Here is a 56384-nt window from a genome sequence, read left to right on the forward strand (position 1 = left end):
GCACGGGTTCGGCAAAGCGGACGCGTTCCAGCCGGAAGCCGGGCAGCGCCACGACGCCGGCCGAATACTGCATCACCGCGGGGATGAAGCGGTAGCCCGCCTCCTCGATCGCAATCGTGCTCATCGCTTCGTCACGCCCCAGAAGACCGGGATGATGGTCGGGCGCAGCCCTTCGACATTCGCGCGATAGGCCGCGAGCGTCCGGTACTGCCCGGCATTGACGTAGGGCAGGACCTGGAAGGCGCGGGCCTGCACCTGGTCCAGGATCTGCCGGCGCTTCGCCGGATCGCTTTCCTCCCACCAGGCGGCACGCAGCCGCTCGAGCTCGGCGTCGCAGGGCCAGCCGGCCGGGGCGGTGTCGCAGGACGCTGCGAGGTAGACGTTCACCAACGGGTTCTGCGCGTCGAGCACATTCGCGATGGTCACGAACAGATTCCACCCGCCCTGGTCGATCGGCTCACGCCGGTTGCGGCGCTGGGTGACGGTGGCCCAGTCGGTGGTGACCACATCCACGTTCATCCCGGCGCGGCGCATGTTCTCGGCCATGGTCAGCACAACGGCGTTGTTCGCGGCCCAGTCGCCGGCGTTCAGGAACACCACGCGTTCGCCGTTGTAGCCGCCTTCGCGCAGCAGCGCGCGGGCGCGGTCGAGGTCGACGGCGCGCAGCCCCTGGGCGCCGGCCGCGCTTTCCAGTGGCGTGCCGCAGAGGAAATAGGCCGGGCAGTAGGGCACCTGCTCGGCGGGCGGCACGCCGATCGCCTGCAGGTTCTCCTCCTGGTTCACCATGAACAGCAGCGCCTGCCGGGCGGCGGGGTTGTTGAAGGGCGGGATGTGGTGGTTCGGCCGCAGCCAGACCATCGAGCCGATCGGGTTCTGCGCGAAGGTGCGGACGTTGCGGTTGCGGGTGAGCAGCGGCAGCACGTCCGGCGTCGGCGTCTCGAGGAAGTCGATCTCACCCGACTGAAGGGCGGCCGCGGCCGTCGCGGGGTCGGAGATGCCGAGCCATTCGACGCGCTCGAGGCTCACCACCTTGCCACCCGCGAGACCGTCCGAGGGTTCGCTGCGCGGGCGATAGGCCGGATTGCGCACATAGACCGCGCGCTCGCCGGGCAGGAACTCCTGCGCGCGGAAGATGAAGGGGCCCGAGCCGGTCGCGTCGGTGATGGCGGTATTGGCCGGCGTGCGCGCGATGCGCTCCGGCATGATGAACAGCGCGCTGGCGGTCGACCGTGCGAGGGCTTCCGCCACCAGGCCGAAGGGCTTGGACAGGCGGAGCGTGAAGGTCTTGTCGTCCACCACTTCGAGGGCCGCTGTCGCGGCCATCAGGGCGCGGCCGGCGATGTCGCGTTCGCCCCAGCGGCGGATCGAAGCCACCGCATCGGCCGCGCGCACCGGCTGCCCGTCATGGAAGGCGAGGCCGTCGCGCAGGGTGAAGCGATGCGTCATGCCATCGGTCGAGACCTCGTGCCGGTCGACCATCTGCGGCCGCGCGACGCCCTGGCTGTCGAGCCCGAAGAGCTGATCGTAGACCATGAAGCCATGGTTGCGGATGATCGCGGAGGTGGAGACGACCGGGTCGAGGCTCGGCAGCGGCCCGACCATGACGATGCGCAGGGTGCTCGACGGCGGCGCGGTCTGCGCCGTGGCGGCGCCCCCGAGGCCGAGCAGCGCGAAGGCTGCCGCCATCAGGGCGTTGCGGAACCTGGACATCGAAGCCTCCCATCACGCGAGCGGGCGCATCATGGCAGCCCGGACCGTGCTCTCCAAGGCGTGGCCTGGACGCGCGGCGGCGCGCGGCCTTGAATGCGGTCGATCGAAATCGGGGCACGGGCATGACCTTTTCGCTTCTCGGACGATGCGCGCGGACGGGGCAGTTCGGCGCGGCGGTGACGACCTCCTCCATCGCGGTCGGCACGCGGGTGCCCTTCCTGGCGGCGGGCGTCGGCGGCGTGCTGACGCAGCACCGGACGGATCCGCGGCTGGGTCCGCGGGGGCTCGACCTGCTGCGCTCGGGCTGTTCGGCCGAGCAGGCGCTGGCGGCAATCATCGCCTCCACGCCGGATCATCGCTGGCGGCAGATCGCGGTGATGGACCGGCAGGGCCGCACCGCGCACTTCGACGGGGCACGGGTGAAGCCGGCGCGCAGCGTCAGCCACGGCAAGGACGTGGTGGCGCTCGGCAACATCCTCGCGAACGAGCGCATCGCCCATGCCATGGCGGAGGCCTTCCTCGCCAGCCTCGACCAGCCGCTCGCCGAACGCCTGGTGCGCGCCCTGGAAGCCGGCGAGGCCGCCGGCGGCGAGCACGGCGAGGTGACCTCGGCGAGCCTGCTGGTCGTGGACCGCGAGGTCTTCCCCTATGTCGACCTGCGCATCGACAAGGCCGTCGGGCCGATCCCGGCGCTGCGGCGGCTGTGGGAGGAGTATGCTCCGCTCGCGGATGGCTTCGTGAAGCGCGCCATCGACCCCGAGGACGCGCCGATCATCTGATGGATCCGCTCTTCGACCCTGCCGATTTCCGCATCCCGTCCGGCATCGCGCATGTCTGCGCCGCCGGCGAGACGCCCTTCCTGCGCCGCCACGACGCAGCCTTCGCGGCCTATGCCGAGGACAAGTCGGCCGGCCCACCCGGCCGTGCGCGGCAGGAGGCGACGATGGAGGCGGCGCGGGAGAAAGCCGCGCGACTGTTTGCCGTCGCGCCGGGCGACATCGGCTTCGTCTCCTCGGTCGCCGAGGGCGTCTCCATGGTGGTCGAGAGCCTCGACTGGCGGGATGGCGACGAGGTCCTGGTCGATCCGGACGAGTATCCCTCGGTCGCGGCGCCGCTGGCGCAGAAGGGCGTGACGCTGTGCTTCGCGCCCATGCTGGACCCCGCTGCCGTCGCGGCGGCGGTCACGCCGCGCACGCGCATGATTGCGGTCAGCGCCGTCTCCTTCCTGACCGCGGCGCGCTACGATCTGGTCGCCTTGCGGGCGGCAGCGGACAAGGTCGGCGCGCTGCTGGTGGTCGACTTCACGCAGGGCGCGGGCTGGATGCCGATCGAGGCCGGCGTCGCCGATTTCGGGTTCTCCGCCACCTACAAATGGGTGCTGGGCTGCACGGGCACGGCCATCGCCTTCTGGAACCGCGCGCGGCAGCCGGGCTGGGTGCCGGGCACGGCGGGGTGGCATTCCATGGCCTCCATGGGCAGGCCGGATTGGTCTAGGCGGCCGGACCTGCTGCCGGATGCCGCGCGCTTCACGCGGGGCAATCCGTCGCATGTGGGGCTGTATGTCCTGGATGGCGCGCTCGATTACCTCGCGGGTTTCGGTGCGCCGGCGATCGAGCGCCACGTGCAGGGGCTGACCAAGGCGATGCTCGCGCGGCTCGCCGAAGCGAGCATCCCGTCCACCACGCCGGTCGATCCGCGGCGCCATGGCGCGAGCGTGTGCGTGCAATCGCCCCATGCCGCCGCGATTGTCGCCGGCATGCAGCGCCGCGGTGTCTTCGCCTGGAATGGCCGCGGGCGCGTCCGCGTGTCCTTCCACGGCTACAACGGCAGCGCCGACATGGATCGCGCGACGGATGCCCTGATCGCGGAGTGGCGCGCCGCCTCGGCTTGACGGTTCGGCGCCCGCGCGGTCCCCTGACCTTCGTCCAACGGAGGAAATGCGGGCATGCGCATCAAGGCGGCCGTCCTTTATCAGCAGGGCCTTCCGCGCCCCTATGCCGAAACGCGCCCGATGGTGGTGGAGGAGGTCGAACTCGACCCGCCGGGCCCCGGGGAATTGCTGATCGAGGTCGCCGCCGCGGGGCTCTGCCATTCCGATCTCTCGACCATCGAGAACCAGCGCCCGCGCCCCCTGCCGATCGTCATCGGTCATGAGGGTGCGGGCATCGTCCGCGAGGTCGGGCAGGGGATCACCGACCTCAAGCCGGGCGACCACGTCATCACCGTCTTCGCGCCATCCTGCGGGAATTGCCGCTATTGCGTGCGCGGCCGGCCGAACATCTGCCCGACCGGCAATGCGGCGCGCGCCGCCGGACAGTTGCCGACCGGCACGAAGCGGCTGAAGCGGCTGGACGGCACGCCGATCAACCACAATTCCGGCCTGTCGCTTTATGCGCAGTTCGCCGTCGTCGCGCGGCGGTCCTGCGTGAAGATCGACAAGGACATCCCGCTCGACGACGCCGCGATCTTCGGCTGCGCGGTGATGACCGGCGCGGGTGCGGTGCTGAACACGGCCGGCATCAAGGCGGGCGAGGAGGTCGCGATCATCGGCCTCGGTGGCGTCGGCATGAACGCGCTGTTCGGCGCCGTCGCGGCGGGGGCGGAGCGGATCATCGCCATCGACACCAATCCGAGGAAGCTCGAGATGGCAAAGCAATGGGGCGCGACCGACGTCTTCCTCGCCGGCAACGACGATTGCGCCGCGGCCGTGCGGGACGCGACCGATGGCGGCGTCGACAAGGTGGTGGAGACGGCGGGCTCGATTCCGGCGATGCAGCTTGCGCTCGCCATCACCGCGCGCGGCGGCGAGACCATCAGTGCCGGCCTGCCGAACATCCGCGCCGAGGTGTCCTACCTGCACGCCTCGCTGGTCAGCGAGGAACGGTCGATCCGCGGGTCCTACATGGGATCCTGCGTGCCGGAACGCGACCTGCCGCGACTGCTCGGTCTCTATCGCCGCGGCAAGCTGCCGGTGGACAGGCTGAAGACCAGCCACATCACCTTCGACCAGATCAATGAGGGCTTCGACCTGCTCTCGGACGGCGCGGTGCTGCGGCAGATGTTGCGCCCGAACGGCTGAGGAACTGCCTGCGGCGCGGGCAGGGAATGCCTGCGATGTGAGCGTTTGAGCCCGGGTTGCGCTGCGGCCCGGGCGTGGCAGTCTCGCGCGCCATGTCACGCGCCGCCACCTTGCCGTCCCACCAGCGTTCGCGCGGCGGTGCTTCCCTGCGCTTCGAGGTGGCGCGCGGCGCGACGCGCCTGGCGGACCTGCACCAAGCCTCGCCCATGCGCATCCTGTTCCCCGAGCCGGAACCGGGCGAGCCGCCGCTTGCCGCGCTGGTGAATACGGCGGGCGGGCTCGCCGGCGGGGATGCGGTGGAGGTCGGGATCGCTCTTGGTCCCGGCGCCGAGGCCTGCGTCTCCACCCCCGCGGCCGAGAAGATCTATCGCAGCCTCGGCGCCGAGACGCGCATCGCGGCGCGGCTCGAGGTCGAGGCTGGCGCGACCCTCGAATGGATCCCGCAGGAGACGATCCTGTTCGATGGGGCGCGACTGTCGCGCCGGCTCGAAGCCGATGTCGGCGCGGATGCGCGCCTGGTCATGGCCGAGATGCTGGTCTTCGGCCGCCATGCGCGCGGGGAGGCGCTGCACGCCGGCAGCCTGTTCGATTCCTGGCGACTTCGGCGAGAGGGGCGCCTTGTCTGGGCCGATGGTACGGCGTTGGACGGGGCGCTGCGCGAACCGCTCGACAGCCCGTTCGGCTTCGATGGTGCCGAGGCCTGCGCGACGCTGGTGCTGCTGGCGGAAGGGCCTCTGGAGGAGGCGCGGGACGCGCTGCGCGCCGAGGGCATGGCCGCGACGATCCTGCGGCCCGGGATGCTGATCCTACGCTGGCTCGGCCGCGCCGTCCCGGTGCGTGACGGGCTCGGACAGGCGATCCGGATGCTGCGGGCGCGTGTGCTGGGGCGGCCGTCGTCGCTGCCCCGGCTGTGGACGTGTTGAGAGGCGACCCGCCATGATGGCGCGGGGATTGCTGCGTCGGAGCCGGGCGGGCTGAGGAGTGGAGCGGGATGAACCTGACGCCGCGTGAGAAGGACAAGCTGCTGGTCGCGATGGCCGCGATCGTCGCGCGCCGGCGGCTGGAACGCGGGCTGCGCCTCAACTATCCCGAGGCCGTCGCGCTGATCACCGACTATGTCGTCGAAGGTGCGCGCGATGGCCGCAGCGTCGCGGAGCTGATGCGCGACGGCGCCAAGGTGCTGACCCGTGCGCAGGTGATGGACGGCATCGCCGAGATGATCCACGAGATCCAGGTCGAGGCGACCTTCCCCGACGGCACCAAGCTCGTCACGGTGCACGAGCCGATCCGCGATGCGGCGGCGGCGAAGCCAGCGAAGGCGAAGGCCAAGCTCGCCGCGAAGAAGCCGGCGCCGAAGAAGGCCCCGCCGAAGCGCAAGCCCGCGGCGAAACCGAAGCCCAAGGCGAAAGGAGCCCGCCGATGATCCCGGGCGAGATCATCCCGGCGGCCGGGGACATCGAACTCAATGCCGGCCGCGCCGCGATCGAGATCGAGGTGGCCAATACCGGCGACCGCCCCGTGCAGGTCGGCAGCCACTACCACTTCGCCGAGACCAACCCGCTGCTGCGTTTCGACCGTTCGGCGGCGCGCGGCCGGCGGCTCGACATCGCGGCCGGCACCGCTGTCCGCTTCGAGCCAGGCCAGACGCGCAAGGTGCGGCTGGTCGAGATCGCCGGCGCGCGGATCGTCCACGGCTTCCGCGGCGAGACGGAAGGAGCGCTGTAGATGGCCACCCGGATCTCCCGCGCGGCCTATGCCGGCATGTACGGCCCGACCGTCGGCGACCGCGTTCGCCTCGCGGACACCGAGATCTTCATCGAGGTGGAGCGCGACCTCACCACCTACGGCGAGGAGGTGAAGTTCGGCGGCGGCAAGGTCATCCGCGACGGCATGGGCCAGTCGCAGGTGACGCGCGCGAACGGCGCGATGGACACCGTCATCACCAACGCGCTGATCCTCGATGCTGTGACCGGCATCCTCAAGGCCGATGTCGGGCTGAAGGACGGCAAGATCGCCGCCATCGGCAAGGCCGGGAACCCGGACACCCAGCCGGGTGTCACCATCATCATCGGCCCGGGCACGGAGATCATCGCCGGCGAGGGGCGCATCCTGACCGCCGGCGGCATCGACCCGCACATCCACTTCATCTGTCCGCAGCAGATCGAGGAGGCGCTGGCCTCCGGCGTGACCTCGATGTTCGGCGGCGGCACCGGGCCGGCGCACGGCACGCTCGCCACCACCTGCACGCCGGGGCCCTGGCACATCGCCCGCATGCTGCAGGCGGCCGAGGCCTTCCCGATGAATCTCGGCTTCCTCGGCAAGGGGAACGCGGCGCTGCCGGCGGCGCTCGAGGAGCAGATCAGGGCGGGTGCCTGCGGCCTGAAGCTGCATGAGGACTGGGGCACCACGCCCAAGGCGATCGACACCTGCCTGTCGGTCGCGGATGCGATGGATATCCAGGTCGCCATCCACACCGACACGCTGAACGAATCCGGCTTCGTCGAGGAGACGATCAAGGCCATCAAGGGCCGCGTGATGCAGGCCTTCCACACCGAAGGCGCCGGCGGCGGCCATGCACCGGACATCCTGCGGCTGGTGGGGGAGGCGGGCATCCTGCCCTCCTCGACCAACCCGACGATGCCCTACACGGTGAACACGGTGGACGAGCATCTCGACATGCTCATGGTCTGCCATCACCTCGACCCCCGCATCGCCGAGGACGTCGCCTTCGCCGAGAGCCGCATCCGCAAGGAGACCATCGCGGCCGAGGACATCCTGCACGACATCGGCGCGATCTCGATGATGTCCTCCGACAGCCAGGCCATGGGCCGCGTCGGCGAGGTCATCATCCGAACCTGGCAGACCGCCCACAAGATGAAGGTCCAGCGCGGCCGCCTGCCGGAGGAGACCGGCGACAACGACAACCGCCGCGCGCTGCGCTACATCGCGAAATACACGATCAACCCGGCGATCTCCCAGGGCGTGGCCGACCACGTCGGCAGCGTCGAGGTCGGCAAGCTCGCCGACCTGGTGTTGTGGTCGCCGGCCTTCTTCGGCGTGAAGCCCGAGATGGTGCTGAAGTGCGGCGCCATCGCCATGTCGCTGATGGGCGATCCGAACGCGTCCATCCCGACGCCGCAGCCGGTGCATTACCGTCCGATGTTCGGGGCCTTTGCCGGGGCGAAGCGTGCGACGTCGGTGACCTTCGTCTCCCAGGCTGCGATCGAGGAAGGCATTGCCGAACGCTTCGGCCTGTCACGTCCGCTCGCTGCCGTGCGCAATTGCCGCGGCGGCATCGGCAAGCGGTCGATGCTGCACAACGACGCCCTGCCGCGCATCGAGGTCGATGCCGAGACCTATGAGGTGCGCGCCGACGGCGTGCTCCTCGTCTGCGAACCCGCCAAGGTGCTGCCGATGGCGCAGCGCTACTTCCTGTTCTGAGGATGATGATGGACCAGGAGAGCATCCCCCGCGCGACCACCGTGCACCGCGCCGGCGAATGGCCGCAGGCGGAAACCCGCGACGCCGTGCTGGTGGATTTCGACGACCGCTTCCGCCGCCGGAAGCTCTATACGGGGGAGGGTGGGCTAGCCTTCCTCCTCGACCTGCCCGAGGCGACGGTGCTGCGGGAAGGCGACGGCCTGGCGCTCGCGACCGGCGGCTTCGTGCGGGTGCAGGCGGCGCCCGAGCCGCTCGTCGAGATCACCGCGAAGAACCACGAGCATTTCGCGCGCCTCGCCTGGCACTTGGGCAACCGCCACCTGCCGACGCAGATCGACGGCGACCGCCTGCTGATCCGCGATGACCATGTCATCGTCCATATGCTGGAAGGCCTGGGTGCGACGCTGCGCAAGGTGAACGTCCCCTTCGATCCGGAGGGGGGGGCCTATGGCGAGCAGAACTACAGCCCGACCCAGCATCACCACCACCACCACGATCACGGCGACCACCACCATCACCACGATCACGACCACTGCGACCACCACCACTGAGGCGCTCTACCGCCTGCTGACCTGGCTTTCACCGGCCTATCCGGTGGGGGCCTACACCTACAGCCATGGGCTCGAGGCCGCGGTGGAGGAAGGCGCGGTGACGCGGCGGGACGACCTCGTCGCCTATGTCGCCACGGCCCTGCGCGACGGGGCAGGGCGCGTGGATGGCGCGCTGCTGGCCGCGGCGCATCGCGCCTTGGCGGCGGGGAAGGCGAGGGCGCTCGACGCCGTCGCGGAACTCGGTGCGGCCTGGCGAGGCACGCCGGAGACCGCGCTGGAGGCAGAGGCGCAGGGGACGGCCTTTCTCAACGTGACGCTCGCCGCCTGGCCCGAGCCGCGCCTCGCGGCCTTCGTCGCGCGCCATCCGCGCCGCATCCCGCATGCCGTCGCCTTCGGCGCGGCCGCGGCGGCGCATGGCGTGCCTTTGCGCGATGCCGCCTTCGGCTATCTGTCCGCCTTCGCGGCGAATCTGGTCTCGGCCGGGGTGCGGCTGGTGCCGCTCGGGCAGACCGATGGCCAAGTCGCGACGGCGGCGCTGCTGCCGGTCGTCGCCGCGGCGGCCGAGGCCGCGCTCACCGCGGATCTCGATCGCATCGGCACGGCGAGCCCGGCGCTCGACCTTTTCTCCATCCGTCACGAAACCCAGTACACGAGGCTCTTCCGGTCATGAAGAACGGACCCTTCCGCGTCGGCATCGGCGGTCCCGTCGGCTCCGGCAAGACGGCGCTGACCGAGCGGCTCTGCAAGCATCTGCGCGACCGACACGACATCGCGGTCATCACCAACGACATCTACACCAAGGAGGACGCGGAATTCCTCACCCGCGCCGGCGCGCTCGATCCGGCACGCATCGCCGGGGTGGAAACCGGCGGCTGCCCGCACACCGCGATCCGCGAGGATGCATCGATCAACCTCGCCGCCGTGCACGACATGACGGAGAAGTTCCCGAACCTCGAGGTGCTGTTCATCGAGAGCGGCGGCGACAATCTCGCCGCCACCTTCAGCCCCGAGCTCGCGGACCTGACCATCTACGTCATCGACGTCAGCGCCGGGGACAAGATCCCGCGCAAGGGCGGGCCAGGCATCACGCGGTCGGACCTGCTGGTGATCAACAAGATCGACCTGGCGCCGCTGGTGGGCGCCGACCTCTCGGTGATGGACCGCGACGCACGGAAGATGCGCGGCAAGCGGCCCTTCGTCTTCACCAATCTCAAGGACAACAAGGGCGTGGCCGAGATCGCCGACTTCGTGCTGCGCGAGGGGGGAATTGCCGCATGAGTGCCCCGCGCCACACGGTCATCCTCGGCATGGGGCTGATGGGCTGCGACATCGCCGCCATCTTCCTCGCCGGCGGGTGGCGCGTGACCGCCGTGGAACCGGCCGAGTCCCGTTGGCCCGAGGCCCAGGCCCGCGTTCGGCAATCCATCACGCAGCTCGAAGGCAATCCCGACGACGCCGCGCACCTCGCCTTGCTGAACGACATCGCCGCGCCGGACTACGCCTCGGCCGAGATCGTTATCGAGGCCGTGCCGGAGCGCCTGACACTGAAGCAGGAGGTCTTCGGCAGGCTCGACACGCTCGTGCCGCCACACATCCCCGTGGTCTCCAACGCCTCGGGCTACCGCATCACCGACATCGCGGGCCACATCGCCACGCGGGCGCGCTGCGCCAACCTGCACTTCTTCCTCCCGGCGCATCTCGTCCCCGGCGTCGAGGTCGTGCGCGGCGAGCACACCGATCCGGCCATCTGCGACGCCGTCGCCGACATCATGAACGGTCTCGGCCGCAAGGCGATCCGGGTCGCGAAGGACGTGCCGGGCTTTCTCGCCAACCGCATCCAGCACGCGCTGATGCGCGAGGCCTTCGCCGTCATCGACCAGGGCCTCGCCAGCGCCGAGGATGTCGACAACGCCGTCCGCTACTGCTTCGGATTCCGCTACCTCGCAGCCGGGCCCATCACGCAGAAGGAGTTGGCGGGGCTCGAGACGCAGCTCGAAGCAGGGCGCACCATCTATCCCTCGCTGTGCAACAGCCCCGATCCCAGCCCGACGCTGGCGCGGCTGGTGGCGGAGAACCGCCTCGGCCCCAAGACCGGGCGCGGCTTCCGCGACTGGCCGGCCGACGTCACCGCCAAGGAACGGGCGCGCTACGAGAAGGCGCTGCTCGCCGCCGTGCGCATCCTCAAGGAAGAGGGTTGACGGGGCAGGGCGCCGCCTTCCACCGTCAGCCCACTCCAGGGAGGCAAGAATGGCGGACCCAACCCCCTACGCGCCGATCGCGCCCGGCAGCCAGCCGCCGCTCGACCTGCCATCCTATCTGAGCACCTCGCTCCGCCATCCGAAGGCGGAGCCGGTCCGCATCCCGACGACGGTCACGGAATCCTCGGCGCCGCGCTTCGCGCCCGCCTGGTATGCGCCGCATGCCGATCTTTCGGTGGTGCAGGGCAAGGCGGCGCTCGGGGAACGCATCGTCGTCGCCGGGCGCGTGACCGATGAGAACGGACGCCCCGTCGCGAACGCAATGGTCGAGGTCTGGCAGGCGAACGCGGCTGGCCGCTACCACCATGCACGCGACCGGCATGACGCGCCGCTCGACCCGAATTTCGTGGGTGAGGGCCGGGTCTTCACCGATGCGGAGGGCAACTACGCCTTCACCTCCATCAAGCCCGGTGCCTATCCGTGGCGGAACCCGGGCCCCGGCTGGCGGCCGCAGCACATCCATTTCGGTCTGCACGGCGCAGGCTTCGCGCAGCGCCTGATCACCCAGATGTATTTCCCCGGCGATCCGCTGCTCGACTTCGACGCCATCTTCCAGGGCAGCGGGGACGAGCCCGCGCGGCGACGCCTGGTCGCGACGCTTGACCCCGCGCTGATGCAGGCCGACTGGGCGCTGGGCTACCGCTTCGACATCGTGCTGCGCGGCCGCGCCGCCACGCCCTTCGAGAATGCCTGACATGACCCACGCGACTGCCAGCCAGACCGCCGGTCCCTACTGGCACATGATCGACTTCCCGGCCTGGGCCGACCTGCTGCGCGCGGACGGCCCCAATGCGGGCGCGGCGGGCGAACGCATCGTGCTGACAGGCCGCATCACCGATGGTTCCGGCGCCGTGGTGCCGGACGCGATGGTCGAGATCTGGCAGGCCGATCCGGAGGGCCGTTACGATTCGTCATTCCACGGCTTCGGCCGCTGCGCGACCGATGCCGAGGGTCGATACCGCTTCGTCACGGTCCGGCCCGGCGCGGTCCCGGGGCCCGGCAACAGCACCCAGGCTGCGCATGTGGTCATCACCATCTTCGCGCGCGGGCTGATGAAGGGCCTCGTGACCCGCGCCTATTTCGCAGGGGATGCGCGGCTTTCGCAGGACCCGGTGCTCGCGCTGGTACCGGCGCCGCGGCGCGGAACCATGATCTCGACGCCGTCGGACGGGGGCGAGTGGCGGCTCGACATTCGCCTTCAGGGTGCGGGCGAGACCGTTTTCCTCGAGGTCTGAACCCCGCGCCCGCGCTGCGGCGCAGCACGAATCGGCACATTGCTCCGAGGGCCGCCTTGGGGCAGATTCCCGTCAAGCCGTTGAACGGCGGGGAGTGGACCAGACGTAATGACAACTGCGTTTGCGCGATGGCCGTCGAGCCACCGCAGCCAGGACATCAGGAACGCATCCAACGGAGTGCTCCACGCTTTGCGGCATCCAGCCCAAGGGAGGCTCCGCGCGTGAAGCCGACGGACATCTCGTCCCCGGACTATTTCCACAAGGTCGTCGATTGCCAGTGGGCCTGTCCGGCCCACACGCCTGTGCCCGAGTACATCCGGTTGATCGCCGCGGGCCGGTATTCCGACGCCTACATGGTCAACTGGCATTCGAACGTCTTCCCCGGGATCCTCGGCCGCACCTGCGACCGCCCCTGCGAGCCCGCCTGCCGGCGCGGTCGCGTGGAGGAGGAACCCGTTGCGATCTGCCGGTTGAAGCGCGTCGCGGCCGACAACAAGGGCGAAGTGCTCTCCCGCATGCCGGAGATCCCGAGCGAGCGGAACGGCAAGCGCATCGCCTGCGTCGGCGCAGGCCCGGCGAGCATGACCGTCGCGCGTGACCTCGCGCCGTTGGGCTACGAGATCCACGTCTTCGACGGCGCCGCGAAGCCCGGTGGCTTCATCCGCCAGCAGATCCCGCGCTTCCGTCTGCCCGAGGAAGTGATCGATGAGGAATGCGGCTTCGCGCTCGATCGCGGCGGCGTGGTGAGCCATATGAACCGCCGGGTCGACAGCCTGAAGGCCCTGTTGGCCGAAGGGTACGATGCGGTGTTCGTCGGGTCGGGCGCGCCGCGCGGGCGTGAGCTCGACGTGCCGGGCCGCAAGGAAGCGGCGGCCAACATCCATCTCGGCATCGATTGGCTGGCCTCGGTCTCCTTCGGGCATGTGACGTCGATCGGCAAGCGCGTCATCGTGCTCGGCGGTGGCAACACGGCGATGGATTGCTGCCGCTCCGCCCGCCGCCTCGGCGGCGAGGAGGTGAAGGTCGTCGTCCGCTCCGGCTTCGACGAGATGAAGGCCTCCCCCTGGGAGAAGGAGGACGCGATGCATGAAGGCATCCCGATCCTCAACTTCCTCGTGCCGAAGGAAGTGCTGCACGACAACGGCCGCCTGACCGGCATGGTGTTCGAGAAGGTCGCCGCGCAGTACGACGAGAAGGGGCGCCGGTCCCTGCTGCCGACCGGCGAGCCTGACGTGACGATCGAATGCGACGACGTCCTCGTCGCCATCGGCCAGGAGAACGCCTTCCCCTGGATCGAGCGCGATGCCGGGATCGAGTTCGACCGCTGGGGCCTGCCGAAGCTCGACGCCGACACGCTGCAGTCGACCGACCCGCGCGTCTTCTTCGGCGGCGATGCGGCCTTCGGCCCGAAGAACATCATCTGGGCCGTGGCGCATGGCCACCAGGCGGCGGTGTCCATCGACCTGTTGTGCAAGGGCGAGGACGTGAAGGCGCGCCCCGCGCCGGATGTCCGCATCGCCAGCCAGAAGATGGGCATCCACGAATGGGCCTATGATAACGCGGTCTCGCTCGACCTGCGGTACAAGGTGCCGCAACTGCCGGCCGAGAAGGCGCTGCGCGACATCACCGCGGAGGTCGAACTCGGCTACGACCGGGAGATGGCCTATCTCGAGACGCAGCGCTGCCTGAACTGCGACGTGCAGACGGTGTTCACGGCCAAGGCCTGCATCGAATGCGACGCCTGCGTCGACATCTGCCCGACCGACTGCATCACCTTCACCGAGAACGGCGAGGAGGATGAGCTCCGCACGCGCCTCAAGGCGCCGGCGGTGAACACCTACCAGGATCTCTACGTCCAGGATGGCCTGAAGACGGGCCGAGTGATGGTCAAGGACGAGGACGTCTGCCTGCACTGCGGCATGTGCGCCGAGCGCTGCCCGACCGGTGCCTGGGACATGCAGAAGTTCCTGCTCGAGACCGCCAAGCCGAAGGCGCACGCATGCCACAGCCGATAACCGCGACGAACGACTTCGTCGTCAAGTTCGCCAACGTCAACGGATCGGGTTCCGCCTCGGCAAACGGGCTCTTCGCGAAATCGATCCTGCGGATGGGCGTGCCCATCGCGTCGCGCAACATCTTCCCCTCGAACATTCAGGGCCTGCCCACCTGGTTCGAGGTCCGCGTCAGCGAGGCTGGCCACATGGGCCGGCGTGGCGGCGTGGACATGATGGTGGCGATGAACCCGCAGACCTGGGATCGCGACGTCGCCGAGATCGAGCCGGGCGGCTACCTGTTCTATGACTCGACCCGGCCGATGCCGAAGTCGAAGTTCCGCGACGACATCACGATCATCGGTTGCCCGCTGACCGAGATCACGAACAACGCCTATTCCGATCCGCGGCAGCGGCAGTTGTTCAAGAACATCGTCTATCTCGGCGCGCTCTCGGCGCTGCTCGACATGGACGTGGAGGCGGTGAAGGCGTCCATCGCCGCCCAGTTCAAGGGCAAGGAGAAGCTGGTCCCGGCCAATTTCGCCGCGCTCGAGATGGGCCGGACCTGGGCGCAGGAGAACCTTGCCTGCCCGATCGGCCTGCGGCTGCGCAAGGCGGATGCCGTGGGCGAGCGCATCTTCACCGACGGCAATTCCGCCGCAGCGCTCGGCGCGGTCTATGGCGGCGCGACCGTCTGCGCCTGGTACCCGATCACACCCTCGACCTCGCTCGCCGAGGCCTTCGAGAAGTATTGCGGCCGCCTGCGCAAGGACCCCGAGACAGGGGCGAAGCGCTACGCGATCGTGCAGGCGGAGGACGAACTCGCCTCCATCGGCATAGTGGTCGGCGCCGCCTGGAACGGTGCCAGGGCCTTCACGGCAACCTCCGGCCCCGGCGTCTCGCTGATGCAGGAATTCCTCGGCCTCGCCTACTTCGCCGAGATCCCGACCGTGCTGTTCGACGTGCAGCGCGCGGGGCCGTCGACCGGCATGCCGACGCGCACGCAGCAATCGGACCTGCTCTCGGCCGCCTATGCCAGCCATGGCGATACCAAGCACGTCATGCTGCTGCCCGAGGATCCGGCCGAATGCTTCGCCTTCGGGGCGGACGCCTTCGACCTGGCCGACCGGCTGCAGACGCCGATCTTCGTCATGCTCGACCTCGATATCGGCATGAACGACTGGCTGTGCGAACCCTTCAAGTGGGATCCCGCGCGGAGGATGGATCGCGGCAAGGTGCTCGATGCCGCGGGCCTCGACGCCGCGAAGACCTTCGGCCGCTACCTGGACGTGGACGGGGACGGCATTCCGTATCGCACCTGGCCGGGCACCCATCCGGAGAAGGGGTCCTTCTTCACCCGCGGCACGTCGCGCGACCGCTACGCCCGCTATACGGAAGATGGCGCGCCGTATGTCGATAACATGCAGCGCCTGCTGAAGAAGTTCCACACGGCGCGCGCCATCGTCCCGCATCCGGTCGTGACGCCGGCCAAGGAGAAGGCGCGCGACGGCGTGATCTTCTACGGCTCCACCGCGGCCGCGATGCGGGAGGCGCTGGCGGCGCTGGAGGCACGGGGCATCCACCTCGATGCGATGCGCATCCGCGCCTTCCCCTTCCACGACGACGTCGCGGCCTTCATCGCCGCGCATGAGCGCGTCTTCGTCGTCGAGCAGAACCGCGACGCCCAGCTCCGGACCCTTCTCATCAACGAGGAGGAGATCGATCCCGCGAAGCTGGTACCGGTGCTGCACTATGACGGCACGCCGATCACCGCGCGCTTCATCCTGTCCGCCATCGCCGACCGGGCGTCGGCGGCGAACGTCCTTCCCTTCCGCAAGGCCACGCCATGAGCTACCTGCCGAAGCCGAAGCTTCACCACCCGAAGCTGCCGACCAACGCGATCGGCCTGACGCGGCGCGACTACGAGGGCGCGATCAGTACCCTCTGCGCCGGCTGCGGGCATGATTCGATCAGCGCGGCCATCATCCAGGCCTGCTTCAACCTCTCGCTGCCGCCGCATCGCGTCGCGAAGCTCTCGGGCATCGGGTGTTCGTCCAAGACGCCGACCTACTTCCTCGGCGCGGCGCACGGGTTCAATTCCGTGCATGGGCGCATGCCCTCGGTGCTGACCGGCGCCTATCTCGCGAACCGGGACCTGATCTACCTAGGTGTCTCGGGCGACGGGGACAGCGCCTCGATCGGCTTCGGGCAGTTCGCGCACAGCATCCGCCGCGGCGTGAACATGACCTACATCGTCGAGAACAACGGCGTGTACGGGCTGACCAAGGGCCAGTTCTCCGCGACCTCGGACAAGGGCTCGGTCGCGAAGAAGGGCAACGTCAACACCGACCAGCCGATCGATCTGGCAGCCATCGCGGTGCAACTCGGCGCCACCTTCGTGGCGCGGTCCTTCTCGGGCGACAAGGAACAGCTGGTGCCGCTGATCGAGGCGGCGCTGCTGCATGAAGGCTCCGCCTTCATCGACGTGCTGAGCCCCTGCGTCGCCTTCAACAACCACCCGGGCAGCACGAAGTCCTACGACTACGTGCGCGAGCACAACGACGCGCTGAATCGCCTCGACGTCATGCTGCCGCGGCAGGAGATCACCGCCTCCTACGCCCCGGGCGCGCTGACCGAGGTTGTGCAGCATGACGGCAGCATCCTGCGCCTGCGCAAGCTGCATGATGGGCACGATCCGACCGACCGCACCTCCGCCATGCACTACCTGATGGAGCGCAAGGCCGCGGGCGAGATCGTCACCGGCCTGATCTACGTCGAACCCGAGGCGACGCCGCTGCACCAGAACCTCGGGACGGTGCCAGTGGCACTGAACTCGCTCGGCGACGCGGATCTCTGCCCCGGCGCTGACGCGCTCGAGAGGATCAACGCCTCGCTGCGGTGATCGGCCGCGATGTGGCGTGGCACGCTCTTCCGCGACCGACGGGAGGCGGGGGAGCGCCTGATCCCGCTGCTGGCACCGCTCGGGCTGAAGGATGCGCTGGTCTATGGACTGCTGCGCGGCGGCATCGCCGTCGCCGCGCCGGTCGCCGAGGGGCTCAAGGTTCCGCTGCTGCCCTTCCTGGTGCGGAAGCTTGGCGTGCCCTGGCAGCCGGAACTCGGCTTCGGCGCGCTGGCCGAAGGCGCCGATGCGCCGGTTCTGAACCGCGACATCGTCGCGGGGTGCGGCCTGGACCCCGACGACATCGCCACGGTCGAGACGCACGAGCGACACGAACTGGAACGTCGGCAGGCGCTCTACCTGGCCGGCCTGCGGCGGCCGGAGCCACGCGGGCGCGCCGTGATCCTGGTCGATGACGGGCTCGCCACAGGCGTTTCGGCGCGCGCCGCGCTGCGGTCGCTGCGCGGGCAGGGGGCCTCGCCGCTGATCCTCGCGATCCCTGTCGCGCCGGCGTCGTCGATCGCGTCGCTCGAAGGCGAATGCGACCGCATCGTCTGCGCCGAGATCTCGGACATCCCGGCCGGCATCGGCGGCTGCTACGCGGATTTCCACCAGCTCGAGGACGAGGAGGTGCTCGCCATCCTGCGCGGCGCCGGGAAGGAGGCCCCATGACCAGTATCCCCGCCACCGGCCGCAGCCGCACCGAGCTCACGGCCGAACTCGCCGCGCGCAAGGGGGGCGACCGCGACTGGCGGCACGGCAAGCTCGCCGTCTATTTCTATTGGCTCGACGAGGAACTCGAGCGCGTCCAGCAGGAGGCCTACCTGGCCTACTGGACCGAGAACAACCTCGGCCAGCGCGCCTATCCGAGCCTGAAGTCGCTCGAGGACGACGTCATCGCCATGTCGCTCGGCCTGCTCGGCGGCGGGCCGAAGGCGGGCGGGACCTTCACCTCGGGCGGGTCGGAAAGCATCTTCCTCGCCATGATGGCGGCGCGGAACCGCGCGCATGCGCGGCGCGGAACGCCGCGGGGCAACATCGTGCTGCCGGACAGCGCACACCTTACCTTCGACCGCGCGGCCGAGGCCCTGGGCCTCGAAGTCCGGCGCGTGCCGGTCGGCCCGGACTTCCGCGCCGATGCCGTGGCCATGGCCGCGCGCATGGACGGCGACACGGTCGCGCTGGTCGGTTCCGCGCCGAACTATCCCTTCGGGACCTTCGATCCGATCGCGGAGCTTGCTGCGCTGGCGGCGGAACGTGGCGCCTGGATGCATGTCGATGCCTGCGTGGGCGGCTTCCTGGCGCCTTATGTGCGCCGGCTCGGGCACGACATTCCGCGCTTCGAACTCGATGTGCCGGGTGTGACCTCGATGTCGGCGGACATCCACAAGCATGGCATGGCGCCGAAGGGGGCCTCCCTGCTGCTGGTGGCCGATGCGGCCGACCGCGAGTGGCATAAATTCGAAAGCCGCGCCTGGCAGCGCGGGCCCTATGCCGCCTATACGACGCAGGGCACGCGGCCGGGCGGCGCGGTCGCGGCCGCCTGGGCCTCGATGAACCATCTGGGCGACGAGGGCTATCTCCGTTGCGCCCGCCTCATCATGGAGGCCAAGGCCATCATCACCGCGGGCATCGAGGCCATTCCGGGCCTCGAGGTCCTCAGGCCGAACGACCTCGGCATCCTGGTCTGGCGCACCACGGACCCGGCGCTGGACATCGGCAAGGTCGCTGCGGCGATGGATGCCGAGGGCTGGCTCGTCGGCCGCCAGCAGCAGCCGGACGGCGTTCACCTGCATCTCAACCCGATCCACCGACACTACGCGGAGGACTACGTTGCCGCCGTCTCCCGCGCCGTTACCGCCGTGCGCGGCGGTGCGGCGGCGCGCATGGGCGCCAACGAGCGGACCTACTGACCGCTACAGGAACTTCGCCACCACGTCGGTCGAGGACCTTTCCCCGATGGCGTCGAAATGTGCGTCGAGGAAGGCCTCCGCCCGCTGGATGCCGAGGTCGCGCAGGTGGTGCAGGAATCCGGCGCTCGCATTCATCTTGGAACTCGCGTTGAAGGCGGCGAGCTCCGCCTCGGCATCGATCGTGTGGATGAAGCAGCGCAGGTGCTTCTCCTTGGGCAACTGCCCCTGGTCGATGAGGTCCGTCACGAAGCGGATCATCCGCATCTCCCGCATCAGGGAGGAGTTGAAGGCGAGGGTGTTCATCCGGTCCACGATGGCGCGGATGTCGCGCGGTACCTCGGGGATGTTGATCGGGTTCAGCTGGACGATGAGGATGTCAGGCGCGCCGCCCATGTAGATCAGCGGGAAGATTGGCGGATTGCCGCAATAGCCGCCATCCCAGTAGTGCTGTCCCTCGACCTCCACCGCATGATGCAGCAACGGCACGCAGGCCGAGGCGAGCACCGCCTGGGAACTCATCTCCGACCGTTCGAAGACCCGCAGACGCCCGGTCAGCACATTGGTCGCGCAGACGAACAGGGCAGGGCCCGCGGCGCTGCGCAGCCGGGCGAAGTCGACGCTCGCTTCCAGGTGCTCGTGCAGCGGGTTCTGGTTCGCCGGGTTCAACTCGTACGGCGAGAACTGCCGCAGCATCACGTCCGCGATGCGCCACAGCGGGGAGAAATCCATGTTCCCCTTGCTGAACATCAGGTCGATCGGCGTCGGCTGGATCGGGGACATCGCCGCCATGGCGCCGATGCCCTCCCAGAAGCAATCGAGCCGCCGCCGCGCCTCCTCCGGCCCGCCGGCGATCAGCCCGTCGGTCAGCACGGCGCCGTTCATCGCGCCGGCGCTGGTGCCGACCACGGCTTCCACTTCCAGCCGCTCGTCGGCCAGGATCCGGTCCAGCACGCCCCAGGTGAAGGCGCCGTGCGAACCGCCGCCCTGCAGGGCGAGCTTGATCTTCCTGCGGTTGCCCTTCGCCATGCCTGCCTACTTGCTGTCGAGCTTCGTCACCGGCGACCAGTCGCGCGGCGGTCCGTCCGGATATCGGGCGATGCGCGCGGCATAGGCGGCGATGAGAGGATCGTGCTCTGGATCGCCGGCCTCGCGCAGCGCCTCCGTGGCGCGGTCGAACTGTCCAGCGCGGAAGCGGCGGATCGCCTCGCCCCAGGCGGGCAGGCGCGCGACCAGCGCCGGGTCCGCGACCAGGGCAGCCTCCTTGGGCCCCGAGGCGACCGACAGCCCGACCAGTTCATGCACCTCGAGCGGATCCTGCGCGCCCTTGGCCAGAACCAGGTCCACGGGGCGGAAGACAAAGCCGCTGCCGGCGCCGATGCGCGTCGATTCCGAGACCAGGATCTGCGTCCCGTACATCTTGTTCATGCCCTCGAGCCGCGAGGCGAGGTTCACCATCGACCCGATCGCCGTATAGGCCATGCGGTCGGACGACCCAACATTGCCCACCACCGCGTCGCCGCTGTGCACGCCGAAGCGCGTATGCAGGCGCGGCCAGCCGCGGGCGGCGAAGTCCTGTTCGAGTTGCAGCGTGAGATGCTTGGCGTGCAGCGCGCCGCGGCATCCGTGCATGGCGTGCGCCAGGTCGCGCTTCGGCGCGTTCCAGATCGCCATGATGGCGTCGCCGATATACTTGTCGATCGTCGCATGCTGCTCGAGCAGCGTGTCCGTCAGCGCCTGGAAGTAGGTGGAGGTGATGTGCATCAGCTCCTCCGGGTCCATGCGCTCGGCGATGGTGGTGAAGCCCTGCACGTCGGAGAACATCACCGTCAGGCGGCGTCGTTCCCCGCCGAGCTTCGCCTCGGCGCCCTCGGCCATCAGCTTCCGCACCAGGTCGCGCGGGACATAGACGCTGAACAGCCGCAGCGCCGATTTCATCCCGCCCATCGCATCGGCCAGCGCATCGACCTCGGCGGCGCCGCCCGGCGTCGGCGGCGTGCCGGCGAGGTCGAGCCGGCGGATGCCCTCCGCCTCCTTCGTCAGCACGCCCAGCCCGCGTCCGACCCGATGCGCCGCGTAGGCAAGCCCGCCCGCCACGACGAGGATGCCTGCCGCGGCGACGAGGAAGGCGATGATCGAATTGCGCCCCGTTGCGGCGATCGCCACCGCGGCGAACAGCACGCCGCAACCGGCGAAGGCCATGCCGAGCATCGTCACCAGAAGCGAGGTCCCGCGGGACTTCATGGGGGCGTCCGGCTCCAGGCGAGGAGCGCCTCCGCATCCGCAATGTCCATGCCGTCCAGCGCCGCGGCCCCCGCCTCGGGCGTCGGCGGATCGATGGCGAGCCGTTGTGCGGCCTGGCCGTACGCCTCGATCTGCGCGGCCCGAACGGCATCGAGACCCAGCAGGCGCGCTGCCGCTGTCGGTGCCGGCTGCATCCGCAGCAACGCGAGCCGCGCGGCATGGCTCGCAACCTCCTCCGGGGAGGGCTGGCCGGCCGCGGCGAGTTCCACGGCCAGCAACCGGCCGAGCCGCGGGCCGAGCGTGGGCAGGGAACTGCCGAACAGATCCGCCTCCCGCGCCAGCCGGCAGGCGAGATCGGGCGCCTCCGCGTCCTCCCAGGGCCAGGTGGTGGCGAGGATGATGCGGCGCATCTCCGCCACGCCCGCCGGATCCATGCCGCAGTCTGTGGCAATCTCGGCCGCGGCATCGGCCGAACGGCGTTCCAGTACGCCGCGGTCCCCATGGACCTTCCCATCGTGCAGGAGGTCATGGGCGGTCATCGCGACAACGGCGATCGCCGCTTCGGCGGGCCCGAGCAGACCGAGCCGGCGCGCCGCCCCGGCGAGCCAGCCCATGGCCAGCGCCGTTTCGGCCTGATGGTGGCGGCTGTGATAGGCAGGTTCGGCGCCTGGAGCGAATCCGGCGCCGTGCCGTTCCACCGCAGCGGCGATCCGGATCGCGGCAGCGCCGGCGGGATCCGCATCCGCCTGCGCGTCGCCCGTGGCGGCGGTCAGGGCCTGTCGAACCGCGCCGACGACATCCGGGGGCGCCGCACGGCGCAGCAACAACTGTCGTTCTGCGCTGGCGAGGGCCGCGCCCGGCGGTCCCGCGCCCAGCGCCAGGCTCAGCACGCTGTCGGCGCTCTCGGGCCCTGCGGCCATGGTCCTCGCCGGAAATCGGGCGAGCATCCTAGACCGCAGGGCGCCCCGGAGGGAAAGCCCCCCGAAGGCCCCGCCGATGTCAGGCGGCGGCGACCTTCGGCCCGAGGCCGAGCGTCTTGCGCATCCGCACCAGCATCTCGCGTGCCTTGTCGCCGAGTTCCTCGTCCGGGCCGGCGACATGCTCGACGGCGGCCAGCGCCTTGCGCCGCTCCGCGGCTTCCGGCAGCAGCGTCGTCAGCGTGTCGAGCGCCTCGTCGCGCATCAGGGTCACGATCACCGTCTGCTCGCGGATGATCGCCTGGCGCGCGGCGGGGCTCATGCCCACGAAGGGCGGCTCGGTCGTCAGCAGCGCGTTGGAGCGGGCGAGGCGGGAGCGCCGCACGCCGCCACGGGCATCGGCGAGCAGGATCATCATGCGGATCACCGCCTCGGCGTAGCCGCCCTCGGCGACCTTGGCGCGCGCCTCGGAGAGATGCGCCGGCTCGACCTGCACCGACCGCCGCGCCGCCTCGGCCTCGGCCGCCGTGTCGTCCCCGGTCACGCCGACGGCCGCGAGGCCGCCATAGATCGCGTGGAAGGCGGTCTCGATGCTGGCGTCGCGCATGTCGCGCCAGGCGTCGATGCTGCGCTCGACCGTGTCGGCCCAGGCCTTCTCGAGGGCGAGGAACGGGTTGTCCTGCGCCGCGGGCTTGCGGTTCTGCCGCGCCATGCCCGCCATGGCCCGGATCGGCATCATGAAGGGGTTCATGTCGGAGAACATGTAGCGCCGCATGCGCATCGGGCTGGCCTGGCGCCGCGCCTCCGCGCCCGCCTCGGTCGCCGACTGGCGCACGATGGGGGAGACCAGCACGTCATAAAGATGCTGGTTCATCTCGGAGATCTTGGCGACGGCGGGGAAGGCCTCGTTGCTCGCGTCGCCCGACAGGGTGCGGATGTCGGCGATCTTCCGCTCCACCAGCTCGACCTGCCATTCCTCGTTGGCGCCGGTGCCCTCGTGACCGGTTATCTTCATCTCATAGAGACCGGGGGCGACCGCCTCGATCATCTCGAGCGTGGTCGCGATCTCGGAATGCTCCTTCTTGGCGACGGCGCCCGAGACGAAGATGCCGAGATGCCCGATCTGGTCGTGCAGCAGGTAGACGATGGTCTGGCCGAGCGACTTGATCTCCTGCTCGTCGCGATAGACGTCGGCGATCCAGCGCAGGGCCTGGCCCACGGGCGTGATGTTGTCGCCCGAGGAGGCGAAGACGATCACCGGCGCCTTCACTTCCCGCATGTTGAAGGTCTCGCCGCCGCCCTGGGCGATCTGGCCCGAGGAGAAGCGGTTGCCGATGAAGAGGTTGTCGACGATCCACCGGATCTCGTCGCTCGTCATCAGGAAGTAGCCGCCCCACCAGCGTTCGAACTCGAGGAAGCGGTCGGCCTCGCTGTCCACCTTCGAATAGAGGTCGAAGTACTTCTTGAACCAGGTGTTGCCGGGCGAGAGGCTCTCGAAATTCGCGACCAGCGACGCGCCGTCGAACTTCCCGTTGCCGAGGTCGGCCATCAGCGAGGCCGGCCAGCCGCCGCCCGCGAGGCCGCCGAGGTAACGCATCGGGTTCCGGCCCTTCTCGCCGGCCCAATAGGACAGCGGGGCGCCGTTCAGCACGAGCGCGCCGACGGACTCAGGGGCCGCGGCCCCCAACATCATCGTCGCCCAGCCGCCCTGGCAGTTGCCGATCACGACCGGCTTCGGCGCGTCCGGATGCACCTTGGCGATGTGGGCCAGGAAGGTCGCCTCGGCCGCGGTCACGTCGAGGATCGTCTGCCCCTTCTCCGGCTCGCGGTAGAAGATGACGAAGTAGACGGGGTGGCGGCGGCGCAGCGCCACGCCGACCTGGCTGTCCGACTTGAAGCCGCCGATGCCCGCGCCGTGGCCGGCGCGCGGGTCGATGATGACGAAGGGGCGCAGCTTGGGGTCAGTCGCCGGGAAGCCCTCGGGCGGGGTGATCCGGACCAGGGCGTAGTTCACCGGTCGGGCCAGTTTCCGGCCGTCGACCACCGTCTCGTAGTCGAAGACGAGCACCGGCGGGCAGCCCGCGCGCTCATGCTCGACGAAGTTGTTCCCCGCCTGGCGCATCACGTCCCAGAACAGGATCAGCCGCTGCGCGGCATCGGCCGCATAGGCCTGCGCGTCCTGGGCCAGGGCGGCGGGGGTGCGGGCGAAGCGCGCGGCGAGGTCGCGCATCGCCTCCGCCGCGCCTGGGGGCGGGAAGGCGGGGGTCTGCACCGCGGCGTGCCGGCCTATCACGTCCGCGAGGGTGCGGACCTGGTCGAGCACGCGGGTCGTGGTCTCGCTCGCCTTCTCGGCGAACTCGCGGGCGGGAAAGCTCGGGGTCGCGGGCATTGGCGGGGCTCCCTGGTTTGACCTTTTCTGCGCCCCCGGGCCGGAGGCATCAAGCCCATTTGCTGCGGCGCAACAAATTCAGGACATGCCGCGCGATCATGCCTTCCTCGTCCGTGGCGCGGACCAGGACGCGGGTGGCCGCCCCGGGGCGGGAGATCTCCCGCTCATTGGCTTGGTTCCGCGCCGGATCGATGTCGATTCCGAGGAATCCGAGGCCTTCGCAGATGCGGGCGCGCAGATCCCGCGCGTTCTCCCCGATGCCCGCGGTGAAGACCAGGCCGTCGAGGCCGCCGAGCGCGGCCGCCAGGGCCCCGATCTCCCGCCGCACCCGCCAGGCGTAGTAGGCGAGCGCCTGCGCGGCGCGGGGCTCGGCGCTGGCCTCGAGGTCGCGGACATCCTGGCTGATCCCCGACATGCCCTTCAGCCCGGCATTGCCGTAGAGCAGCTTCTGGAGCGCGGCGGGCTCCATGCCTTCCGTCATCAGCAGATGCAACAGCACGCCGGGATCGATCTGCCCGCAGCGCGTGCCCATCGGCACGCCGTCCAGCGCGGTGAAGCCCATGGTGCTGTCCACGCTCCGTCCGCCGCGCATGGCACAGAGCGAGGAACCGTTCCCGAGATGCGCCACCACGACGCGGCCGGCGGCCAAAGCGGGCTCCGCCTCGGCGAGGTTGGCGGCGATGTATTCGTAGGACAGGCCGTGGAAGCCGTAGCGCCGGATGCCTCGCGCGTAGAATTCGGGCGGCAGGGCGAAGGTGTCGGCCTCCCACGCATGGCTGCGGTGGAAGGAGGTGTCGAAGCAGGCGACCTGCGGCACGCCCGGCAGCCGCGCCCGGGACGCCGCGATGCCGGCGAGGTTGTGCGGCTGGTGCAGCGGGGCGAGCGGGGCCAGCGCCTCGAGCTGCGCCATCACCGCATCGTCGATCAGCACAGGCGCGACCAGGTCCGGCCCGCCATGCACCACGCGGTGCCCGACCGCGATGATCCGCCGCCCGGCCATGGCCGGGGAGAGTTCCTTGGCGATGACCTCGAGCGCCGCGCCGTGGTTCGCCACGTCCGGCCCGGCCCAGCGATGGTCGGCCAGCACGTGCCGCGTCGCGTCGCGCGCGATGAGGTGGGGGCTGGCGCCGATGCCTTCCATCTGCCCTTCGAAGCGCGTCTCCGCATCCCCGCCGACGATGTCGAAGAGCTCGAACTTGATGGAGGAGGAACCGGCGTTGAGGACGAGGATTGCGTCGCTCGTCATGCGCCGAGCTCCGGCACCAGGCATGTCCCCGTCCGCCGCCAATGGCCGTAGAGCACCGCGAGTGCGGCCGACATCAGCCGGGCGTGCTCGTCATCGGCACGCGAGGTCAGCATCACCGGCACCTTGGCGCCGACCACGATGCCGCCGGTGTCGGCCTGGGAGAGGAACACCAGCTGCTTCGCCAGCATGTTCCCCGCCTCGAGGTTCGGCGCCACCAGCACGTCGGCGCGGCCCGCGACCGTGGAATGGATCCCCTTGGTGCGTGCGGCCTCGAGGTCCACGGCGTTGTCCATGGCGAGCGGCCCATCGACCAGCCCGCCCTTGATCTGCCCGCGATCGGCCATCTTCGCCAGCGCGGCCGCGTCGATGGTGGACGGGATCGCCGGGTTGATGGTCTCGACGGCCGACAGGATGCCGACGCGCGGTTCCCCGATGCCGATCGCCTGCGCCAGGTCGATCGCGTTCTGCACGATGTCCGCCTTGGTGGTCAGGTCGGGCAGGATGTTGATCGCCGCGTCGGTGATTATCATCAGCCCCTCATGACCCGGGATGTCGAGCACGAAGCAGTGGCTGATCCGCCGCCCGGCGCGCAGCCCGCCGTCGGATTTGGTGACGTGGCGCAGCACCTCGTCGGAATGGATGTTGCCCTTCATCACCGCCTCGGCCTTGCCCTCGTGGACCAGGCAGACGGCGCGGGCGGGGGCGTCGTGGGCATCGGCGACGTTCTCGATCGCGACGCCGGCGAGATCCCAGCCGATCTTCTGCGCCTCGGCGCGGATCTTCGCCTCGGGACCGACCAGGATCGGGGCGATCAGGCCTTCCTTCGTCGCTTCCCACGCGCCGCCGAGCGAATTGTCGTCCGTGGGCGCCGCGATCGCGGTGGGCATCGGCGGGATGCCGCGGCAGGCGGCGAGGAGCCGCGAGAACTTACCGCGCTTCACCAGCGTCAGCTCGGGGATGACGACGCCATCGGTCTCGACGCGCGTCAGCGGCGGGCTGATCTCCGCCGTGCCGTCGCAGACCAGCGTCCCATCCGCCTTCTCGAGCCGGCAATCCATGACGAGGATGTTGCCGGCCAGCTTCTCGCGCACGGTCACGGTGGCGATGACGGCGTCGCCGGCCTCGACGCGGGCGAGGAAGCGCAGCTGCTGCGCGCGGTACACCGTGCCCGGCCCTGGCAGCCTGTTGCCGAACACCGCCGAGAACAGCGAGCCGCACCACATGGCGGGCGCGACGGGCGGACGGCCGATCTCCTGCTCGGCTTCGCCCGGCAGGTGAGCGGGGTTCAGGTTGCCCGAGGCATGGGCGAAGACGACCAGGTCGTTCGGCGTGCAGACGCGCGTGAGGCTCGCGCTTTCGCCTTCCTTGATGTCGTCCCAGGAACGCCCGACCAGGGCAGGGGCGGTGATCGTCACAGGCGCATCTCCGGGACGGTGTCGGGAATGGTGAGCGGGGCGGTGGTGGCGGCCAGGATCTCCTCCACAGACACGCCCGGCGCCCGTTCGCGCAGCACCAGGCCCTTCGGCGTGGGTTCGATCACGGCAAGGTCCGTGACCACCAGGCTCACGGGCCGCGCCGAGGTCGGCGGCAGCGTCAGCTCGGGTACGATCTTGGCTTCGCCCCTGGCCGCATGCTGCATGGCGACGATGACCCGGCGCGCGCCGGCGACGAGGTCCATCGCGCCGCCCATGCCGGCGACCATCTTCCCCGGCACCATCCAGTTCGCGAGGCGGCCCGTCGCGTCCACCTGCAACCCGCCGAGCACCGTCATCTCGAGATGCCCGCCGCGGATGAGCGCGAAGGAGGTCGCGCTGTCGAAGGCGTAGGCACCGGGCAGGGCGGAGATGAAGCCGCCGCCGGCATCCGTCAGGTTGGGATCTTCCATGCCTTCGGGCGGACGGGCGCCGAAGCCGATGATGCCGTTCTCGCTCTGGAAAGCGACGAGCATGCCGTCGGGCACGTAGCGCGCGACCAGCGTCGGCAGCCCGATGCCGAGGTTCACCAGCGTGCGGTCACGCAGTTCCTGCGCCACGCGGCGGGCGATGATTTCCTTGGCGTCCATCTCAGTGCGGCCTCTCGACGAGGTGCGTGACCAGGATGCCCGGCGTGCGGACATGGTCGGGCGGGATGACGCCGATCGGCACCACCTCGTCCGGCTCGGCGATGACGACCTTGGCCGCCATGGCCATCAGCGGGTTGAAGTTCTGCGCCGTCAGCCGGTAGGTCAGGTTGGCGTAGTAGTCGGCCTCGAAGCAGTGCAGCAGGGCGACGTCGGCGCGCAGCGGCTTTTCCAGCAGGTAATCGCGGCCATCGACCGTGAGGACCTGCTTGCCCTCGGCGACGCTCGTCCCGACGCCGGTCGGCGTCAGGATGCCGCCCAGGCCCGCCCCGCCGGCCCGGATGCGTTCGGCGAGCGTGCCCTGCGGCACCAGTTCGACCTCGATCTCGCCGGCGATCATCTTCTGCTGCGTCACGGGGTTGGTGCCGATGTGGCTGACGATGGCCCTGGCGACGCAGCCGGCGACCACGAGTTTCCCGATGCCGAGGTCGGGCCGCCCGGTGTCGTTGCCGATCACCGTCAGCCCCTTGGCGCCGCGCGCGACGAGCGCGTCGATCACCCGCCGCGGGGATCCGACGCCGAGGAAGCCGCCGATCATCACCGTCGCGCCATCGGGCACCAGGGCGGCGGCCTGGTCCGGCGTCAGCGCCTTGCGTTGCGTGCTCATGCGACGTTGTGCAGCCCGGCGTCCACGTAGACCGTGTCGCCCGTCATGCCCGAGGAGGCGCCGCCCACCAGGAAGGAAACCACGCGCCCGACCTCCGCGATGTCCACCAGGCGGTGCTGCGGGGCGCGTTCCTGTGCCATCTGCACCAATTCGTCGAACTGCGCGATGCCACTCGCCGCCCGCGTCTTGAGCGGGCCCGGGGACACGGCAAAGACCCGGATGCCCTTCTCGCCGAGCTCGTCCGCCGCGTAGCGCACCGCGCCTTCGAGTGCGGCCTTCACCGGGCCCATGAGGTTGTAGTTTCCGACCACCTTGTCGGCCCCGTAGTAGGACATGGTGACCAGCACGCCGCCTTGCGTCATCAGCGGTTCGGCCAGCTTCGCCATGCGCAGGAACGACCAGCAGGAGACGTGCATCGCCTGGGCGAAGCCCTCGGCGCTGCAGTCGATGACCCGGCCGTGCAGGTCCGCCCGCGGGGCGAAGGCGATGGAATGGATCACGAAGTCGAGCCGGCCCCAGTCCCGGCCGATGCGCTCGAACAGCGCCTCGAGCTGGCCGGGCTGCTGGACGTCGAGGGGGGCGATGATCTGCGCCTGCAGCTGCTCGGCGAGGGGCCGGACGTACTTCTCCGCCTTCTCGTTCAGGTAGGTCACGGCGAGATCGGCGCCGAAGGCGCGCAGCTTCACCGCGCAGCCATAGGCGATGGAATCGGCGTTCGCGACGCCGACCACCAGGCCGCGCTTGCCCTTCAGCATGTCGCCGACGCGGCTGTTCGGGTCCCAGACGGTGGGCAGCGGATCGATCGGGCGGGATTCGGTCGGCACGGTGCACCTCTCATGCTGCGTCGGGCCTCCGCATCCCACGGGGGCCGGTCCGCTGCCTTGACGTAGAGCAGATTCCCACGTCCGGGGCATTGCGATTTTGCGGCATCGCAACATCCCCGTCGCCTGGACCGATCGGCGCCCCGGTGCTTGGCTCGGCGCGACAGGAGGAATGCCAATGAAGGGTGTCGTCTTTGCCGGGGACCGGAAGCTCGAGTTGATGGATTTCCCCGATCCCTCGCCGGGCCCGGGCGAGGTGGTGCTCGAGATCCGTGCCTCGGGCATGTGCGGCAGCGACCTGAAATTCTACCGGGCGCCCGGCGGGCCGGGGCGGACGGCGGCCCTCGGCCTCGGGGCGACCTCCGGGCCCCTGATCGCGGGGCACGAACCCTGCGGCGTGGTCGTGGCGGTGGGCCCGAACGTGCCGCAGAACCAGGCCTGGGTCGGCATGCGGGCCATGCAGCACCACTACCGGGGCTGCGGCGTCTGCCCGCAATGCAGTACCGGCTGGATGCAGCTGTGTGACGATGGCGTGAAGGAGGTCTACGGCGTGACGGGCCACGGCGCCCACGCCCGCTACATGAAGTGCCCGGCGCGCACGCTGGTCGAACTGCCCGAGGCCCTTTCCTTCGAAACCGGCGCGGCGATCTCCTGCGGCACGGGCACGGCCTGGGGCGCCCTGCAGCGGCTCGGGCTGATGGGGGACCAGACCATCGCGGTGTTCGGGCAGGGCCCCGTCGGACTGTCGGCGACGTTGCTCGCGGCGAAGATGGGCGCGCGGGTGATCGCCCTCGATACCGCTCCCGAGCGGCTCGGTCGTGCGAAGGAGTTCGGGGCCGACCTGCTGATCAATCCGGCGGAGACCAACGACGTGCTCGGCGCGATCAAGGAAGCGACGCACGGGCTCGGTGCGCATGCCTCGCTCGACGCATCCTCCAATCCGCTGGCGCGGCGGCAGGCGGTGCAGTGCGTGCGCACCTGGGGCAAGGCGTGCTTCGTGGGGGAGGGCGGGGACGTCACGCTCGACGTCAGCCCCGACATGCTGCGCCGCCAGGTCACGCTGATCGGCTCCTGGACCTTCTCCACGGTCGGGCAGGCCGAATGCGCCCGCTACGTCGCGGATCGCGGCGTGCCGGTGGACCGGCTCTTCACGCATCGTTGGACGCTCGAGCAGGCGGAAGAGGCCTACACGCTGTTCGACAAGCAGACGACCGGCAAGGGCGTCTTCCTGCCGGCGGCCTGACCCCGCCTTGCGCCACGGCGCGGCGCGGACGAAGGTGCCGCGCCCGCTTCCAGAGGAAACGCGATGTACATCGAGCACCGCCAGTACACCTTCCACCCCGGCAAGCAGCCCGTGTGGCTCGACGCCTTCGAGAAGTTCGGCTTCCCGTCGTCGCAGCGGACGCTGGGTGCGCCCTCGCTCGGCACCTTCGTGGCCGATGTCGGGCCGATCAACCGCTTCGTCTTCATGCGCGGCTGGGACGACATCGACACCCGCGACGCCGGCATCGCGGCACGCGAGAAGGACGAGCAGTGGGGCGAGTTCAAGAAGCATTCCGCCGGCTGCCTGATGGCGCAGGAGGTGAAGTTCCTGAAGCCGACCTCCTTCTCCCCCATCCAGTCGGCCAAGGGCTTCAAGTTCGAGCGCAAGATCGGCGGCACCGGCATGGTGGTCGATCACCGCACCTACGACTTCGTCCCGGGGAAGATGCCGGCCTGGCTGAAGGCCTACCAGGAGGTCGGCCTGCCGGTGCAGCAGCGCCTGCTCGGTCAGTTGCTGGTCTTCGCGGTGACCGAGATCGGCCCGATCAACCAGGTGGTCTTCTGCTGGCTGTACGAGTCCTATGGCGACCGCGACGCGCGCCGCACCGCCATGGCCAACGATCCGCAGTGGCAGGAATTCGGGAAGATGGTCGGCGGCCTCGGCGCGCTGAAGCAGCAGACCGTGATGGGGCTGCGGCCGACGAGCTTCTCGCTGGTGAAGTGAGGTCGCCGGAGGGGCCTCGCCCTCTCCGGTCCGGCGGCACCTTCACCGCCGCTTAAGATCCCGGGGCGAGGATGCGAGCCTCGCCCCAGGACGCGCCATGCAGGAAACCGTTCGCCACCCGGTCGCCAACTCCGTGGACCGGTTCCTGACCTTCGCTTTCGCCGCCGCCGAGCTTCTCGTCGAAACCGATGCCGACGGCCGGATCACCTTTGCCGAGGGCGCCTTTCCCGCGCGCTTCGGCCGGCCGGGTCGCACCTTCCTCGGTCATCCCGTTCAGGAACTTGTCGCGCGCGACCTGCGCTCCGGGATGGGCACGGCCCTCGAACTGCTCAACGCAACGGGCCGCATCCGGCCGACCGCGATCCGGCTGTCCGATCGGGACCGCTCGGCCTTCAGCGTCGCCGGCCTCGCCGCACCGGGGCGGTCCGGACGGTTCTGCCTGACCTTCTCCCCGCTGCCGGACGACCTGCCGGGAGGGCCATTGCCGGGTGGCCCGGGGTTCGCCCGCGCCGCCGAGGAAGTTCTGCGCCGTGGGGAGGGGGCGGCCGCGCTCGGGCTGATCGAGCTGACGGGGGATGGCGGAGCGCTGGCCCCGCGGGCGGATCTCGCGGCGCGCATCCAGTCCGTGCTGGCGGCGCAGGGCGGGACCGGGACGGTCGCGGCCGACCTCGGCGCCGGCCGCTTCGGGCTCCTTCCGGGGGAAGGGGCACCGGATCTCGCGGAGGTCTCGGCGCATGTCGCGCGGCTGCTCGCGCAGCACGGGCTGCCGGGGCGGGTCGGAGCGCGCGCGCTGCCGCTGGCCGGGGAGGGGCTGAGCCCGCTTCAGGCGACGCGCGCGTTGCGCTTCGCGCTGTCCGCCTTCGCCCGCGGCGGCGATGCGGCGTTGGAGAAGGCCGGCTTCGCCGGCGGCCTCGCGGGCTTCGTCGACAGTGCGGCCGAGCGTGCGGCGGCATTGCGCGCGACCATCGCGGACCGCCGCTTCCGCCTCGCCTTCCAGCCGATCGTGCTGCTGGCCGACCGCCAGCCGCACCATTACGAGGCCCTGCTGCGGCCGATCCCGACGCCGGGCACGCCGTTCTCCGAAGCCTCGGAGTTCATCGCCCTGGCGGAAACCGTGGGATTGTCGGAGACGCTCGACTGGGCGGTGGTGGAGACCGCCTGCGAGGCCGCGCGCGCAGCCAGCGGGGCGCGGATCGCCTGCAACCTGTCGGGCCTGTCGCTGCAGTCCCGTGCGTTCCGGGACCGGCTCTGCGGCATGCTGCGGGAGGCTCCCGCCCTGGCCGAGCGCCTGCTGGTCGAGATCACCGAGACGGCCGAGATCGAGGACGAGCCCGAGGCCCGGCGCACCGTCGACGCGCTGCGCGACCTCGGCCTGCCGATCTGCCTGGACGATTTCGGCGCCGGGGCGGCGGCCTTCCGCTATCTCCGGGCCTTCCGCGTGGACTTCGTGAAGGTGGACGGGGTCTATGTCTCCCATGCGGTCGAAAGCGCCCGCGACCGGGGCTTCATCGCGGCCATGGTCGACCTGGCCCGCACCGTGGGTGCCGAGGTGGTGGCCGAGCGCATCGAGACCGAGGCGCAGGCCACCCTGATGCGCGATCTGGGCGTGGGATTCGGGCAGGGCTACCTGTTCGGGCGCCCCGGCGCGCTTCCTGGCGGCGACGGGCCCTATCGCTGATTTGAATTATTGAACATCTATTCAGATGTTGTAGGAACGGCGCCCCAAGCCGGAGCCGCACGCGTGACCCCCCTCACGACCCTGACCCTCGCCTTCAGCATGTCCGTCGACGCCTTCGCCGCGGCCATCGGCAAGGGGGCTGCCCTCGACCGGCCGCGGCTGGCCGAGGCGCTGCGCACCGGGGTCATCTTCGGCAGCGTCGAGGCGGTGACGCCGGTGATCGGCTGGGCGGCCGGCCTTGCGGCGAGTGCCAGCGTCGCGGCGGTGGACCACTGGATCGCCTTCGCGCTGCTCGCGCTGGTGGGCGGACGCATGTTGCTCGCCGCCTTGCGGGGGCAGGATGACGAGGAAGCTCCCCGCCGGCCACAGCGGCGGCATGGCACCGCGATCCTGCTCGCCACCGCCGTCGGCACCAGCCTGGATGCCATGGCGGTCGGCGTGACCCTCGCCTTCATCGGCGCGGACATCGTCGTGGCGGCCTTGGCGATCGGGCTGGCGACGGCGCTGATGGCGACCTTCGGGATGCTGATCGGCCGCTTCCTCGGCGGGCGCTTCGGCCAGGTCGCGGAGGCGTTGGGCGGCGTCGCCCTGATCGGCCTCGGCTGCAAGATCCTGGCCGAGCACACCCTCTTCGGTTGACCGCTTGCCCTTCCGCGCAGCGCGGCGCAGGAAGCCGACATGACGGAGCCCGCCCCGCCACGACTCGCAGTCGTCATCCCCTGCTACAACGAGGCCGCGAACGTCGCGCCCATGGTGGCGCGGCTGGATGCGGCGCTCACGGGCATCCCGTGGGAAGCGATCTTCGTCGATGACGACAGCCTGGACGGCACCGCTGCCCGCGCCAAGGCCATCGCGGCGCAGGACACCCGCATCCGCTGCATCAGGCGCATCGGTCGGCGCGGCCTCGCCTCGGCCTGCGTCGAGGGCATCCTGTCCACCGCCGCCCCCTATGTCGCGGTCATCGACGGGGACCTGCAGCACGACGAGACGATCCTGCCGCAAATGCTCGCCGTCCTGGACTCCGGGGAAGCCGAGATCGCCGTCGGCAGCCGCAACGTCGAGGGCGGGACCAAGGGGGAGGGCCTGTCCCCGATCCGCCGCATGGTCTCGGACGGCGGCGCGGCGCTGGCCAACGCGGCCCTGCCGGTGAAGGTCGCGGACCCGATGAGCGGGTATTTCGCCCTGCCGCGCGCCCTGTTCGACGAACTCGCCCCGCGGCTGACGGCGACGGGGTTCAAGATCCTGCTCGACGTGCTGCTTTCGGCCGGGCGGCCGCTGAGGGTGGCGGAGATCCCCTACACCTTCCGGGCGCGGGAGGCCGGCGAGAGCAAGCTCGACGCGACGGTGCTGCTCGAATTCGGCGGGCTGCTCGCGGACAAGGCGCTCGGCGGCATCGTGCCGTTGCGCTTCATGGCCTTCGCCCTCGTGGGCGGCATCGGCGTCCTGGTGCACCTGGCCGTGCTCGGCGTGCTCCACGGTCTCGGCCCGATCGGCTTCTGGCCGGCGCAATGGGCGGCGACGCTGGTCGCCATGACCGCGAACTTCCTGCTCAACAACCGCATCACCTATCGCGACCGGCGCCTGCGGGGGCCGCGGCTGTTGCGGGGGCTGATCCTGTTCTACGTCGTCTGCGGCCTCGGGGCCGCGGCCAATGTCGGCATTGCCGGGTTGCTGCTCCATGACGGCGTGGCCGGCTGGGGGCTGGCCGGCGCGGCTGGGGCGCTGCTGACGGTGGTGTGGAACTACGCCGTCTCCTCCACCCTGGTATGGCGCGCGCGCTGATGCCCTGGCTCGCCGCACTCGCGGCGCTGACGGCGCTACGCCTGGCCGTGGCCGGACTGACGCCGCTCGCGCCCGACGAGGCCTATTACTGGGTCTGGTCGCGGGACCTGCAGGGCGGCTACCTCGATCACCCGCCGATGGTCGCGCTGTTCATCCGCGCGGGCACGATGATCGCGGGGGAGACCGCGCTCGGCGTCCGCCTGCTGGGGCCGCTGTCCCTCGCACTCGGATCGGTGCTGCTGGCCCGCGCCGCCGAGGATCTGTTTCCCGGCCGCAAGGCCGGACCCTGGGCGGCGGGGCTGCTGAATGCGACGCTCCTCGCCGGTGTCGGCGGCGTAACCATGACACCGGACACGCCGCTGCTGTTCTTCTGGACCTGTGCATTGTGGGCGGTCGCGCGGCTGCATCGGACGCAGGACGGGCTTTGGTGGCTCGCCATCGGCCTCTTCGCGGGGCTCGGTCTTGCGAGCAAGTACACCATGGTGCTGTTCGGCACCGGACTCCTGCTGTGGATGCTGCTCGACGGCCGGGCGCGCGGTTGGCTTCTTCGCTGGCAGGTCTGGACGGGCGGGGCGATCGCCGCGCTGGCCTTCGCACCGGTCGTGCTGTGGAACGCGACCCATGACTGGGCGTCCTTCGCCAAGCAGGGCGGCCGCACGGCGAGCGGTGGCATGGGACAGTCCCTCCGCTATCTCGGCGAACTGGTCGGCGGCCAAGCGGCGTTGGCGACACCGCTTGTCTTCCTGCTGTGCGCAGCGGGCGCGGGCGCTGCTGCGTGGGCCTGGTGGCGCCGGCGGGATTCGGCGGCGCTGTTGCTGGCGACGCTGGTTCTGCCGGGCGCCGCGCTGTTCGTCTGGCAATCGCTCGGCAGCCGGGTGCAGGGGAACTGGCCGGCGGTCCTGTATCCGGCGGCGGCGATCGCCGCCGCCGCGTTGCTGGACAGTGTCCGATGGCGGCGACTGCGGGTGCCGGCCGTAGCCCTCGGCGGCGTCATGTGCGGAGTGGTCTATCTCCAGGCAGTGGCGGCCCCTGTCGCACTCCGGCGGGGCCAGGACCCCACGCTGGCGCGGCTGGGCGGCTGGGACGACTTCACCGCGGCGGTCGCGGCGAGGGCGCGGCAGGACGGCGCCGGCTTCGTTGCCGCCGAGGAGTACGGCCTGGCCTCGGTCCTGGCCTTTCGCCTGCCGCCGGGCATCGTCGTGGTCGCCATGGATCCGCGTTGGGCATTCTTCTCGCTGCCGGTGCCGCAGCCGGGCGTAACCGGATTGCTGCTTCGCAGCGAAAGGCGAGGGGAGTGGCCCCCCAACTGGCCCGGCGCCGAGGCGATTGCCGGGCCGGACGGGCGGCTGCTCCGCTCCCGGCGGGGCATCGAGGCCGAGGCCTACCGCCTCTACCGCGTCACCACGGGCGCGGGCCAGCCGCCCGCTGCCGTGCTGCCGCGCCCGGGATCGTGACGAGGCGCTTGTAATCCCCGCAGGACGCCTGATTCTGTCGGAGGTTGGGAGAGTTCACGATGCCGATCCTGATCCGTCGCGGCTGGGAGATCCCCGAAGCCCGCGTCACGCCCGAGCACCTGGTCTTCGGTCGCCGCAAGGCGATGCTCGCCGGGGCCGGCCTGCTGGCCGCGCCGGCCATGGCCTCCGCGCAGGAGGCGGCGCCGCTGCGGGCGATGCGCAACACGCGCTACGTGCCGGGCCGCGACATCACGGGCGAGCGCGAGGCGACGACCTTCAACAACTACTACGAGTTCGGCAGCGACAAGGGCATCAGCCGCCCGGCGCAGCGCCTGCCGCAGCGCCCCTGGACCGTGAAGGTCGAGGGCATGGTCGAGACGCCGCGCGAATTCGGCATCGAGGACCTGCTGCGCACCATGCCGCTCGAGGAGCGGGTCTATCGGCTGCGCTGCGTCGAGGCCTGGTCGATGGTGGTGCCCTGGACCGGCTTCCCGATCTCGGCGTTGCTGGAGGTGGTGAAGCCGCTCGCCTCCGCGCGCTACGTGGTGTTCGAAACGGCGGCGATCCCCGCGGTCATGCCGGGCTTGCGGCAGTCCTGGTACCCCTGGCCCTATATCGAGGGCTGCACGGTCGCCGAGGCGGCCAATGACCTGTCGTTCCTCGTGGTCGGCGCCTACGGCAAGCTGCTGCCGCCGCAGAATGGCGGCCCGATCCGCTTCCACCAGCCTTGGAAGTACGGCTTCAAGGCGGGCAAGAGCATCGTGCGGATCACCCTCACCGATCGCCGCCCCGTCTCCTTCTGGGAGCAGATCCAGGCGAGCGAGTACGGCTTCTGGGCGAACGTGAACCCCGAGGTCGCGCATCCACGGTGGAGCCAGGCGAGCGAGCGCGTGCTCGGGACCAATGCGCGGATCCCGACGCAGCTCTTCAACGGTTACGGCGAGTTCGTCGCGGGCCTGTATACCGGCCTGCAGAACGAACGACTCTGGGCATGACCTGATGATCCTGCGGACCCTCGCCATCGTCTTCCTCGTCGCGTCGCTGCTCACGGCCCTCTATGCGGGGCCCGGGCGGACGGTGGGCGATGCGCTCGCCGGGTCCACGATGAACACGGCGGAGGGTCTGGTGGCCCGTTACATGACGCCCGCGCTGTGGGACATGCTGATCTATCCGTTCCTCTCCCTGCCGGTCTGGGCCGGGTGGCTGGTGCCGGCAGGCATCTTCCTCGTCGCGGCGGCCCTGCGTCCGGGCCGGGGCTGAGGCGGGAGTGACGGCGCGGCTGTTGCTGGTCGAGGACACGCTCTCCCTCGCCGCGCTCTATCGCGAATACCTGCGCGACGAGGCGTATGAGATCGAGCACGCACCGAACCTGGCTGCGGCGCGGTCCGCGTTGGTCGCGCGCCCCCCCGATGCGGTCATGCTCGACCTCCGGTTGCCGGATGGCGACGGCCTGTCGCTTCTCGCCGAGATCCGCGCGATGCGAACCCCGCCGCCGGTCGTCGTGATGACGGCGCATGGGTCCGTCGCGACGGCGGTCGAGGCCATGCGCGGCGGTGCCGCCGACTTCCTGGTCAAGCCCTTTGCGGCCGAGCGCCTCGTCGTCACCCTCGCCAACGTCCTCGACCGCGCGGCGCTCCGGAAGGAGGTCGCGAGCCTGTCCGCCGGCGCTGCCCGGCGCGGCTTCGCGGGTTTCATCGGCGCCGCGCCGGCCATGCAGGGCGTCTATCGCATCCTCGAGAATGCCGCGGCATCCCGCGCCACGGTCTTCGTCACGGGGGAAAGCGGGACCGGCAAGGAACTTGCCGCAGAGGCGGTGCACGCGCTGTCGCCGCGTCGGGAGGGCCCATTCGTCGCCCTGAACTGCGCCGCGATCCCGAAGGACCTGATCGAGAGCGAGATCTTCGGCCATGTGCGCGGCGCCTTCACGGGCGCGGTGGCCGACCGTCCCGGCGCGGCGCGCGCGGCCGATGGCGGCACGCTCTTCCTGGATGAGATCTGCGAAATGGAGCTGGCGCTGCAGGGCAAGCTGCTGCGCTTCATCCAGACCGGCAGCTTCGTTCCGGTCGGCGCGACGAAGCCGGTGACGACGGATGTCCGATTCGTCTGCGCGACCAACCGCGACCCGCTCGCCGAGGTGCGGGCCGGCCGCTTCCGGGAGGATCTGTACTACCGGCTGCATGTTGTGCCGGTCCCCCTGCCGCCGCTGCGCGACCGGGGCGAGGACATCGTGATGCTCGCCGAGGCCTTCCTGGCGCGGAGCGCCGCGGAGGAAGGCAAGCGATTCACCCATTTCGCGCCGGAGGCGCTCGCGTTGCTGCGCGGTCATCGCTGGCCCGGCAATGTGCGCGAACTGGAGAACGCGATCCGCACGGCCGTCGTGCTGCACGACGCGGAGGAAGTGACCGCCGCCATGCTGCCGGTCACCGTGCGCGGCGGGTCTGTCGCACAGGCCGCCGACGTGCCGCCGCGCCCCGTCGATCCGGCGCGACGGATCCGTCCGCTTGCCGAGGTTGAGCGCGAGGCGATCGAGGAGGCGATCCGCCTGTGCGGCGGGAACATCCCGAAGGCGGCCGCCTTCCTCGGCGTCAGCCCCTCCACGCTCTACCGCAAGCGGGAGGCGTGGGAGGGGCGGCGCGGCTGACCTATTCCATCCGCGCGCCGGAGATCTCGACCAGCCGCTGCCACCGCGGCGTCTCGGCCCGGATCATGGCTGCGGCCGCGGCCGGGCTTTCGCTGAGCACGATGCCGTAGCCCAGGGGCGACAGGCGCTCGACCATCTCCCGCTGCCGCGCAACGGTCTGCACCGCCTCGAACAGGCGCTGGACCACGGGGGCGGGCGTGCCGCCGGCCGTCGTCACCACGTTCCAGTTCACCAGCGCGTGGTCGCCGAGGCCGAGATCGGCGAAGGCCTTCATGCCCGGGATATTGGGGAGCATCGGCAGCGGATCCGCCGAGGACACGGCGAGCGCCTTGAACTTCCCGGCTTCGACATGCGGCATCAGCGCCGGCATGACGTCGAACATCATGTCGATGGTGCCCGCGAGCAGGTCGTTGATGGCCGGCCCGCCGCCACGATAGGGCACATGGAGGATCTTGGCGTCCGCGAAGCGGTTGATGGCCGAGATGTTGAGGTGAGAGGAGGTGCCGGAGCCCGAGGAGCCCATGCGCACCTGCTCGGGATTCGCCTGTGACCAGCGGATCAGGGCACGGAAATCGGTCCAGCCGCGCTGCTGCGCGGTCTGCGTGTTCACGACGCAGAGCAGCGCGCCGTCGGTGAGCTGGGTGATGGGCGTGAGGTCGCGCTGCGGCTCGAAGGGCATCCGCGCATGCATGAACTGCGCGGCGCACCAGGTCGTCGCGCTGATCAGTCCGATCACGCCGCCATCCTTCTCCCCCTTCGCCAGCGCATCGGCCCCGATCAGACCGCCGGCGCCTCCGCGATTCTCGACCACGACCGTCTGGCCGAGGACGGGCCCGAGGCGTTCGGCGAAAAGCCGGCTGGTGATGTCGACCGCGCCGCCGGGCGGGAAGGGGACGATGAGGCGCACAGGGCGCCCGGCGGCCACCGGCTGCGCGCCGGCCAGGCTGGGCACGGCAAGCAGACCCGCCGTCGCCGCCATCAGGTGGCGTCGGCGCGTCGCAACAGTCGTGGTCATGGGAAGGTCTCCGGCTGGGGTGTGGGTCGGAGCCTGCCGCGAGCGCGGTTGCGGGGGAAGGGCTGCCTCAGCGGCAGCGGCAACTCCCCCCGACATCCGAGCGCAGATTCTGCCGCACCCAGGTCACGCCGTCCGGCTGGAAGTCGAAGGAGGGGCCGATGATGCAGATCTCGGAATGGCCACGGCCGCTCTGCATCTGCGACATTGTTGCCCGCTCCACCATGATGCGGTTGTTCACGCAGTAGACGACGGCGGGCGTGCTCTGCGCGGACGCCACGGACGCAGTGCCGCAGAACAGGGCTGCGAACAGGAGGGCTGATCGCATCGACATGCCGGCGAACCCCTTCGGTACGTTGCGGAATCACAATGCTGCGACAAGGCCGCCGGAGCAACGAAATCCCGCTTCAGCGCGCGTCGCTGGCTGTCCGGGCGAGGGCCTCCCGCGCCGCCGCCACCGCGCGATGCGTTTCGGGCGTGAGGTCGAACGGACCGAAATCCTCGGGATGGACCCAGGCCACGTCGCTGACGTCGTCGGCCGCGGCGGCGTCGCCGTGCAGCCATTCCGCGGCGAAGTCGATGATCGTGTAGTGGTAGCGGGGCCGCCCGTCCTCATCGCGGGTGATGCCGTCGACGACGATGGCAAGCGAGAGCGGGCCGACCTCGATGCCCGCTTCCTCGCGCAACTCGCGCCGGGCCGCTTCCTCCGCGCGCTCGCCGACATGCTGCGCGCCGCCGGGCAGCGACCAATGACCCATGCGCGGGGGCTTGCCGCGACGGACCAACAGGACGCGGCCTTCCTTGAAGACGATGCAGCCGATGCCGACCCAGGGACGGTCGGGGTATTCCCGACCCGTCACTGCTGGCGCGGGGATTCGGCGGGTGTTTCGGGTGCTGTGGCCGGGGGGGCCTCGCCCTCGGGCTCAGGCTCGGGGGCAGGTTGTTCCTGGCGGCGGAGCTCGGTCAGGAGCGGCACGAAGGCCTTCTCCTTCCACTGGCCGACCTGGTAGGCCCAGCCGCGCCAGCGGGCGTTCAGCCGCGCCGCCTCGTCGTCGCCCTCCGCGGCCAGCGTCACCCAGATCGCGTCGCCCTCCTTGCGGGGGCGCACGACGATGGCGAGGTTGTCCGACAGTTCGAAGCGCGCCTCGCCCAAGGCCTCGCCGGGGATCTCGGCCTCGGGCTTGACGTCGAGGAAGGTGAGGAACTCGAAGGCGCGGCCGACCTCGTCGAGGCTGCTCTCATCCGTCGGCGGGGCATCGGCCGGCGTCGTGACCTCGAGCTTGCCGTCCGGACCCTCGGCGCGCGTCAGCACCAGGGGCGGCTCGCCCCTGCGATTGATGGCGACGCGGCGGACGCGCTCGCGCGGCAGGTTCGCGATGTCGCGGTCGAGCCAGAGCTGCGGGTCGGCATCGACCGGGATCCGGCCTTCGGCGAGCCAGGCCTGGCTCTCGTTGGGCCGGCGCACGAAGGCGGCCTCCGGCACGTTGCCCTGGGTCCGGACGCGCCGGCGGCCGATCACCAGGTCCGCGATCACCCCGCCTTGGGCGTCGAGCACGCGCAGCAGCGTGGAAGTCGCGCCCTCCCGCGACGGATCCTCGAGGCCGAGGCGGTCCAGCATCTCGGGGTTCGCCGTGCGCGGCTCGGTCAGGCGCAGCTCGGTCAGGCCGGTGAGCAGCTCGCGCACCTTCTCCTGGCGCACCGGGTAGCCGCCCTTGGAGGGCAGCCCCCAGGTCTCGCCGTGGCGGACCACCTCGAGCGTGCCGTCATGGCGCTTCGCCTCGATCCGTGCCGCGACCTGCAGGCGCTGGGCGAGGCCTGGGAAGGCCAGCGCGCCGGCTTCCGGTGCCGGCGGCGGCGCATTGTCCGGCTGCAGCAGCAGCGCGCCGCCAATGGTCGCGACCGCGGCCGCGCTGACGAGGAGGAGGGTGCGTCGCTGCATCGGCGTCTCTCCTCAGGACCGCGCCGCGGCGCGCCGGCGCGACCGCGCGACGCCGAGGCCGATGGCGAACAGCCCGAGCAGCAGCGGCACGGCCGCGATGTTCAGCACCTTCAGCCAGGTCTCCGTCCGCTCGATGTCGCGGCGGAGATCGAGCTGCACGGCGCGGAGCTGCTGGCGGGTCTGCAGGATCTGCGCGCGGGCGGCGTCAATCTCGGCGCGCTGCTCGGGCGTGATGACGGCGCTGCCCTGGCCGCGTTCGCCACCCTGGCCCTGGCGGAGCTCGCGCAGGCGGCGCTCGGTCTGCTGCAGGCGCTCCTGCAATTCACGCTCGGTGGCGCGGAAGCGGGCGTCGGCGTCGCGGCGGATGTCGTCGACCACCGTGAAGGGCCGCAGGGATTCACCGCGCGAGCGCAGCGAGATCAGCGCATCCCCGCCCGAGAGCGTGTCGGCGAGATTCGCCACCAGCGCGCCGTTGTCGCTGAAGGGGGTCGCGACCTGCTGGCCGAAGAAGTCCTGCACGCGGACCCAGAAGCGGTCCTCGAGGATGTCGGCATCGGCGACGACGACGATGTTGGCGGGGCCCTCGGTGCGGGCGCGATGGGCGGGAAAGTCGGCCGGGCGCTGCGCGCCCTCGGGAAGGGCCGGCGCGCCGTCGGGGAAGGCCGAGGCGAACTCGCCACGCAGGCGTGCAGCGATGACGTGACGTTCGCCGTCCGGGCGGAACTCCGCCAGGATGCGGGCCGGGTCCGGGTTCTCCCGCACCAGGTTCACGGCCCCCAGCATGGCGCGGTCGCTGCTGCGCAGCAGCGGGACGAGTTCGACGGTCGCGCCGTCGCGGCGGCGGATCTCGCCGGCGGAAGCGACGGTGACCTGGTTCAGCTGGGCGGTCGCGACCTCGGAATCCGAGATCGAATCCCCCTGCATGTTGAACCAGGCGACGTAGTCCACCGCTTGCACGCGATCGGTGGGGTTCGCGCGCACGCGCCAGGCGCCGCGCAGGTCGAGCACGACCTTGTCGTGCGGCGTCTCGACGCCCCAGGCGTTCAGCAGGCGATCGAGGCTGGAGGCCGTGTCGGTCGGCGGCTGGCCGCCCGGGCCGGGCCGCATCGCCTGGCCTTCGGAATGCGGGTCGACGAAGACGATGAGCTTGCCGCCGCGCATGACGAACTGGTCGATGGCGTATTGCGTCGCGTCCGAGAGGTTCTGCGGATGCACCACCATCAGCACCTGCACCCCATCCGGGATGCGCTGCGCATCGAGCGGCACGTCCTGCACGGTGAGGAACTGCCGCAGCGTCTGCATCACCGCATAGGGCTGCGCCTGCGGGCTGTTGCGCATCATCATCATCATGCGCGGGTCGCCGTTGAGCGGCAGGGTGGACATGACGCCGACGACCGGGCGGCGCGGGTTCGACAGCTCGTAGACCAGTCGCGTCAGGTCGAATTCGAGGAAGCGTTCGCGATCGGACTGGAAGAAGGGGATCGTCCGCTCGTCGTCGAGAAGGTTGACGCCCGCGAGGCCGAAATAGATCTGCTCGCCCGACTGGTCGACGGGAACGCCCTGCAGGCCGAAGGCCAGGGCGCGGTCCTCGGTCTCGCTGAAGGGTTCGGGGTCGAAGACCTCGAGCCGCACCTTGCCGTCGGACAGCGCGACATACTCGTCGAGCATGGCGCGCACGCGCTCGGCATAGGAGCCGTAGGCGGGCACCGCGGCGCCGAGGCGGCGCGAGTAGAACAGCCGCAGCGTCACCGGGTCCTGCAGGCCGCGCAGCACGGACCGCGTGCCTTCCGACAGGGTGTAGAGGTGCTGCTGGGTGAGGTCGAGCCGCGCCCGCGGCGCCAGCCGGTCGACCAGCATGTTCACGCCGATGGCGAGCGCCGCCGCTGCGACGAGGCCGAGGGCCGATGACCAGACCCGGCGCGAGCCGGGACGGGGGGAAGAGGAGCCGCTCATCGCTCAGTCCGCCTTCCGGTGGTCGATCACCACCGCGTTCACGAACAGGAAGAAGCCTATGAAGGAGGCGAAGAAGACGACGTCGCGCAGCGCGATCACCCCGCGCTGGAGGATGTTGAACCGCTCGATCAGCGAAATGCCGCGCGCGAGTTCCGCGAGCACCGGCACGCGCTGGGAGAGGAACTCGGTGACCACCGGGCTGCCCGCCGCGGCGAACAGGAAGCAGACCGCGACGGCGAGGACGAAGGCGATGACCTGGTTCTTGGTCATGGCCGACATCGCGGCGCCGACGGCCAGATAGGCGCCCGCGACCAGCAGGCAGCCGACGTATCCGGCCGCGATCACGCCATTGTCCGGCCGGCCGAGGTAGTTGACCGTCACCACCAGCGGGAAGGTCAGCGCGAGCGCGATGGCGCAGAAGGCCCAGGCCGCGAGGAACTTGCCCAGCACCGCCTGCCATTGCGGCAGCGGCAGTGTCAGCAGCAGCTCGATGGTGCCGAGCCGCCTTTCCTCGGCCCAGAGCCGCATGGTCAGCGCCGGCACCAGGAACAGGAACAGCCAGGGCACGAAGTTGAAGAAGGGCGAGAGGTCCGCCTGGCCGCGCTGGAAGAAGCCGCCGATGGTGAAGGTCAGCGCGCCGGCCATCATCAGGAAGATGACGATGAAAACATAGGCGACGGGGGTGGCGAAGTAGCCCGCCAGTTCCCGCCGCGCGACCGCCAGGGTGCCGCCCATCACGCGGCCTCCGCGGGGCGGGCGGTGAGGTCGCGGAAGACCTGCTCGAGCGACTTGCCGGGCTTCGCCAGCGCCGAGGGCGGGGAATCCGCCAGCACCTTGCCGTGGGCGATGATGATCGCGCGGGTGCAGACCGCGTCCACTTCCTCGAGGATATGGGTCGAGATCAGGATCGCCTTGTCGGGCGCCATGCGGCGGATCAGCTCGCGGACCTCGTGCTTCTGGTTGGGGTCGAGGCCATCGGTCGGTTCGTCCAGCACCAGCACGGGCGGGTCGTGCAGCAACGACTGCGCGAGGCCGACGCGGCGCTTGAAGCCCTTCGAGAGCGTCTCGATCGGCTGCAGACGAACGCCCTGTAGCTGCGTCAGCTCCATCGCCGCCGTGACGCGGTCCGCCGCCTCGCCGCCGCGGTAGCCGCGGATGCGCGCGACGAAGCGGAGGAAGGCGGTGACCGTCATCTCCGGATAGGTCGGCGCGCCTTCGGGCAGGTAGCCGAGGCTGCGCTTGGCGGCCACCGGATCGTCCACCACGTCCTTGCCGCAGATCCGCGCGGTGCCGGCGGATGGCGTCACGAAGCCCGCCAGCATCTTCATCGTCGTGGACTTGCCCGCACCGTTGGGGCCGAGGAAGCCCACGACCTCCCCGCGGTCGACCGAGAACGACACGTCGTCCACGGCCGTGAAGGCGCCGAAGCGCTTCGTCAGGCGCTCGATCTCGATCAGCGCGGCCAATGCCGGTCTCCCGAATGCTGGCCCGGTCCGGGCGGCCGGCGATTTGACGCGCCCGGGACCGGGATGCAACCCCCCGGCCCGTTACGATGCGTGACGCTAGCCGGCGTCGAGCGGGGCCATGGAGATGTCATGGCCGAAGATCGCCAGCAGCAACTGGACGGCCCGGCCCCTGGGCCCGGCGAGGCCGGGGTCCTTCTGCAGCAACAGTTCGGCGTCGCGATGGGCGATCTCGACCAGGCGGCCGTATTCCTCGGGGTCCTCGCGCGGGTCGAGCAGCCGGGCGCCGGGCAGGCCGGCCTGCCGGGCGCCCAGGGCATCGCCGCCGCCGCGGGCGCGCAGGTCCTCCTCGGCGATCACGAAGCCGTCGTCGGAGTCGCGCAGGACGAGCAGGCGGCGCTTCTCGCCTTCCGTCAGCCCCGGCGAATGGACCAGCAGGCAGGAGGAGGGCCGGGAGCCGCGCCCAACCCGGCCGCGCAGCTGGTGCAGGGCGGCGAGGCCGAACCGTTCCGCCTGCTCGATGAGCATGATGGTCGCCTCGGGGACGTCGACGCCGACCTCGATGACCGTGGTCGCGACCAGGATCTTCGTGCGGCCCGCCGCGAAGTCGCCCAGCGCCGCCTCGCGCACCTCGATGTCCTGCAAGCCGTGGGCGAGGCCGACCTGGCCGGGGAAGCGGGCGGCGAGCTCGGCGAAGCGGTCCTCGGCGGCGACGGAATCGTCGCGCTCGGAGCCGGTGATGGCGCGCACCACCCAATAGGCGCGTTCCTCCCGCGCGATCGCTTCCCCGAGGCGCTCCACGATCTCGGGCAGGCGGTCCTGGCTGACGACGCGGGTGGTGATGGGCTGGCGACCGGGCGGCTTCCCGGCCAGGCGGCTGACCGCCATCTCGCCCCACTGAGTCAGCAGCAGGGTGCGCGGGATGGGCGTGGCGGTCATGACCAGCATGTCGACCGCGTCGCCCTTCTCGGCCAGCATCAGGCGCTGCGCGACGCCGAAGCGGTGCTGCTCGTCCACCACGGCGAGCGCCAGATCCTTGAAGGCGACCCCTTCCTGGAACAGGGCATGGGTGCCGAGCACCAGCGGGATCGACCCGTCCGCGAGGCCGGCGAGCACGCGCTTGCGTTCCTTGCCCTTCACGCTTCCCGTCAGCAGCGCGACCGGCACGCCGGCGGCGGCGCAGAGCTTCTCGAAGGTCCGCAGGTGCTGGCGGGCGAGAAGTTCCGTCGGCGCCATCAGCGCGGCTTGGGCCCCGGCCTCGACCGCGCGGAGCATGGCCATGACCGCGACGAGAGTCTTGCCGGCGCCGACATCGCCCTGGAGCAGCCGGAGCATCCGCCGCGGCGCCTTGAGGTCGGCGTCGATCTCGGTCACGGCTTGGTGCTGGGCCTCGGTGGGCGGGAAGCCGAAGGCGGCGAGCGCCTTCGCGCGCAGCGACCCATCGCCGGACAGGGGCCGGCCCGGCCGTTCGCGCGACCGCCGCCGTACCAGGCCGAGCGCGACCTGCCCCGACAGCAATTCGTCATAGGCGAGGCGGCGGCGCGGTTCCTCGCCCGGTTCCTCGGCGGGCGCCTGGATGGCGCGAAGCGCCGGGGCGAAGCCGGGCCATTTCTCCCGCCGCTGCAGCGGCGCGTCCTGCCATTCGGGCAGGTCGGGCAGCAGGGCCAGCGCCGCGGCCATGGCCTTCGTCACCTGCGGCTGGGTCAGCTTCCCGGTCAGCGGCCAGATCGGCTGCAGGGCCGGGATGCCGTCCTCCCGCACCGAGACCTGCGGATTCACGATGACATGGTCCTCGCCCTCCGCCTTCAGCAGGCCCGCGAACCAGCGCGTCGCGCCGACGGGCAGGGCCTTCTCCGCCCAGGCCTTCTGCCAGTTCATCAGGTAGGCGGTCAGCGGCTCACCGCCCGCCTCGCAGCGCAGCCGGACGTAGGGCCGTCCCTGGGCCGACCGGCCGGCCTTGTGGGAGCCGACCACGACCTGGATCAGCACCTCGCCGTCCACCGGCGCCTGGGACGGACGCTCGATCCGGTGGCGCACCAGGTAGCGTTCGGGCAGGTGCAGCAGCAGGTCGAGCACCCGCGTCCCGCCCGCCGCCTTGGCGATCAGCCGGGCCTCGGCCTCCTTGACCCCCTTCAGCGCGGCGAGCGGGGCCATCAGCGGCGCCAATGCATCGGCGCCCTGCGGCAATGTCGTATCGGGTCGGGCTGACACGATTCCCATCGCCCTCTATATGCCAGCGCGCACGCCATGCCCGAACCCCAGGACCTCGATCCGCGTCGCCGCCGCCTCGTCTTCCGCGCGCTGCACCGCGGGACCAAGGAAGCCGACCTCATGATCGGCGGCTTCGTCACCCGCAACATCGCCGTCTTCTCCGAAGCCGACCTCGATGCCATCGAGGCGATCCTCGAGCATTGGGACGTCGACCTGGCCGACTGGCTGTGCGGCCGCCGGCCCATCCCGCCCGAGGCCGACAGCCCGATGCTGCGCCGCATGGCCGAGGAATGCGGGCGGACGGGCGCCGGCGTCCCGCCGGGGGCGGAGCGGTGAGGGCGGTCCCGGTCCACGGCGCCCCCGAAGGCTTCGACGCCCTCCTGCTGTGCCGCCGCCGGGCGGAAACCGACGCTCCGGTGGTCCATGTCTGCCGCGACGACGCCCGCATGGCCCGCATGGCCGAGGCGATCGGCTTCTTCGCCCCCGAGGTCGAGGTGCTGCGTTTTCCGGCCTGGGACTGCCTGCCCTACGATCGCGTTTCCCCGAACCCCGAGATCGTCGCCGAGCGCGTCGCGACCCTGACCCGGCTGCTCGAACAGCCGACGCGGCCGCGCATCCTGCTCACCACGGTCAATGCGCTCGCCCAGAAGGTGCCGCCGCCCGAGACCTTCCGCGGCGCGACCCTGCACCTGAAGAAGGGCGGGCGCGTGCAGCCGGAGGCGCTGACCGCCTTCCTCGAGGCCAATGGCTACCACCGCACCGGCACGGTGATGGAACACGGCGAGTACGCCGTGCGCGGCGGCATCGTGGATCTCTATCCCGCCGGCGAACCCGATCCCGTGCGCCTCGACCTGTTCGGCGACGAGATCGAGGACATGCGCCGCTTCGATACGGCGAGCCAGCGCAGCGGCAAGGTCGTGCCGGAACTGCGCCTGCGCCCCGTGGGAGAGGTCTTCCTCGACGAGGAGTCCCGCGCGCGCTTCCGCAGCGCCTATCGCGACCTGTTCGGCGCGGCGGCGGCGGAGGATCCGCTCTACGTCTCCGTCAGCGCCGGGCGGAAGCACCCGGGCATGGAACACTGGGCCGGGCTGTTCCACGACCATATGGCGACGCTGATCGACTACGCGCCGGGCGCCTCCGTCAGCCTCGACCACCAGGCCGAGGACGTCGCGGCGGCGCGCTTCGAGATGGTCGCGGACCACTACCAGGCCCGCCGCGTGCCGGTGCGCGTCAGCGAGGGCGAAGTGCCCTACCGCCCCGCGCCGCCCGAGACCCTGCACCTCGACCGCGCCGGCTGGACCGAGATGCTGGCCCAAGGGCCGGTGCTGCAGTTCATCCCCTTCGCCAAGCCCGACGGCGTCGAGGGCATCGAGGCCGGCGGCCGTCCCGGCCCGCTGCTGACCGATGCGCGTACCGCGGGGGAGAACGTCTTCGCGGCCTATGCCGCGCTGGCCGGCGGGCAGGTGAAGGCAGGCCGGCGGCCGCTGCTCGCCGCCTGGTCCAAGGGTTCGCGCGAGCGCATGGCGAATCTGCTGCGCGAGAACGGCGTCGCCGCCGCCTCGGCCGAGGACTGGAAGGCCGCGCGCGCGATGCCGGACGGCGTCGTCGCACTGGTGGTGATGGGCCTCGAGCGCGGCTTCGTGGCCGAGGGCATCTGCGTCACCGCGGAGCAGGACGTCCTCGGCGAGCGCATTGCCCGCCCGCCGCGGCGGCGCCGCCGCGCCGACCAGTTCATCGCGGACGCCACCGAGATCGCCGAGGGCGACCTGGTGGTCCATCAGGACCACGGCATCGGGCGGTATGAGGGGCTCGTGACCATCGAGGTCAACGGCGCCCCGCATGACTGCCTCAAGCTGACCTATGACGGCGGCGACCGGCTGTTCGTGCCGGTCGAGAACATCGAGATCCTCTCGCGCTTCGGCACGGAGACGGCGGGCGTAGCACTCGACAAGCTCGGCGGCGTCTCCTGGCAGAACCGCAAGGCCAAGGCGAAGTCGCGCATCCGCGACATGGCGGGCGAGCTGATCCGCACCGCGGCGCTCCGCCGGATGAAGGACGGCGTGCTGGCCACGCCGCCCGAAGGCCTGTGGGACGAATTCTGTGCCCGCTTCCCCTTCGCCGAGACCGAGGACCAGGCACGCGCCATCGCCGACGTGATGGAGGACCTGTCCGCCGGCCGCCCGATGGACCGCCTGATCTGCGGCGATGTCGGCTTCGGCAAGACCGAGGTCGCGCTGCGCGCGGCCTTCGTCGTGGCCATGTCCGGCGCGCAGGTCGCGGTCGTGGTGCCGACGACGCTGCTTGCCCGCCAACACAGCCGCATCTTCACCGCGCGCTTCGAAGGCTTCCCGGTGAAGGTCGCGCAGCTGTCGCGGATGGTCACCGCCAAGGACGCAACGCTGGTGCGCGAGGGGTTGAAGTCCGGCGCCATCAACATCGTCGTCGGCACGCATGCGCTGCTCGCCAAGGGCGTGGAGTTCGCCGACCTCGGCCTGGTGATCGTCGACGAGGAGCAGCATTTCGGCGTCAAGCACAAGGAAGCGCTGAAGTCGCTCAAGGCCGATGTGCATGTGCTGACGCTGACCGCCACACCCATCCCGCGCACGCTGCAACTGGCGCTGACCGGGGTGCGGGAGATGAGCGTCATCGCGACGCCGCCCGTCGATCGCCTGGCGGTCCGCACCTTCATCATGCCCTGGGACAGCGTCGTGATCCGCGAGGCGATCCAGCGCGAGCGCTTCCGCGGCGGCCAGGTCTTCTGCGTCGTGCCGCGCATCGAGGACATGGCGAAGGTCTCCGAACGCCTTGCCGAGATCGTGCCCGAGGCGCGCATCGTCCAGGCCCACGGCCGCATCAGCCCGACCGAGCTGGAACGGGTGATGACGGAGTTCGGCGACGGCAAGCACGACATCCTGCTGTCGACCAACATCGTGGAATCCGGCCTCGACATGCCGGCGGTGAACACGCTGCTGATCCACCGCGCGGACATGTTCGGCCTGGCGCAGCTGTACCAGCTGCGCGGACGCGTCGGGCGCGGGAAGCTGCGCGGCTATGCCTACCTGACCTGGCCGCAGTCGCATCGCCTGTCCGGCGCAGCCGAGAAGCGGCTCGAGGTGATGCAGACGCTCGACAACCTCGGCGCCGGATTCACGCTGGCCAGCCACGACCTCGACATCCGCGGTGCGGGCAACCTGCTGGGCGAGGAGCAGTCGGGCCAGATCCGCGAGGTCGGCATCGAGCTGTACCAGCAGATGCTCGAGGAGGCGGTCGCCGACATCAAGGCGGGTCAGGGGAAGGACGGCGCGGAATCCGAACGCGACTGGACGCCGCAGATCAACCTCGGCCTGCCGGTGCTCATCCCCGAGACCTATGTGACCGACCTGCCGGTGCGCCTCGGCTTCTATCGCCGCATCGGCGCGCTCGCCTCGGATGCCGAGACGGATGCGATGGCCGCCGAACTCGCCGATCGCTTCGGGCCGGTGCCGACGGAAGTCGAGAACTTGCTGCAGGTCGTCGCCATCAAGCGGCTGTGCCGCGAGGCGGGCGTCGAGAAGCTCGATGCCGGGCCGAAAGGCGTGGTGCTGTCCTTCCGGGGCAACCGCTTCGCAAACCCAGGCGGGCTGGTGGCCTGGGTGCAGTCGCAGAAGGGCGCGGTAAAGCTGCGGCCCGACCATAAGCTCGCGCTTCTGCAGGAGATGGATTTGGCACAACGCGTGAAGGCGGCCCGCGAGCTGCTGCGGGCGTTGGCCCGGGTCGTGCGGCAGGCCCGCGCCGCCTGACAGAAAGCGCCCTGGACATGGTCATCGCGTCAAGCGCGGGCGTACCCGACCGTCAAGGCCAGTTGCCAGCGGGCGCAGGCGGCCCTAAGCGAAGATCGTTTCGACCAGGGTCTCTCCACATGACTATTGCTCCGTCCTCGGCAGCCCGCCTTCTCGGTCTGGCGGGCGTCGCGGTCCTGCTCGCGGCCGGCGGCCCGCCGCCCGACCGGACGACCACGCCGCGCGCTCAGGCGCTGCCGGCATCGGGCGCCGCGCCGGCGGCGGCTTCGCCCGTCGTCTCGCCGGCGCCTGCCGCCGCGCCCGCCTCCGAGCCGGCGCCGGTGCCGGGCCCCGCATCGGCGGCAGCGGCGACGGCACTCGTCACCGCCACCACGCCCGATCTGTCAGGGCTGTCGCCAGGCGACCGTGCCCGTGCCCTCGCCGATGCGCGGCGCTGGTCGGGCACGCTGTTCGTCGGGTCGTCCGTCGCGGACGGCTACCTCCGCGAGCTGATCATCGAGCCCTGGACCGGTTCCTGGGGCGACGACACGCTGGTCGGCGGTGCGGTGCAGTACCGTGTCGGCCGGTTCTGGCGCTTCTTCATGGTCGACCTCGAGGTCGGCGGTGCCTACCGCTTCGGGCAGACGGAGGGCGGCGAGTTCTGGACCGTCGCCTATCTGCGCTACGACGGCTTCCCCTGGACGGATTACGTCTACACCACCTTCGGCCTCTCCTTCGGTCCGGACTACGTGACGCGGCTGCCGCAGGTCGAGCGCGGCACGGACCAGAGGCCGGAGGCGAACCAGTCGCACTTCCTGAACTTCTTCTCGCCCGAACTCACCTTCGCGCTGCCGGACTCCCCGCAATACGAAGTGGCGCTGCGCTACATGCACCGCAGCGGCATCTTCGGCACCTACAACGGGGTCTGGGAAGGCGCGAACAGCTTCGTCGTGGGCTTCCGCTACCGCTTCTGAGGCGGCTGGCACGAAGGCCCGGCCTTCGTGCCTCCCCGGACGCCGGGCCGCATCATCGGCACCTGGGCGTCGCTCGCGACGTCGTGCACCCGCTCCGCCATGGGCGAAAGCCCGCCGGCACCGAAGCGGACATACGCAATCCGGCGCTCCCTGCAGGCCGACATCTTGCGCCGGACTGCGAACGCGCATGCGCGATCGAGCTCAAGCCAAGAGCGATGCCATCCGATACGCCGCAGGGCGCGGCGGACCAATGCGCGTCATCATGCGGCCCGAGGCCTCGCCTCGGGTTGGGAGCGCGCATGCACGCCCGCGCCATCCGTTGAAGGCCAGCGGTTCAGTTCACGCCGCGTGAGCCAAGCCCGCGCATACGGGCGCCGGCACTTGATGCAAATTGTAGAGGAAATGGTGGGCGCACGTGGGATCGAACCACGGACCTCCTGCGTGTCAAGCAGGCGCTCATACCACTGAGCTATGCGCCCCCCGTCCCGGCGGGGCCGCCTAACTAGACGCGGCGCGCGAGGAGCGCAACCCCCGCTCGTCAGCCTTCGACGAGGGCGACGTCGATCAGGCGTTCGATGACTTCCGGTTCCTGCGCACCGGCGATGGCATGGCGGCCGGCGACGACGAAACAGGGCACGCCGTTGATGCCGAGGCGATGCGCGCGGAGGTTCTCGGCATGCACCGCATCCGCTTCCGCGCCCGAATCGAGGAAGCGGTGCACCGCGCCATGTTCGAGGCCCACCCGCGTCGCGATGCGCACCAGCGAGTCGATGTGACCGAGGTCGAGGCCCTCGGCGAAGTAGCCGTGGAACAGCGCCTCGACCATCTGGTCGGCCTGGCCTTCGCGCGCGGCGTAGCGGACCAGGCGATGGGCATCGAGGCTGGAGGGCATGCGCAGGATGCGGTCGAAGCGGAAGGGTACGCCTTCCGCCCGGCCGAGCTCGGAGATCGTCGCATGCAGGCGGCGTGCACGTTCCTCGCCGCCGAACTTGCGGGTGAGGAAATCCTGTCGCGGCAAGCCGGCGGCCGGGATGTCCGGGTTCAGCAGGAAGGGGCGCCACAGGATGTCGGCGACGATGTCGGGGCGCGCGCGCAACGCCCGGCGCAGGCGGCGCGTGCCGAGGTAGCACCAGGGGCAGACGAGATCGAAGACGACCTCGATCTGCAGCCGGGCGCGGGGAGGGGCGAGCAGGTTCACGGCGTGCAGATTACCGCGCCCGGGTCACGCCGTCGCGTCTCTTCGCGTGCGGGTCAGGCGGCTTCCGCGTGCCGATGCGGGGGCGGTTCGGCCAGACGGATACCGTCCCCGCCGGCGTCCATGACGCGGATCAGGGCGGTTTCGGCGGCGTCCATCGCCTCATCCAGCGTCGCACGGCCGATGCCCTGGTCGATCGCTGCGATGCCGATCGAAACGGTCATGCGGCTGCCGTCCATCGAGGGATGGGGCAGTCGCTCGGCGACCTGGGCGCGCAGGCGCTCGGCGAGGCGCTGGGCCGCCTCGGCGGCCGTGCCGGGCAGCATCGCCGCGACGACGGTCGGCGCCAGGTGGCCCGGCAGGTCCCCGGCCCGGGCGGTGTCGCGCAGCACGGCGGCAAGGTCGCGCAGCGCGTCCTCGGCGGTGGCGGGGCCGCGGCGGGCTTCGATATCCCCCAGGCCGTCGATCGCGACGGCGAGGATGGCGGCCGGCACGCCGTCCCGCCGGCAGCGCGCCATGGCCGGCGTCATCTGGGCGATGAAGGTCGAACGGTTGGGCAGGCCGGTGACGGCGTTCTGATGGGCCGCGGCGGCGACGCGTCGCGAGGACCGATCCTGTCGCGCCAGGGCCCGCAGCAGGGCGATGAAGAAGACGATGGCGGCTGCGTCCGGCAGCAGCCGCAGCCAGGCTGCGCTCCCATAGGATGTGGTGCGCGCCGCCACGATCGCCAGGGCGGCGGCGATGCCGAGGACGCAGACGAGGAAACGCGAGCGCTCGAAGCGCCAGCGCCAGGCGGCGTAGGCCCCCGCGCCAGCAGCCAGGATCGCGCCGAGCGTGACCAACGTTCCGGCCAGTCCGGCGAGGCCGTTCACGCCAATCCTGCCGCATGCGGGGCGGGGTTCGCGGGCATCATGCTCGGAGGTTCACGGAGGTCGCGCATCGCTCGCACCGTGGCGGGGCTGCGGCAGTGTTGCAAGCGGAAGCCCGTGGCGGATGGGGTGGGATTCGAACCCACGGTGGGCGTGAACCCACGCCGGTTTTCAAGACCGGTGCCTTAAACCGCTCGGCCACCCATCCTGGCGAAGCGCCGGGGATTACTCCCCGGCGAGGCGCGCGGCCATCATCGGCGCACCGAGGCGCAGCATCCCGTGCACGTCGGACGCCTTGTCGAGGTTGAGCACCGCATCGGCCAGCTGCTTCGCGCGATCCGCGCCCAGCACCGCATCCGCGAGGCCATGGAACTTCGCGCGCAGTTCCTGCTCGGTCAGGAAGTTCGCGGGCTCGCCCTTCGGCACGTTGACTTTCTTCACGAAGGTCTGGCCGCGCGCCTTCACCGTCAGCTTGCCCGACATGTATTCGGGGAAGTCGGCTTCCACCTCGGCGTCTTCCTGCGGGAGGATCTTCCGCATCAGGGTGCGCAGGTCGGGATCCTGCAGCCAGGCGTAGGAATCCCAGCCGAAATGGCCGCGTGCCAGCGCGCAGGCCACGACGAAGGGGCCGGAGAACTGGCCGTCCACGATGTTCTGCGGGTTCTGCTTGTACTGCGTCGGCGCGCCGACCAGCAGCATGCCCTTGTTGGGCAAGCCCATGGTCACGCTCTCGATCTCCTCGGCCTTGAGGCCGAGCTCGGCGCGCAGCGCGAGCGCCGCATCGACATTGGCGTGGCCGTAGCGGCAGGACGGATAGGGCTTCACCGCCGTCTCCATCAGCTCCCACTCGCTGCCGAGGCCCTGCAGCGCGCGCTCGGGCTTCGGGTTCGGGGCATAGGCACGAAGGAAGCCGGCGCGGCCTTCCAGCGCCTCTCCGGCGCCGCGGAAGCCTTCCCGCGCCAGGCAGGCGGCCGTCAGGCCGTTCAGCGCCGACCAGCCAACCTGGAAGCGCTTCGTCCACGCGCCGTTGTTGAGGAACTGCAGCGAGCCCGCCGCCTGGGACAGGGCAATGCCGAAGGCGCTTTCCACCTGCTCGGTGGACAGGCCGAAGACGCGGGCGGCAGCCGCCGCGCCGCCGAATGCGCCGCAGGTCGCGGTCGGGTGGTAGCCGCGCTCGTAGTGGTCGCCGCCGGGCAGGGAAAGCGCGAGGCGGCAGGTCACCTCATAGCCCGCGACGATCGCCGCGAGGACGGTCTTGCCGTCGGCGCCGACCATCTCCGCGGCGGCGAGCGCGGCCGGGATCACCGGGGCGCCGGGATGCAGCGTGCCGGCCGCGTGGGTGTCGTCGAAGTCGAGCGAATGCGCCGTGGTGCCGTTCACCAGCGCCGCGCCGGCCGGCGTGTAGCGCGCGGAGTCCCCGAACACCGCCGCCGACCCGGCCGCGAGGCCGAGCGACCGGACCGCGGCGAGCAGCGGGGCAGTGCTCTCGGTATCGTGACGGCCGCGCAGCATGTTGCCGACGAGGTCGAGGACGAGGAAGCGCGTGCGCTCCTGCACTTCGGCGGGCAGGGTTTCGTAGCGGATCCCTGCGGTGAAAGCGGCGAGTTCGCGCGTTACGGCGGCCATGGCGTTGTCCTCCAGTCAGGGGACCGAGCTTAAGCGTAGGGGCGACCGCGGCCAAGGCGCCCACACTTCGTTTGCGTCGAGGGGCGCCGCATGGCACCTCCTGTGGCCATGATCCCGCGCCGAATCTTCCTGGCCGCTGCACCGCTCGCCGGCTGCACCGCCGCCGCGACGCCCTCCGCGCCCCCGGCCCCCATTGCTGCGGCCACCCCGGTCGAGCCGCCGATGACCTCGGTCTCGAGCGTGCCCTTCGACCGCTTCGTCGACGGGGTGAAGACCGAGGCGCGCCGACGCGGCATCTCTCAGACGACCCTGGCCGCGGCGTTCAGCGGCGTGCGCCCGAATCAGCGGGTCATCGAGCTTGACCGCCGCCAGGCGGAAGGCGGGCTGCAATGGGAGGATTACCGGGACCGCATCATGGTCTCGCC

General features: G+C 70.7%; 52 protein-coding genes, 2 tRNA genes and 1 pseudogene (2 of these 55 running past the window's edge). 31 read left to right on the forward strand and 24 right to left on the reverse strand.

Going from position 1 to position 56384, the window contains the following annotated elements:
- Positions 1-124, reverse strand: partial view of a 2-amino-5-chloromuconate deaminase CnbZ gene (cnbZ, locus tag GWK16_RS13965; protein WP_170054584.1) — the 5' end (the start) only. The gene continues 629 nt to the left of window position 1, outside the view; the window shows 124 of its 753 coding nt (coding positions 1-124); the start codon lies at positions 122-124; the stop codon falls past the left edge of the window.
- Complete coding sequence (locus GWK16_RS13970; RefSeq protein ID WP_170054585.1) at positions 121-1710, reverse strand: ABC transporter substrate-binding protein; 1590 nt, start codon at positions 1708-1710, stop codon at positions 121-123. The genes cnbZ and GWK16_RS13970 overlap by 4 nt, the downstream gene beginning before the upstream one ends.
- Positions 1711-1832: 122 nt before the next feature.
- On the opposite strand from GWK16_RS13970, the gene GWK16_RS13975 reads away from it, so the two are divergent.
- The 18 genes and pseudogenes from GWK16_RS13975 to GWK16_RS14060 all read left to right on the forward strand — a co-directional run bounded on the left by GWK16_RS13975 (position 1833) and on the right by GWK16_RS14060 (position 19077).
- A complete protein-coding gene (locus GWK16_RS13975; protein WP_170054586.1) occupies positions 1833-2489 on the forward strand; it encodes a DUF1028 domain-containing protein in 657 nt (218 codons plus the stop codon).
- Positions 2489-3601 (forward strand): aminotransferase class V-fold PLP-dependent enzyme, encoded by a 1113-nt coding sequence (locus GWK16_RS13980; RefSeq protein WP_170054587.1) that lies wholly within the window; start codon positions 2489-2491, stop codon positions 3599-3601. The genes GWK16_RS13975 and GWK16_RS13980 overlap by 1 nt, the downstream gene beginning before the upstream one ends.
- Positions 3602-3655: 54 nt before the next feature.
- Positions 3656-4789 (forward strand): zinc-dependent alcohol dehydrogenase family protein, encoded by a 1134-nt coding sequence (locus tag GWK16_RS13985; RefSeq protein ID WP_170054588.1) that lies wholly within the window; start codon positions 3656-3658, stop codon positions 4787-4789.
- A 92-nt stretch (positions 4790-4881) separates the two neighbouring features.
- Positions 4882-5712: an urease accessory protein UreD gene (locus tag GWK16_RS13990; protein ID WP_170054589.1), complete on the forward strand. Its 831-nt coding sequence runs from the start codon at positions 4882-4884 to the stop codon at positions 5710-5712.
- 68 nt (positions 5713-5780) lie between these two features.
- Positions 5781-6080: pseudogene (locus GWK16_RS13995) on the forward strand (urease subunit gamma); the annotation flags it as partial.
- Between the two features lie 128 nt (positions 6081-6208).
- Entirely contained in the window at positions 6209-6514 is a 306-nt protein-coding gene (locus tag GWK16_RS14000) for an urease subunit beta (protein ID WP_170054590.1), read from the forward strand.
- Entirely contained in the window at positions 6515-8230 is a 1716-nt protein-coding gene (gene ureC / locus GWK16_RS14005) for an urease subunit alpha (RefSeq protein ID WP_170054591.1), read from the forward strand.
- Between the two features lie 8 nt (positions 8231-8238).
- Positions 8239-8781, forward strand: a complete 543-nt coding sequence (locus GWK16_RS14010) for an urease accessory protein UreE (protein WP_170054592.1) — start codon at positions 8239-8241, stop codon at positions 8779-8781.
- Positions 8678-9451: an urease accessory protein UreF gene (locus GWK16_RS14015; RefSeq protein WP_170054593.1), complete on the forward strand. Its 774-nt coding sequence runs from the start codon at positions 8678-8680 to the stop codon at positions 9449-9451. Before GWK16_RS14010 ends, GWK16_RS14015 begins: the two co-directional genes overlap by 104 nt.
- Entirely contained in the window at positions 9448-10059 is a 612-nt protein-coding gene (gene ureG, locus GWK16_RS14020; protein WP_170054594.1) for an urease accessory protein UreG, read from the forward strand. The genes GWK16_RS14015 and ureG overlap by 4 nt, the downstream gene beginning before the upstream one ends.
- Entirely contained in the window at positions 10056-10979 is a 924-nt protein-coding gene (locus tag GWK16_RS14025; RefSeq protein WP_170054595.1) for a 3-hydroxyacyl-CoA dehydrogenase NAD-binding domain-containing protein, read from the forward strand. The genes ureG and GWK16_RS14025 overlap by 4 nt, the downstream gene beginning before the upstream one ends.
- 49 nt (positions 10980-11028) lie before the next feature.
- Positions 11029-11733, forward strand: coding sequence for a dioxygenase family protein (locus tag GWK16_RS14030; protein ID WP_170054596.1), 705 nt, complete (start codon positions 11029-11031; stop codon positions 11731-11733).
- 1 nt (position 11734) lies between these two features.
- Positions 11735-12274: a protocatechuate 3,4-dioxygenase subunit alpha gene (gene pcaG / locus GWK16_RS14035; protein WP_170054597.1), complete on the forward strand. Its 540-nt coding sequence runs from the start codon at positions 11735-11737 to the stop codon at positions 12272-12274.
- A gap of 221 nt (positions 12275-12495) precedes the next feature.
- Complete coding sequence (locus GWK16_RS14040; protein WP_170054598.1) at positions 12496-14289, forward strand: FAD-dependent oxidoreductase; 1794 nt, start codon at positions 12496-12498, stop codon at positions 14287-14289.
- Positions 14274-16115 carry a 2-oxoacid:acceptor oxidoreductase subunit alpha gene (locus GWK16_RS14045; protein ID WP_170054599.1) on the forward strand — a complete coding sequence of 614 codons (1842 nt, stop codon included), beginning with the start codon at positions 14274-14276 and terminating at the stop codon, positions 16113-16115. Before GWK16_RS14040 ends, GWK16_RS14045 begins: the two co-directional genes overlap by 16 nt.
- Positions 16112-17167 carry a 2-oxoacid:ferredoxin oxidoreductase subunit beta gene (locus GWK16_RS14050; protein ID WP_170054600.1) on the forward strand — a complete coding sequence of 352 codons (1056 nt, stop codon included), beginning with the start codon at positions 16112-16114 and terminating at the stop codon, positions 17165-17167. Before GWK16_RS14045 ends, GWK16_RS14050 begins: the two co-directional genes overlap by 4 nt.
- A 9-nt stretch (positions 17168-17176) precedes the next feature.
- Positions 17177-17836 carry a phosphoribosyltransferase gene (locus GWK16_RS14055; RefSeq protein ID WP_170054601.1) on the forward strand — a complete coding sequence of 220 codons (660 nt, stop codon included), beginning with the start codon at positions 17177-17179 and terminating at the stop codon, positions 17834-17836.
- Entirely contained in the window at positions 17833-19077 is a 1245-nt protein-coding gene (locus GWK16_RS14060; RefSeq protein ID WP_170054602.1) for a pyridoxal phosphate-dependent decarboxylase family protein, read from the forward strand. Before GWK16_RS14055 ends, GWK16_RS14060 begins: the two co-directional genes overlap by 4 nt.
- A 3-nt stretch (positions 19078-19080) precedes the next feature.
- Here the strand turns inward: GWK16_RS14060 and GWK16_RS14065 are convergent, their stop codons facing one another.
- The 9 genes from GWK16_RS14065 to fabI form a co-directional block, all read right to left on the reverse strand.
- Positions 19081-20103, reverse strand: a complete 1023-nt coding sequence (locus tag GWK16_RS14065; protein WP_170054603.1) for a patatin-like phospholipase family protein — start codon at positions 20101-20103, stop codon at positions 19081-19083.
- Between the two features lie 6 nt (positions 20104-20109).
- Positions 20110-21318, reverse strand: coding sequence for an adenylate/guanylate cyclase domain-containing protein (locus GWK16_RS14070; RefSeq protein WP_170054604.1), 1209 nt, complete (start codon positions 21316-21318; stop codon positions 20110-20112).
- On the reverse strand, positions 21315-22238 hold the full coding sequence (locus GWK16_RS14075) for a hypothetical protein (protein WP_170054605.1): 924 nt from the start codon (positions 22236-22238) through the stop codon (positions 21315-21317). Before GWK16_RS14075 ends, GWK16_RS14070 begins: the two co-directional genes overlap by 4 nt.
- 79 nt (positions 22239-22317) lie before the next feature.
- Positions 22318-24624, reverse strand: coding sequence for a DUF3141 domain-containing protein (locus GWK16_RS14080; RefSeq protein ID WP_170054606.1), 2307 nt, complete (start codon positions 24622-24624; stop codon positions 22318-22320).
- A gap of 49 nt (positions 24625-24673) precedes the next feature.
- Positions 24674-25870, reverse strand: coding sequence for an acetate/propionate family kinase (locus GWK16_RS14085; protein ID WP_170054607.1), 1197 nt, complete (start codon positions 25868-25870; stop codon positions 24674-24676).
- Complete coding sequence (locus GWK16_RS14090; RefSeq protein ID WP_338144476.1) at positions 25867-27285, reverse strand: bifunctional enoyl-CoA hydratase/phosphate acetyltransferase; 1419 nt, start codon at positions 27283-27285, stop codon at positions 25867-25869. The genes GWK16_RS14085 and GWK16_RS14090 overlap by 4 nt, the downstream gene beginning before the upstream one ends.
- Positions 27282-27932, reverse strand: coding sequence for a 3-oxoacid CoA-transferase subunit B (locus tag GWK16_RS14095; protein ID WP_170054608.1), 651 nt, complete (start codon positions 27930-27932; stop codon positions 27282-27284). Before GWK16_RS14095 ends, GWK16_RS14090 begins: the two co-directional genes overlap by 4 nt.
- Position 27933: 1 nt before the next feature.
- On the reverse strand, positions 27934-28596 hold the full coding sequence (locus GWK16_RS14100; RefSeq protein WP_170054609.1) for a CoA transferase subunit A: 663 nt from the start codon (positions 28594-28596) through the stop codon (positions 27934-27936).
- The gene (gene fabI / locus GWK16_RS14105; RefSeq protein ID WP_456306758.1) at positions 28593-29420 is read right to left on the reverse strand and encodes an enoyl-ACP reductase FabI; all 828 of its coding nucleotides are present in this window, start codon (positions 29418-29420) and stop codon (positions 28593-28595) included. Before fabI ends, GWK16_RS14100 begins: the two co-directional genes overlap by 4 nt.
- A gap of 175 nt (positions 29421-29595) precedes the next feature.
- On the opposite strand from fabI, the gene GWK16_RS14110 reads away from it, so the two are divergent.
- From GWK16_RS14110 to GWK16_RS14150, 9 genes are all read left to right on the forward strand, one after another.
- Complete coding sequence (locus tag GWK16_RS14110) at positions 29596-30660, forward strand: zinc-dependent alcohol dehydrogenase family protein (RefSeq protein WP_170054610.1); 1065 nt, start codon at positions 29596-29598, stop codon at positions 30658-30660.
- A 63-nt stretch (positions 30661-30723) separates the two neighbouring features.
- Positions 30724-31404: an NIPSNAP family protein gene (locus tag GWK16_RS14115; protein WP_170054611.1), complete on the forward strand. Its 681-nt coding sequence runs from the start codon at positions 30724-30726 to the stop codon at positions 31402-31404.
- A 97-nt stretch (positions 31405-31501) separates the two neighbouring features.
- Complete coding sequence (locus tag GWK16_RS14120; RefSeq protein WP_170054612.1) at positions 31502-33082, forward strand: EAL domain-containing protein; 1581 nt, start codon at positions 31502-31504, stop codon at positions 33080-33082.
- 63 nt (positions 33083-33145) lie between these two features.
- On the forward strand, positions 33146-33721 hold the full coding sequence (mntP, locus tag GWK16_RS14125; RefSeq protein ID WP_170054613.1) for a manganese efflux pump MntP: 576 nt from the start codon (positions 33146-33148) through the stop codon (positions 33719-33721).
- Positions 33722-33760: 39 nt separating this feature from the next.
- On the forward strand, positions 33761-34864 hold the full coding sequence (locus GWK16_RS14130; RefSeq protein ID WP_170054614.1) for a glycosyltransferase: 1104 nt from the start codon (positions 33761-33763) through the stop codon (positions 34862-34864).
- Positions 34864-36318 carry a glycosyltransferase family 39 protein gene (locus GWK16_RS14135; protein WP_248291377.1) on the forward strand — a complete coding sequence of 485 codons (1455 nt, stop codon included), beginning with the start codon at positions 34864-34866 and terminating at the stop codon, positions 36316-36318. Before GWK16_RS14130 ends, GWK16_RS14135 begins: the two co-directional genes overlap by 1 nt.
- Positions 36319-36377: 59 nt before the next feature.
- Entirely contained in the window at positions 36378-37313 is a 936-nt protein-coding gene (msrP, locus tag GWK16_RS14140) for a protein-methionine-sulfoxide reductase catalytic subunit MsrP (protein WP_170054616.1), read from the forward strand.
- 4 nt (positions 37314-37317) lie between these two features.
- Positions 37318-37578, forward strand: coding sequence for a hypothetical protein (locus GWK16_RS14145; protein ID WP_170054617.1), 261 nt, complete (start codon positions 37318-37320; stop codon positions 37576-37578).
- 7 nt (positions 37579-37585) lie between these two features.
- On the forward strand, positions 37586-38959 hold the full coding sequence (locus GWK16_RS14150) for a sigma 54-interacting transcriptional regulator (protein WP_170054618.1): 1374 nt from the start codon (positions 37586-37588) through the stop codon (positions 38957-38959).
- A 1-nt stretch (position 38960) separates the two neighbouring features.
- Here GWK16_RS14150 and GWK16_RS14155 read toward each other — a convergent pair whose 3' ends face one another.
- The 8 genes from GWK16_RS14155 to recG form a co-directional block, all read right to left on the reverse strand.
- Positions 38961-39974 carry a Bug family tripartite tricarboxylate transporter substrate binding protein gene (locus tag GWK16_RS14155; protein ID WP_170054619.1) on the reverse strand — a complete coding sequence of 338 codons (1014 nt, stop codon included), beginning with the start codon at positions 39972-39974 and terminating at the stop codon, positions 38961-38963.
- 67 nt (positions 39975-40041) lie between these two features.
- Entirely contained in the window at positions 40042-40305 is a 264-nt protein-coding gene (locus GWK16_RS14160; protein ID WP_170054620.1) for a hypothetical protein, read from the reverse strand.
- Positions 40306-40378: 73 nt separating this feature from the next.
- Positions 40379-40831, reverse strand: a complete 453-nt coding sequence (locus GWK16_RS14165; RefSeq protein WP_170054621.1) for an NUDIX domain-containing protein — start codon at positions 40829-40831, stop codon at positions 40379-40381.
- Positions 40828-41910 (reverse strand): DUF4340 domain-containing protein, encoded by a 1083-nt coding sequence (locus GWK16_RS14170; RefSeq protein WP_170054622.1) that lies wholly within the window; start codon positions 41908-41910, stop codon positions 40828-40830. The genes GWK16_RS14165 and GWK16_RS14170 overlap by 4 nt, the downstream gene beginning before the upstream one ends.
- Positions 41911-41922: 12 nt before the next feature.
- On the reverse strand, positions 41923-43863 hold the full coding sequence (locus GWK16_RS14175; RefSeq protein WP_170054623.1) for a GldG family protein: 1941 nt from the start codon (positions 43861-43863) through the stop codon (positions 41923-41925).
- 3 nt (positions 43864-43866) lie between these two features.
- Positions 43867-44598: an ABC transporter permease gene (locus GWK16_RS14180; protein WP_170054624.1), complete on the reverse strand. Its 732-nt coding sequence runs from the start codon at positions 44596-44598 to the stop codon at positions 43867-43869.
- Positions 44598-45329 (reverse strand): ABC transporter ATP-binding protein, encoded by a 732-nt coding sequence (locus tag GWK16_RS14185; RefSeq protein WP_211187406.1) that lies wholly within the window; start codon positions 45327-45329, stop codon positions 44598-44600. The genes GWK16_RS14180 and GWK16_RS14185 overlap by 1 nt, the downstream gene beginning before the upstream one ends.
- 96 nt (positions 45330-45425) lie before the next feature.
- Complete coding sequence (recG, locus tag GWK16_RS14190; RefSeq protein ID WP_170054625.1) at positions 45426-47546, reverse strand: ATP-dependent DNA helicase RecG; 2121 nt, start codon at positions 47544-47546, stop codon at positions 45426-45428.
- A gap of 27 nt (positions 47547-47573) precedes the next feature.
- Between recG and GWK16_RS14195 the strand changes: the two genes are divergently transcribed.
- From GWK16_RS14195 to GWK16_RS14205, 3 genes are all read left to right on the forward strand, one after another.
- Entirely contained in the window at positions 47574-47873 is a 300-nt protein-coding gene (locus GWK16_RS14195) for an FAD assembly factor SdhE (RefSeq protein ID WP_170054626.1), read from the forward strand.
- Positions 47828-51316 (forward strand): transcription-repair coupling factor, encoded by a 3489-nt coding sequence (mfd, locus tag GWK16_RS14200; protein WP_170054627.1) that lies wholly within the window; start codon positions 47828-47830, stop codon positions 51314-51316. The genes GWK16_RS14195 and mfd overlap by 46 nt, the downstream gene beginning before the upstream one ends.
- Before the next feature lie 119 nt (positions 51317-51435).
- Entirely contained in the window at positions 51436-52269 is an 834-nt protein-coding gene (locus tag GWK16_RS14205) for a hypothetical protein (protein WP_170054628.1), read from the forward strand.
- Positions 52270-52672: 403 nt separating this feature from the next.
- Here the strand turns inward: GWK16_RS14205 and GWK16_RS14210 are convergent.
- From GWK16_RS14210 to GWK16_RS14230, 5 genes are all read right to left on the reverse strand, one after another.
- Positions 52673-52748: transfer RNA gene (locus GWK16_RS14210), tRNA-Val, on the reverse strand.
- A 59-nt stretch (positions 52749-52807) separates the two neighbouring features.
- Positions 52808-53467 carry a DsbA family oxidoreductase gene (locus tag GWK16_RS14215; protein ID WP_338144477.1) on the reverse strand — a complete coding sequence of 220 codons (660 nt, stop codon included), beginning with the start codon at positions 53465-53467 and terminating at the stop codon, positions 52808-52810.
- A 53-nt stretch (positions 53468-53520) separates the two neighbouring features.
- The gene (locus GWK16_RS25585) at positions 53521-54336 is read right to left on the reverse strand and encodes a diguanylate cyclase domain-containing protein (protein WP_170054629.1); all 816 of its coding nucleotides are present in this window, start codon (positions 54334-54336) and stop codon (positions 53521-53523) included.
- Between the two features lie 115 nt (positions 54337-54451).
- A tRNA-Ser gene (locus tag GWK16_RS14225) sits at positions 54452-54541 on the reverse strand.
- Positions 54542-54558: 17 nt separating this feature from the next.
- A complete protein-coding gene (locus GWK16_RS14230; RefSeq protein WP_170054630.1) occupies positions 54559-55959 on the reverse strand; it encodes an MmgE/PrpD family protein in 1401 nt (466 codons plus the stop codon).
- Between the two features lie 108 nt (positions 55960-56067).
- Here GWK16_RS14230 and GWK16_RS14235 point away from each other — a divergent pair, with 108 nt between their 5' ends.
- On the forward strand, positions 56068-56384 hold the beginning of the coding sequence (locus GWK16_RS14235) for a lytic murein transglycosylase (protein WP_248291378.1). It continues 706 nt past the right edge of the window; the window shows 317 of its 1023 coding nt (coding positions 1-317); the start codon lies at positions 56068-56070; its stop codon lies beyond the right edge, outside the window.

This window comes from Neoroseomonas marina, assembly GCF_012927745.1.
Taxonomy (GTDB): Bacteria; Pseudomonadota; Alphaproteobacteria; order Acetobacterales; family Acetobacteraceae; genus Neoroseomonas; species Neoroseomonas marina.

Bases quoted from the DNA above. Each gene is read 5' to 3' on its own strand.
- GWK16_RS13970 (WP_170054585.1), bottom strand. From the start codon at position 1,710: ATGTCCAGGTTCCGCAACGCCCTGATGGCGGCAGCCTTCGCGCTGCTC.
- GWK16_RS13975 (WP_170054586.1), top strand. From the start codon at position 1,833: ATGACCTTTTCGCTTCTCGGACGATGCGCGCGGACGGGGCAGTTCGGC.
- GWK16_RS13980 (WP_170054587.1), top strand. From the start codon at position 2,489: ATGGATCCGCTCTTCGACCCTGCCGATTTCCGCATCCCGTCCGGCATC.
- GWK16_RS13985 (WP_170054588.1), top strand. From the start codon at position 3,656: ATGCGCATCAAGGCGGCCGTCCTTTATCAGCAGGGCCTTCCGCGCCCC.
- GWK16_RS13990 (WP_170054589.1), top strand. From the start codon at position 4,882: ATGTCACGCGCCGCCACCTTGCCGTCCCACCAGCGTTCGCGCGGCGGT.
- GWK16_RS14000 (WP_170054590.1), top strand. From the start codon at position 6,209: ATGATCCCGGGCGAGATCATCCCGGCGGCCGGGGACATCGAACTCAAT.
- ureC (WP_170054591.1), top strand. From the start codon at position 6,515: ATGGCCACCCGGATCTCCCGCGCGGCCTATGCCGGCATGTACGGCCCG.
- GWK16_RS14010 (WP_170054592.1), top strand. From the start codon at position 8,239: ATGGACCAGGAGAGCATCCCCCGCGCGACCACCGTGCACCGCGCCGGC.
- GWK16_RS14015 (WP_170054593.1), top strand. From the start codon at position 8,678: ATGGCGAGCAGAACTACAGCCCGACCCAGCATCACCACCACCACCACG.
- ureG (WP_170054594.1), top strand. From the start codon at position 9,448: ATGAAGAACGGACCCTTCCGCGTCGGCATCGGCGGTCCCGTCGGCTCC.
- GWK16_RS14025 (WP_170054595.1), top strand. From the start codon at position 10,056: ATGAGTGCCCCGCGCCACACGGTCATCCTCGGCATGGGGCTGATGGGC.
- GWK16_RS14030 (WP_170054596.1), top strand. From the start codon at position 11,029: ATGGCGGACCCAACCCCCTACGCGCCGATCGCGCCCGGCAGCCAGCCG.
- pcaG (WP_170054597.1), top strand. From the start codon at position 11,735: ATGACCCACGCGACTGCCAGCCAGACCGCCGGTCCCTACTGGCACATG.
- GWK16_RS14045 (WP_170054599.1), top strand. From the start codon at position 14,274: ATGCCACAGCCGATAACCGCGACGAACGACTTCGTCGTCAAGTTCGCC.
- GWK16_RS14050 (WP_170054600.1), top strand. From the start codon at position 16,112: ATGAGCTACCTGCCGAAGCCGAAGCTTCACCACCCGAAGCTGCCGACC.
- GWK16_RS14055 (WP_170054601.1), top strand. From the start codon at position 17,177: ATGTGGCGTGGCACGCTCTTCCGCGACCGACGGGAGGCGGGGGAGCGC.
- GWK16_RS14060 (WP_170054602.1), top strand. From the start codon at position 17,833: ATGACCAGTATCCCCGCCACCGGCCGCAGCCGCACCGAGCTCACGGCC.
- GWK16_RS14065 (WP_170054603.1), bottom strand. From the start codon at position 20,103: ATGGCGAAGGGCAACCGCAGGAAGATCAAGCTCGCCCTGCAGGGCGGC.
- GWK16_RS14070 (WP_170054604.1), bottom strand. From the start codon at position 21,318: ATGAAGTCCCGCGGGACCTCGCTTCTGGTGACGATGCTCGGCATGGCC.
- GWK16_RS14075 (WP_170054605.1), bottom strand. From the start codon at position 22,238: ATGGCCGCAGGGCCCGAGAGCGCCGACAGCGTGCTGAGCCTGGCGCTG.
- GWK16_RS14080 (WP_170054606.1), bottom strand. From the start codon at position 24,624: ATGCCCGCGACCCCGAGCTTTCCCGCCCGCGAGTTCGCCGAGAAGGCG.
- GWK16_RS14085 (WP_170054607.1), bottom strand. From the start codon at position 25,870: ATGACGAGCGACGCAATCCTCGTCCTCAACGCCGGTTCCTCCTCCATC.
- GWK16_RS14095 (WP_170054608.1), bottom strand. From the start codon at position 27,932: ATGGACGCCAAGGAAATCATCGCCCGCCGCGTGGCGCAGGAACTGCGT.
- GWK16_RS14100 (WP_170054609.1), bottom strand. From the start codon at position 28,596: ATGAGCACGCAACGCAAGGCGCTGACGCCGGACCAGGCCGCCGCCCTG.
- GWK16_RS14110 (WP_170054610.1), top strand. From the start codon at position 29,596: ATGAAGGGTGTCGTCTTTGCCGGGGACCGGAAGCTCGAGTTGATGGAT.
- GWK16_RS14115 (WP_170054611.1), top strand. From the start codon at position 30,724: ATGTACATCGAGCACCGCCAGTACACCTTCCACCCCGGCAAGCAGCCC.
- GWK16_RS14120 (WP_170054612.1), top strand. From the start codon at position 31,502: ATGCAGGAAACCGTTCGCCACCCGGTCGCCAACTCCGTGGACCGGTTC.
- GWK16_RS14130 (WP_170054614.1), top strand. From the start codon at position 33,761: ATGACGGAGCCCGCCCCGCCACGACTCGCAGTCGTCATCCCCTGCTAC.
- GWK16_RS14135 (WP_248291377.1), top strand. From the start codon at position 34,864: ATGCCCTGGCTCGCCGCACTCGCGGCGCTGACGGCGCTACGCCTGGCC.
- msrP (WP_170054616.1), top strand. From the start codon at position 36,378: ATGCCGATCCTGATCCGTCGCGGCTGGGAGATCCCCGAAGCCCGCGTC.
- GWK16_RS14145 (WP_170054617.1), top strand. From the start codon at position 37,318: ATGATCCTGCGGACCCTCGCCATCGTCTTCCTCGTCGCGTCGCTGCTC.
- GWK16_RS14155 (WP_170054619.1), bottom strand. From the start codon at position 39,974: ATGACCACGACTGTTGCGACGCGCCGACGCCACCTGATGGCGGCGACG.
- GWK16_RS14160 (WP_170054620.1), bottom strand. From the start codon at position 40,305: ATGTCGATGCGATCAGCCCTCCTGTTCGCAGCCCTGTTCTGCGGCACT.
- GWK16_RS14170 (WP_170054622.1), bottom strand. From the start codon at position 41,910: ATGCAGCGACGCACCCTCCTCCTCGTCAGCGCGGCCGCGGTCGCGACC.
- GWK16_RS14175 (WP_170054623.1), bottom strand. From the start codon at position 43,863: ATGAGCGGCTCCTCTTCCCCCCGTCCCGGCTCGCGCCGGGTCTGGTCA.
- GWK16_RS14180 (WP_170054624.1), bottom strand. From the start codon at position 44,598: ATGGGCGGCACCCTGGCGGTCGCGCGGCGGGAACTGGCGGGCTACTTC.
- recG (WP_170054625.1), bottom strand. From the start codon at position 47,546: ATGGGAATCGTGTCAGCCCGACCCGATACGACATTGCCGCAGGGCGCC.
- GWK16_RS14195 (WP_170054626.1), top strand. From the start codon at position 47,574: ATGCCCGAACCCCAGGACCTCGATCCGCGTCGCCGCCGCCTCGTCTTC.
- mfd (WP_170054627.1), top strand. From the start codon at position 47,828: ATGCGGGCGGACGGGCGCCGGCGTCCCGCCGGGGGCGGAGCGGTGAGG.
- GWK16_RS14205 (WP_170054628.1), top strand. From the start codon at position 51,436: ATGACTATTGCTCCGTCCTCGGCAGCCCGCCTTCTCGGTCTGGCGGGC.
- GWK16_RS14230 (WP_170054630.1), bottom strand. From the start codon at position 55,959: ATGGCCGCCGTAACGCGCGAACTCGCCGCTTTCACCGCAGGGATCCGC.